Origin of the sequence: Embleya sp. NPDC020886 (assembly GCF_044333915.1) — a bacterium.
Lineage (GTDB): Bacteria > Actinomycetota > Actinomycetes > Streptomycetales > Streptomycetaceae > Embleya.
In genome coordinates, this window is record NZ_JBIRRX010000018.1 from 114234 (window position 1) to 170105 (window position 55872).

Annotated in this window: 60 protein-coding genes and 1 tRNA gene (2 of these 61 running past the window's edge); 41 read left to right on the plus strand and 20 right to left on the minus strand. The window is 70.3% G+C overall.

Going from position 1 to position 55872, the window contains the following annotated elements; translation table 11 throughout:
- A protein-coding gene (locus ACH4U8_RS39570) for a dolichyl-phosphate-mannose--protein mannosyltransferase (protein WP_395782952.1) crosses the window boundary here: on the minus strand, positions 1–165 show its 5' portion. 1560 nt of this gene lie to the left of the window's left edge; 165 of the gene's 1725 nt are visible here — the first part of the coding sequence; it begins with the start codon at positions 163–165; the stop codon falls past the left edge of the window.
- A 58-nt stretch (positions 166–223) separates the two neighbouring features.
- Between ACH4U8_RS39570 and rsmI the strand changes: the two genes are divergently transcribed.
- The 12 genes from rsmI (at position 224) to ACH4U8_RS39630 (ending at position 14477) form a co-directional block, all read left to right on the plus strand.
- Positions 224–1090 carry a 16S rRNA (cytidine(1402)-2'-O)-methyltransferase gene (gene rsmI / locus ACH4U8_RS39575; RefSeq protein ID WP_360308389.1) on the plus strand — a complete coding sequence of 289 codons (867 nt, stop codon included), beginning with the start codon at positions 224–226 and terminating at the stop codon, positions 1088–1090.
- A gap of 299 nt (positions 1091–1389) precedes the next feature.
- Positions 1390–1764, plus strand: a complete 375-nt coding sequence (locus tag ACH4U8_RS39580; RefSeq protein ID WP_360308392.1) for a hypothetical protein — start codon at positions 1390–1392, stop codon at positions 1762–1764.
- A gap of 87 nt (positions 1765–1851) precedes the next feature.
- Complete coding sequence (gene metG, locus ACH4U8_RS39585) at positions 1852–3468, plus strand: methionine--tRNA ligase (RefSeq protein WP_395782954.1); 1617 nt, start codon at positions 1852–1854, stop codon at positions 3466–3468.
- A gap of 3 nt (positions 3469–3471) precedes the next feature.
- Positions 3472–4368 carry a TatD family hydrolase gene (locus ACH4U8_RS39590; protein WP_395782956.1) on the plus strand — a complete coding sequence of 299 codons (897 nt, stop codon included), beginning with the start codon at positions 3472–3474 and terminating at the stop codon, positions 4366–4368.
- A 155-nt stretch (positions 4369–4523) separates the two neighbouring features.
- Positions 4524–5684 carry a ubiquitin-like domain-containing protein gene (locus ACH4U8_RS39595; protein WP_360308401.1) on the plus strand — a complete coding sequence of 387 codons (1161 nt, stop codon included), beginning with the start codon at positions 4524–4526 and terminating at the stop codon, positions 5682–5684.
- Positions 5681–6625, plus strand: coding sequence for a 16S rRNA (adenine(1518)-N(6)/adenine(1519)-N(6))-dimethyltransferase RsmA (rsmA, locus tag ACH4U8_RS39600; protein WP_360308404.1), 945 nt, complete (start codon positions 5681–5683; stop codon positions 6623–6625). The genes ACH4U8_RS39595 and rsmA overlap by 4 nt, the downstream gene beginning before the upstream one ends.
- Positions 6626–6738: 113 nt before the next feature.
- Positions 6739–7680 (plus strand): 4-(cytidine 5'-diphospho)-2-C-methyl-D-erythritol kinase, encoded by a 942-nt coding sequence (locus ACH4U8_RS39605; RefSeq protein ID WP_360308407.1) that lies wholly within the window; start codon positions 6739–6741, stop codon positions 7678–7680.
- 52 nt (positions 7681–7732) lie between these two features.
- Positions 7733–9514 carry an ABC-F family ATP-binding cassette domain-containing protein gene (locus ACH4U8_RS39610; RefSeq protein ID WP_360308875.1) on the plus strand — a complete coding sequence of 594 codons (1782 nt, stop codon included), beginning with the start codon at positions 7733–7735 and terminating at the stop codon, positions 9512–9514.
- 278 nt (positions 9515–9792) lie between these two features.
- Positions 9793–10215, plus strand: coding sequence for a hypothetical protein (locus ACH4U8_RS39615; RefSeq protein WP_360308410.1), 423 nt, complete (start codon positions 9793–9795; stop codon positions 10213–10215).
- A gap of 48 nt (positions 10216–10263) precedes the next feature.
- On the plus strand, positions 10264–11736 hold the full coding sequence (locus ACH4U8_RS39620) for a WXG100 family type VII secretion target (RefSeq protein WP_395782958.1): 1473 nt from the start codon (positions 10264–10266) through the stop codon (positions 11734–11736).
- 638 nt (positions 11737–12374) lie between these two features.
- The gene (locus tag ACH4U8_RS39625) at positions 12375–13877 is read left to right on the plus strand and encodes a polysaccharide biosynthesis protein (protein WP_395782960.1); all 1503 of its coding nucleotides are present in this window, start codon (positions 12375–12377) and stop codon (positions 13875–13877) included.
- Between the two features lie 165 nt (positions 13878–14042).
- On the plus strand, positions 14043–14477 hold the full coding sequence (locus ACH4U8_RS39630; protein ID WP_360308419.1) for a pyridoxamine 5'-phosphate oxidase family protein: 435 nt from the start codon (positions 14043–14045) through the stop codon (positions 14475–14477).
- Between the two features lie 22 nt (positions 14478–14499).
- On the opposite strand, the gene ACH4U8_RS39635 is transcribed toward ACH4U8_RS39630, so the two are convergent.
- From ACH4U8_RS39635 to ACH4U8_RS39660, 6 genes are all read right to left on the minus strand, one after another.
- Positions 14500–14691: a hypothetical protein gene (locus tag ACH4U8_RS39635; RefSeq protein ID WP_395782962.1), complete on the minus strand. Its 192-nt coding sequence runs from the start codon at positions 14689–14691 to the stop codon at positions 14500–14502.
- Positions 14692–14869: 178 nt separating this feature from the next.
- Positions 14870–15721, minus strand: coding sequence for a helix-turn-helix domain-containing protein (locus ACH4U8_RS39640; RefSeq protein WP_395782964.1), 852 nt, complete (start codon positions 15719–15721; stop codon positions 14870–14872).
- Between the two features lie 149 nt (positions 15722–15870).
- Entirely contained in the window at positions 15871–16635 is a 765-nt protein-coding gene (locus ACH4U8_RS39645) for a DUF4232 domain-containing protein (protein ID WP_395782966.1), read from the minus strand.
- Positions 16636–17125: 490 nt separating this feature from the next.
- Positions 17126–17569: a GNAT family N-acetyltransferase gene (locus ACH4U8_RS39650; protein ID WP_395782968.1), complete on the minus strand. Its 444-nt coding sequence runs from the start codon at positions 17567–17569 to the stop codon at positions 17126–17128.
- A 167-nt stretch (positions 17570–17736) separates the two neighbouring features.
- Positions 17737–18606 (minus strand): hypothetical protein, encoded by an 870-nt coding sequence (locus ACH4U8_RS39655; protein WP_395782970.1) that lies wholly within the window; start codon positions 18604–18606, stop codon positions 17737–17739.
- 271 nt (positions 18607–18877) lie between these two features.
- Positions 18878–19300 carry a hypothetical protein gene (locus ACH4U8_RS39660; RefSeq protein WP_395782972.1) on the minus strand — a complete coding sequence of 141 codons (423 nt, stop codon included), beginning with the start codon at positions 19298–19300 and terminating at the stop codon, positions 18878–18880.
- 120 nt (positions 19301–19420) lie between these two features.
- On the opposite strand from ACH4U8_RS39660, the gene ACH4U8_RS39665 reads away from it, so the two are divergent.
- Entirely contained in the window at positions 19421–19582 is a 162-nt protein-coding gene (locus ACH4U8_RS39665) for a hypothetical protein (RefSeq protein ID WP_395782974.1), read from the plus strand.
- Positions 19582–19710 (plus strand): hypothetical protein, encoded by a 129-nt coding sequence (locus tag ACH4U8_RS39670; RefSeq protein ID WP_395782976.1) that lies wholly within the window; start codon positions 19582–19584, stop codon positions 19708–19710. Before ACH4U8_RS39665 ends, ACH4U8_RS39670 begins: the two co-directional genes overlap by 1 nt.
- A 63-nt stretch (positions 19711–19773) precedes the next feature.
- Here the strand turns inward: ACH4U8_RS39670 and ACH4U8_RS39675 are convergent, their stop codons facing one another.
- Positions 19774–22044, minus strand: a complete 2271-nt coding sequence (locus tag ACH4U8_RS39675) for an MMPL family transporter (RefSeq protein WP_395782978.1) — start codon at positions 22042–22044, stop codon at positions 19774–19776.
- A 175-nt stretch (positions 22045–22219) separates the two neighbouring features.
- Here ACH4U8_RS39675 and ACH4U8_RS39680 point away from each other — a divergent pair, with 175 nt between their 5' ends.
- Positions 22220–23392, plus strand: coding sequence for a sensor histidine kinase (locus ACH4U8_RS39680; protein ID WP_395782980.1), 1173 nt, complete (start codon positions 22220–22222; stop codon positions 23390–23392).
- On the plus strand, positions 23367–24029 hold the full coding sequence (locus tag ACH4U8_RS39685; RefSeq protein WP_395782982.1) for a response regulator: 663 nt from the start codon (positions 23367–23369) through the stop codon (positions 24027–24029). Before ACH4U8_RS39680 ends, ACH4U8_RS39685 begins: the two co-directional genes overlap by 26 nt.
- A gap of 208 nt (positions 24030–24237) precedes the next feature.
- Here the strand turns inward: ACH4U8_RS39685 and ACH4U8_RS39690 are convergent, their stop codons facing one another.
- Complete coding sequence (locus tag ACH4U8_RS39690; protein ID WP_395782984.1) at positions 24238–24420, minus strand: hypothetical protein; 183 nt, start codon at positions 24418–24420, stop codon at positions 24238–24240.
- 287 nt (positions 24421–24707) lie between these two features.
- On the opposite strand from ACH4U8_RS39690, the gene eno reads away from it, so the two are divergent.
- From eno to ACH4U8_RS39715, 5 genes are all read left to right on the plus strand, one after another.
- Positions 24708–25988 (plus strand): phosphopyruvate hydratase, encoded by a 1281-nt coding sequence (gene eno, locus ACH4U8_RS39695; protein ID WP_360308451.1) that lies wholly within the window; start codon positions 24708–24710, stop codon positions 25986–25988.
- Between the two features lie 56 nt (positions 25989–26044).
- Complete coding sequence (locus ACH4U8_RS39700; RefSeq protein ID WP_395782986.1) at positions 26045–26662, plus strand: septum formation initiator family protein; 618 nt, start codon at positions 26045–26047, stop codon at positions 26660–26662.
- A gap of 93 nt (positions 26663–26755) precedes the next feature.
- The gene (locus ACH4U8_RS39705; protein WP_395782988.1) at positions 26756–27325 is read left to right on the plus strand and encodes a DUF501 domain-containing protein; all 570 of its coding nucleotides are present in this window, start codon (positions 26756–26758) and stop codon (positions 27323–27325) included.
- Positions 27322–28257 (plus strand): Ppx/GppA phosphatase family protein, encoded by a 936-nt coding sequence (locus tag ACH4U8_RS39710; RefSeq protein WP_360308460.1) that lies wholly within the window; start codon positions 27322–27324, stop codon positions 28255–28257. Before ACH4U8_RS39705 ends, ACH4U8_RS39710 begins: the two co-directional genes overlap by 4 nt.
- Before the next feature lie 410 nt (positions 28258–28667).
- Positions 28668–30017 carry an NAD(P)/FAD-dependent oxidoreductase gene (locus ACH4U8_RS39715; RefSeq protein ID WP_360308463.1) on the plus strand — a complete coding sequence of 450 codons (1350 nt, stop codon included), beginning with the start codon at positions 28668–28670 and terminating at the stop codon, positions 30015–30017.
- Between the two features lie 127 nt (positions 30018–30144).
- Here the strand turns inward: ACH4U8_RS39715 and ACH4U8_RS39720 are convergent, their stop codons facing one another.
- Positions 30145–30921: an ABC transporter ATP-binding protein gene (locus ACH4U8_RS39720; protein ID WP_360308466.1), complete on the minus strand. Its 777-nt coding sequence runs from the start codon at positions 30919–30921 to the stop codon at positions 30145–30147.
- A 308-nt stretch (positions 30922–31229) separates the two neighbouring features.
- Here ACH4U8_RS39720 and ACH4U8_RS39725 point away from each other — a divergent pair.
- Positions 31230–31314: transfer RNA gene (locus tag ACH4U8_RS39725), tRNA-Leu, on the plus strand.
- 180 nt (positions 31315–31494) lie between these two features.
- Here the strand turns inward: ACH4U8_RS39725 and cyaB are convergent.
- Together cyaB and ACH4U8_RS39735 are read right to left on the minus strand one after the other, a co-directional pair.
- Positions 31495–32070, minus strand: coding sequence for a class IV adenylate cyclase (gene cyaB, locus ACH4U8_RS39730; protein WP_395782990.1), 576 nt, complete (start codon positions 32068–32070; stop codon positions 31495–31497).
- Positions 32071–32084: 14 nt separating this feature from the next.
- A complete protein-coding gene (locus ACH4U8_RS39735; protein WP_395782992.1) occupies positions 32085–32930 on the minus strand; it encodes a helix-turn-helix domain-containing protein in 846 nt (281 codons plus the stop codon).
- A 277-nt stretch (positions 32931–33207) separates the two neighbouring features.
- Between ACH4U8_RS39735 and ACH4U8_RS39740 the strand changes: the two genes are divergently transcribed.
- The 3 genes from ACH4U8_RS39740 to ACH4U8_RS39750 all read left to right on the plus strand — a co-directional run bounded on the left by ACH4U8_RS39740 (position 33208) and on the right by ACH4U8_RS39750 (position 34842).
- On the plus strand, positions 33208–33768 hold the full coding sequence (locus ACH4U8_RS39740) for a hypothetical protein (RefSeq protein ID WP_395782994.1): 561 nt from the start codon (positions 33208–33210) through the stop codon (positions 33766–33768).
- A 16-nt stretch (positions 33769–33784) separates the two neighbouring features.
- On the plus strand, positions 33785–34165 hold the full coding sequence (locus ACH4U8_RS39745; protein ID WP_395782996.1) for a hypothetical protein: 381 nt from the start codon (positions 33785–33787) through the stop codon (positions 34163–34165).
- A gap of 62 nt (positions 34166–34227) precedes the next feature.
- Positions 34228–34842 carry a ricin-type beta-trefoil lectin domain protein gene (locus ACH4U8_RS39750; protein ID WP_395782998.1) on the plus strand — a complete coding sequence of 205 codons (615 nt, stop codon included), beginning with the start codon at positions 34228–34230 and terminating at the stop codon, positions 34840–34842.
- A gap of 65 nt (positions 34843–34907) precedes the next feature.
- Here ACH4U8_RS39750 and ACH4U8_RS39755 read toward each other — a convergent pair whose 3' ends face one another.
- Together ACH4U8_RS39755 and ACH4U8_RS39760 are read right to left on the minus strand one after the other, a co-directional pair.
- Positions 34908–35126, minus strand: a complete 219-nt coding sequence (locus tag ACH4U8_RS39755) for a hypothetical protein (RefSeq protein ID WP_395783000.1) — start codon at positions 35124–35126, stop codon at positions 34908–34910.
- Positions 35127–35155: 29 nt separating this feature from the next.
- The gene (locus ACH4U8_RS39760) at positions 35156–35410 is read right to left on the minus strand and encodes a hypothetical protein (RefSeq protein ID WP_395783026.1); all 255 of its coding nucleotides are present in this window, start codon (positions 35408–35410) and stop codon (positions 35156–35158) included.
- A 601-nt stretch (positions 35411–36011) separates the two neighbouring features.
- On the opposite strand from ACH4U8_RS39760, the gene ACH4U8_RS39765 reads away from it, so the two are divergent.
- The gene (locus ACH4U8_RS39765; RefSeq protein WP_360308469.1) at positions 36012–36866 is read left to right on the plus strand and encodes a Bax inhibitor-1/YccA family protein; all 855 of its coding nucleotides are present in this window, start codon (positions 36012–36014) and stop codon (positions 36864–36866) included.
- Between the two features lie 198 nt (positions 36867–37064).
- Here ACH4U8_RS39765 and ACH4U8_RS39770 read toward each other — a convergent pair whose 3' ends face one another.
- The gene (locus tag ACH4U8_RS39770) at positions 37065–37298 is read right to left on the minus strand and encodes a DUF4287 domain-containing protein (protein WP_161360502.1); all 234 of its coding nucleotides are present in this window, start codon (positions 37296–37298) and stop codon (positions 37065–37067) included.
- Between the two features lie 169 nt (positions 37299–37467).
- Between ACH4U8_RS39770 and ACH4U8_RS39775 the strand changes: the two genes are divergently transcribed.
- Positions 37468–37839, plus strand: coding sequence for a hypothetical protein (locus ACH4U8_RS39775; protein WP_360308473.1), 372 nt, complete (start codon positions 37468–37470; stop codon positions 37837–37839).
- Between the two features lie 53 nt (positions 37840–37892).
- On the opposite strand, the gene ACH4U8_RS39780 is transcribed toward ACH4U8_RS39775, so the two are convergent.
- From ACH4U8_RS39780 to ACH4U8_RS39790, 3 genes are all read right to left on the minus strand, one after another.
- Positions 37893–38480, minus strand: coding sequence for a hypothetical protein (locus ACH4U8_RS39780; RefSeq protein ID WP_395783002.1), 588 nt, complete (start codon positions 38478–38480; stop codon positions 37893–37895).
- A gap of 220 nt (positions 38481–38700) precedes the next feature.
- Positions 38701–39921 carry an acetyl-CoA C-acetyltransferase gene (locus tag ACH4U8_RS39785; protein WP_360308479.1) on the minus strand — a complete coding sequence of 407 codons (1221 nt, stop codon included), beginning with the start codon at positions 39919–39921 and terminating at the stop codon, positions 38701–38703.
- A gap of 156 nt (positions 39922–40077) precedes the next feature.
- A complete protein-coding gene (locus ACH4U8_RS39790) occupies positions 40078–41169 on the minus strand; it encodes an SGNH/GDSL hydrolase family protein (RefSeq protein WP_379989246.1) in 1092 nt (363 codons plus the stop codon).
- A 250-nt stretch (positions 41170–41419) separates the two neighbouring features.
- Between ACH4U8_RS39790 and ACH4U8_RS39795 the strand changes: the two genes are divergently transcribed.
- From ACH4U8_RS39795 to ACH4U8_RS39820, 6 genes are all read left to right on the plus strand, one after another.
- Positions 41420–42796 (plus strand): cystathionine beta-synthase, encoded by a 1377-nt coding sequence (locus ACH4U8_RS39795; RefSeq protein WP_360308485.1) that lies wholly within the window; start codon positions 41420–41422, stop codon positions 42794–42796.
- A 156-nt stretch (positions 42797–42952) separates the two neighbouring features.
- Complete coding sequence (locus ACH4U8_RS39800) at positions 42953–43516, plus strand: GNAT family N-acetyltransferase (RefSeq protein WP_360308488.1); 564 nt, start codon at positions 42953–42955, stop codon at positions 43514–43516.
- A gap of 88 nt (positions 43517–43604) precedes the next feature.
- A complete protein-coding gene (locus tag ACH4U8_RS39805) occupies positions 43605–44234 on the plus strand; it encodes an XRE family transcriptional regulator (protein WP_360308491.1) in 630 nt (209 codons plus the stop codon).
- 12 nt (positions 44235–44246) lie between these two features.
- On the plus strand, positions 44247–44369 hold the full coding sequence (locus ACH4U8_RS39810) for a hypothetical protein (protein ID WP_268812492.1): 123 nt from the start codon (positions 44247–44249) through the stop codon (positions 44367–44369).
- Between the two features lie 55 nt (positions 44370–44424).
- Positions 44425–44745 (plus strand): hypothetical protein, encoded by a 321-nt coding sequence (locus ACH4U8_RS39815; RefSeq protein WP_360308494.1) that lies wholly within the window; start codon positions 44425–44427, stop codon positions 44743–44745.
- A 296-nt stretch (positions 44746–45041) separates the two neighbouring features.
- A complete protein-coding gene (locus ACH4U8_RS39820) occupies positions 45042–45284 on the plus strand; it encodes a chaplin (protein WP_360308497.1) in 243 nt (80 codons plus the stop codon).
- Positions 45285–45758: 474 nt separating this feature from the next.
- Here the strand turns inward: ACH4U8_RS39820 and ACH4U8_RS39825 are convergent, their stop codons facing one another.
- A complete protein-coding gene (locus ACH4U8_RS39825) occupies positions 45759–46529 on the minus strand; it encodes an SDR family oxidoreductase (RefSeq protein ID WP_360308500.1) in 771 nt (256 codons plus the stop codon).
- 234 nt (positions 46530–46763) lie between these two features.
- Here ACH4U8_RS39825 and ACH4U8_RS39830 point away from each other — a divergent pair, with 234 nt between their 5' ends.
- Positions 46764–47258 carry an Asp23/Gls24 family envelope stress response protein gene (locus ACH4U8_RS39830; RefSeq protein ID WP_360308503.1) on the plus strand — a complete coding sequence of 165 codons (495 nt, stop codon included), beginning with the start codon at positions 46764–46766 and terminating at the stop codon, positions 47256–47258.
- A gap of 102 nt (positions 47259–47360) precedes the next feature.
- On the opposite strand, the gene ACH4U8_RS39835 is transcribed toward ACH4U8_RS39830, so the two are convergent.
- Entirely contained in the window at positions 47361–48419 is a 1059-nt protein-coding gene (locus tag ACH4U8_RS39835; RefSeq protein WP_395783004.1) for a hypothetical protein, read from the minus strand.
- Positions 48420–48581: 162 nt separating this feature from the next.
- Here ACH4U8_RS39835 and ACH4U8_RS39840 point away from each other — a divergent pair, with 162 nt between their 5' ends.
- The 7 genes from ACH4U8_RS39840 to add all read left to right on the plus strand — a co-directional run.
- Complete coding sequence (locus tag ACH4U8_RS39840; protein WP_360308509.1) at positions 48582–49466, plus strand: menaquinone biosynthesis protein; 885 nt, start codon at positions 48582–48584, stop codon at positions 49464–49466.
- A gap of 127 nt (positions 49467–49593) precedes the next feature.
- A complete protein-coding gene (gene mqnC / locus ACH4U8_RS39845; RefSeq protein ID WP_360308512.1) occupies positions 49594–50784 on the plus strand; it encodes a cyclic dehypoxanthinyl futalosine synthase in 1191 nt (396 codons plus the stop codon).
- Between the two features lie 129 nt (positions 50785–50913).
- Complete coding sequence (locus ACH4U8_RS39850) at positions 50914–51915, plus strand: LPXTG cell wall anchor domain-containing protein (protein ID WP_395783006.1); 1002 nt, start codon at positions 50914–50916, stop codon at positions 51913–51915.
- Between the two features lie 87 nt (positions 51916–52002).
- Complete coding sequence (locus ACH4U8_RS39855; RefSeq protein WP_395783008.1) at positions 52003–53247, plus strand: amidohydrolase family protein; 1245 nt, start codon at positions 52003–52005, stop codon at positions 53245–53247.
- A gap of 217 nt (positions 53248–53464) precedes the next feature.
- Positions 53465–54163, plus strand: a complete 699-nt coding sequence (locus tag ACH4U8_RS39860) for a demethylmenaquinone methyltransferase (RefSeq protein ID WP_360308521.1) — start codon at positions 53465–53467, stop codon at positions 54161–54163.
- A 125-nt stretch (positions 54164–54288) separates the two neighbouring features.
- Positions 54289–55599, plus strand: a complete 1311-nt coding sequence (locus tag ACH4U8_RS39865) for a geranylgeranyl reductase family protein (RefSeq protein ID WP_360308524.1) — start codon at positions 54289–54291, stop codon at positions 55597–55599.
- Between the two features lie 71 nt (positions 55600–55670).
- Positions 55671–55872, plus strand: partial view of an adenosine deaminase gene (gene add / locus ACH4U8_RS39870; protein WP_360308527.1) — the beginning only. The gene runs 827 nt beyond the window's last position; the window shows 202 of its 1029 coding nt (coding positions 1–202); the start codon lies at positions 55671–55673; the stop codon falls past the right edge of the window.

Sequence of the window (55872 nt, forward strand, 5' to 3'; positions counted from 1 at the left end):
CTCGCGCAACGACGTCGGCGGCCGATCCCGATAGCCGAATCGAGCCAGCGACCAGGCCCACCCGCGCGGCTCCGGACGTGCGGGCCCGGAGCTGCCGGGGGACTCCGCTGCCCCCTCCGGGGGGTGCTTTCGGGTCGGCTGATCGGTCGCCACGTCACTCGTCACCCGTGCATCGTATTGACGCGCGGACCGACCGGGGCGCGGCAAAGGGGAGGATGGCGCAGTGGAACACGAAGAGCAGAGCACTCAGGGCGGCGTACTCGTACTGGCCGGCACCCCCATCGGTGACGTGAACGACGCGCCCGCGCGGCTCGCCGTCGAACTCGGCACGGCCCAGGTGGTGGCCGCCGAGGACACCCGCAGGCTGCGCAGACTGGCCGGCGCGCTCGGTGTGGAGGTGCCCGGGCGCGTCGTGTCGTACTTCGAGGGCAACGAGGCGGCACGCACGCCGGAACTGGTCCAGGCGCTGCGCGAGGGCAAGCGGGTGTTGCTGGTCACCGACGCCGGCATGCCGTCGGTGTCCGACCCGGGCTATCGGCTGGTGGAGGCGGCGGTGGCCGAGGACATCCGGGTGACCGCCGTACCCGGACCCTCCGCGGTGCTGACCGCGCTCGCGTTGTCCGGTCTGCCGGTGGACCGGTTCTGCTTCGAGGGGTTCCTGCCGCGCAAGGCGGGCGAGCGCGGGCGGCGGCTGGCCGAGCTGGCCGCCGAGCCGCGCACGATGGTCTTCTTCGAGGCACCGCACCGGCTCGCCGAGTCGCTCGCCGCGATGGCCGAGGCGTTGGGCGCCGACCGCCGCGGCGCGGTGTGTCGCGAGCTCACCAAGACCTACGAGGAGGTCCGCCGGGACACCCTGGCCGAGCTCGCCGAGTGGGCGAAGCCGGGGGTGCGGGGCGAGATCACCGTCGTGGTCGCCGGCGCGCCGCCCGCCGACCCCTCGAAGATCGGCCCGGCCGAGCTGGTCGAGCGGGTGGCCGGGCGCGAGGCCGCCGGCCAACCGCGCAAGGAGGCCATCGCGGCGGTGGCCGCGGAGGTCGGCGTGCCCAAGCGGGTGGTGTTCGACGCGGTGGTCGCGGCCAAGAAGGGCTGACCCGCGACGCGTGCAGACGGCTTCGGAACGCTGCGTGCGAGGGCTGCGACGCAGCGTGTTCGCGTCGATTCGGGCCCGCGCGGATCGAGGTGGACGGACGGTCAAGCGCACGCAACGGGCAGGTACGGCACTGCACTCGATTGGGTGATGAGTCTTTCCGGTTATCCATATTCCGTGTTGGCGCCCGTCAAGGAACCGTATGTGCCGATACGGAAGGCCCCGTTCGGGCATTCCATGGATACCGGTCACGGGAAGCCCCCTGAACCAGTCGGTGGGCGCGCCCGTGTGAGGAGGTCGTCATGGAGAACCCGACGGTGGTGCACGAGTCCTACGCCTTCGTTTGTTTGTCGTGTGGTCGAGGGTGGGAGCGCGACTACGAGATTCACCACGCGACCGATCTGCACGGTTCGCGACTTTGCCGCTACTACTCGGAGGGGGCGTTGGTCCCGTCCCCGTTCACCAAGCCCGCCTGCGAGCACTGCGAGGGCACCCGCCTGCGCATACTCCCGGCCGGCCGGGTCACCTCGGTGACCCGCGGCTCCGGGGTCGGGCCCACCAAGGCGGTCAAGCCGGTCAAGCCGGTCAAGGTCGCGAAGGCCGACAAGGCGGCCGAGGTGCCCGCCCCGCGCGGGGCCTCGCGGTGGCACCTGCCGTCGCTGCACCGCTCCGCCTGAGCCCGCTTCGGGCCGCACGCCCGTCGTCGCCCGCCCCCGCCGATACTCGGGGGCGGGCGCCGTCACGCCGGCCGTAGGATTCCGGGTATGGCGGCCACTGGAACCACTGACATCACTGCGGGCGAGCGCGAGAAGGCGTTCTATGTCACAACGCCCATTTACTACGTAAATGACGCCCCGCACCTGGGCCACGCCTATACGACCGTCGCAGGCGACGTGCTCACCCGCTGGCACCGCCAGCGCGGCGAGAAGGTGTGGTTCCTCACCGGCACGGACGAGCACGGTCAGAAGATCATGCGCACGGCCGAGGCGAACGGCGTCACTCCGCAGGAGTGGTGCGACAAGCTGGTCACGGAGGCGTGGAAGCCCCTCTGGGAGCACTTGGAGATCGCCAACGACGACTTCATCCGCACCACCGAGAAGCGGCACACCGACCGGGTCCAGGAGTTCGTCCAGGACCTGTTCGACAAGGACGAGATCTACAAGGGCGGCTACGAGGGCCCGTACTGCGTGGCGTGCGAGGAGTACAAGGCGCCGGGCGACCTGCTCGACGGCGAGGACGGGCAGAAGTTGTGCCCGATCCACAAGCGCCCGGTGGAGATGCTCAAGGAGGAGAACTACTTCTTCAAGCTCTCCGAGTACGGCCCCCGCCTGCTGGAGTTCTACGAGGCCAACCCGGACTTCATCCAGCCGGCCTCGGCCCGCAACGAGGTGCTCCAGTTCGTCCGGCAGGGCCTGCAGGACCTGTCCATCTCGCGGTCCACGTTCGACTGGGGCATCCCGGTTCCGTGGGACCCCAAGCACGTCATCTACGTGTGGATCGACGCGCTCCTCAACTACGCCACCGCGGTCGGCTACGGCGCGGACGAGGCGAAGTTCGAGGGCACCTTCCCGGCGGACGTTCACCTGGTCGGCAAGGACATCCTGCGCTTCCACGCGGTGATCTGGCCCGCGATGCTGATGGCCAACAGCCTGCCGGTGCCCGGCCGGGTGTTCGCGAACGGCTGGCTGATGGTCGGCGGCGAGAAGATGAGCAAGTCGAACCTGACCGGCATCTCGCCGCAGCAACTCACCGACCACTTCGGGGTGGACGCCTACCGCTACTACTTCCTGCGGGCGATCCAGTTCGGCCAGGACGGGTCCTTCTCGTGGGAGGACTTCTCCGCGCGCTACACCTCGGAGCTGGCCAACGACTTCGGCAACCTCGCCTCGCGCGTGGCGGCCATGGTCGGCAAGTACTTCGACGGCACGCTGCCCGCCTCCACCGCTGACGGGGACGCCGAGGGCGCCCTGCACAGCGCGCTGATCGAGACCGTGTCGCTCGCCGACGACCGGGTCCGGGCGCTGGACTTCCAGGCCGGTCTGGACGCGGTGTTCGGCTACGTGAAGCTGGTCAACGGCTACATCACCGAGCAGGAGCCGTGGAAGGTGGCCAAGGACGACAGCCCCGAGGGGCGGGCGCGGCTGGCCACGATCCTGTACACCTCGGCCGAGTCGCTGCGCGCGCTCGCCGTGTTGCTCAACCCGGTGATGCCGGCGACCGCGCAGAAGTTGTGGGACTCGCTCGGCGCCGAGCCGGAGCTGGGCCCGCTGGCCGCGCAGCACGTGCAGGACGCGGGCCGCTGGGGGCAGTTGCCGGCCGGGGCGACGGTCACCAAGGGCGCGATCCTGTTCCCGCGCCTCGAAGAGAAGAAGGACGCCTGACCCTTGAGCAAGCGCAAGCGCCGGGACGGCGGAGCCCGCGACACCAGTGCGCCGCCCGCGCCCGAGCCACTGCGGGTGCCGGTGTGGGATGCCCACACGCACCTGGACCTGCAGGAGACGACGCCGGCCGAGGCATTGTCGGCCGCCGCCGCGGTCGGCGTCGAGACGCTGGTCCAGGTGGGCATCGACGTGCCGTCCTCGGTGTGGGCGGCCGAGACCGCCGCCGCCCACGAGCGGGTGCACGCGACGGTGGCACTGCATCCGAACGAGGCGCCGCGGATCGTGCTCGGCGACCCGGACGGCTGGTCCGGGCAGCGTCGGGCGCCCGGGGGCGCCGAGGCCCTGGACGCGGCGATCGCCGAGATCGACCGGCTGGCCGCGTTGCCGCACGTGCGCGGGGTCGGCGAGACCGGGTTGGACTACTTCCGCACCGGCGACGAGGGCGTGGCCACGCAGCAGGAGTCCTTCCGCAGGCACATCGAGATCGCCAAGCGGCACCGCAAGCCGCTGGTGATCCACGACCGCGAGGCGCACGCGGACGTGTTGCGGATCCTGGCCGAGGAGGGCGCACCGGAACGGGTGGTCTTCCACTGCTTCTCGGGTGACGCGGAGATGGCGAAGACCTGCGCCGAACTCGGCTACGTGATGTCCTTCGCGGGCAACGTGACCTACCCGAGCGCGCAACCACTGCGGGACGCGCTCGTGGTCGCGCCGATCGACCTGCTCCTGGTCGAGACCGACGCGCCGTTCCTGACCCCCGTGCCCTTCCGCGGTCGGCCGAACGCGCCCTACCTGGTGCCGATCACCGTGCGCGCGATGGCCGAGGTCAAGGGCCTGACCGAGGACGAATTGGCCGCCGCGCTCGCGGCCAACGCCGAACGTACCTTCGCCCCCGCGTAGTTGCTCGCCGCGACCGCCCGTCACCCGGACGACCGGGGGACGGGCGGCGCCCGGTCCGCGCCCGTGTACAGTCCGATGCTCGTCGGGTGGAACAGCGGCCCGGCCTCCGGAGAACACCCCCGGACCAGCCCCCTCGGAATCCCCCAGGAGCACCGTTGAGTCGTTCCGCCGGCTCCGCCCGCAGGCGCAACACCGCCCGGGCGGGTCGGGGCGGCAGTCGCCCCGGACCCTCGCTGCGCACCCTTGTTCCCCAGGCCCTCGTGGTCGCCGTCCTGGTCGGCGGCACCACGGCCTTCGTCGCCTACGACAAGACGGTGACGCTCGTCGTGGACGGCGAGGAGCGCACCGTGCACACCTTCGCCTCGGACGTCTCCGGGCTGCTCGGCCGCCAGGAGATCAAGGTCGGCGAGCACGACATCGTCGCGCCCGGGCGCAAGGCGAGCCTGGAGGACGGCGACCGGGTCGCGGTGCGCTACGGCCGACTGCTGACGATGACCGTCGACGGCCGACCCCAGCAGGTCTGGGTGACCGCGAAGTCGGTGGCCGAGGCGCTGGAGCAGGTCGGCGTGCGGGCGGACGGCGCGTACCTGTCGGTCTCCCGGGATCTGCCGATCGGTCGGCAGGGCCTCAACCTGGACGTGCGCACCGAGCGGGCGATCACCTTCCTGGTGGACGGCAAGACGATCCCGCTGCGGACCAACGCGCAGACCGTGCAGGCCGCGCTGGAGCAGGCCGGGATCTCGATAGGGCCGCAGGACCGGGTGGACACGCCGACCGACTCCTACCCCCAGCAGGGGCAGACCGTCTCGATCCTGCGGGTCACCGGCAGCACGGTGACCAAGGACGAGAAGATCCCGTTCAAGACCACGAAGCAGGACGACCCGACCCAGTACAAGGGGACCGACACGGTCGTCACCAAGGGTGAGACCGGCCTGCGTCAGATCACCTACTCGTACGAGACGATCAACGGGGTCCGGCAGGAGCCGCGCAAGGTCTCCGAGAAGGTGGTCAAGGAGCCGGTCAACCAGCTCATCAAGATCGGTACCAAGGAGATGCCCAACTCGGTGGCCGGGGCGGACCAGCTCAACTGGGGCGCGCTCGCGCAGTGCGAGTCGGGCGGCCGGGCCAACGTGGTGGACGCCTCGGGGACCTATCACGGGCTCTACCAGTTCGACGCGCAGACCTGGCAGTCGATGGGCGGTACCGGGGTGGCGAGTCAGGCACCGGCATCGGAACAGACATATCGGGCAAAGCTCATGTTCGTCCAGCGCGGGTCGAGTCCGTGGCCGCTGTGCGGCAGTAGGCTCTACTCGTGAGTGATCTTCCCGCGGGACCGGGACTGCTCGGTGCCGCGGACATCCGTGCGCTCGCCGAGGCCCTGGGTGTACGCCCGACCAAGCAGCTCGGCCAGAACTTCGTGATCGACGCCAACACGGTGCGGCGCATCGTGCGCACCGCCGGTGTGCGGCCCGAGGACGTCGTCGTCGAGATCGGCCCCGGACTCGGTTCGTTGACCCTGGCCCTCCTGGAGAGCGCCGCCCGCGTGGTCGCGATCGAGATCGACCCGGTGCTCGCCCGGCACCTGCCGACCACCATCGCGGCCCGGATGCCCGAACGGGCGGCCGACTTCGCCCTCGTGCACGCGGACGCGATGACGGTGACCGAGTTGCCCGGCCCGGCGCCCACCGCGCTGGTGGCGAACCTGCCGTACAACGTGTCCGTGCCGGTACTGCTGCACATGTTGCAGACCTTCCCGTCGTTGGACCGGCTCCTGGTGATGGTGCAGTCCGAGGTGGCCGACCGGCTCGCCGCGACGCCCGGTGGCAAGGTCTACGGCGTGCCGTCGGTCAAGGCCGCGTGGTACGCCGACGTCAAGCGCGCGGGTGCGATCGGGCGCAATGTGTTCTGGCCGGCGCCCAACGTCGACTCGGGCCTGGTTTCGTTCGTGCGCCGCGAGCCGCCGAAGACCACGGCGACCCGCCAGGAGGTGTTCGCCGTCGTGGACGCCGCGTTCGCCCAGCGCCGCAAGACGCTGCGGGCGGCCCTGGCGGGGTGGGCCGGCTCCCCCGCGGGTGCCGAGCAGGCGCTGCGCGCGGCCGGGATCGATCCGCGCACGCGCGGCGAGGCACTGGGTGTCGAGGCGTTCGCCAGGATCGCCGAGCACCGCCCCGACCCGACCGGTCGCACCTCGCCGGGCGAAGCCGCCGAGGCCGCGCCGAACGAGCCCGGCGATCGCCCGAACGAGCCCCGCGACTGACCCGCGACGGAGGGGACGCTGCCGCCGTCGATACCATCGGCGACGGTGCCGGGGAGTTCGCACGGCACCCGTCCGAAGAGGCCTGGCAGGGCCACGAAGGAGTTCCACGCGCCGTGTCTTCCGTCACCGTCAGTGTTCCCGCGAAGGTCAATCTGCAGCTCGCGGTCGGTGGGGTGCGGCCGGACGGCTTCCACGAGCTGGTCAGCGTCTTCCACGCCGTGTCCCTGTACGACGAGGTCACCGTCACGCCCGCGGATCGGCTGAGCCTGACCTGCGAGGGCGAGGACATCGACGAGGTCCCGCTGGACCACGGCAACCTGGCCGCGCGCGCGGCGATCCTGCTGGCCGACCGGCTCGGCCGTGAGCCGAACGTGCGGATCCACATTCGCAAGGGCATTCCGGTCGCGGGCGGGATGGCGGGCGGCAGTGCGGACGCGGCGGCGACGCTGCTCGCGTGCGACACGTTGTGGCGCGGCGACACGCCTCGGGAGATGTTGCGCCGGCTGGGCGCGGAGTTGGGCAGCGATGTGCCGTTCTCCGACCTGGGCGGTACCGCGATCGGCACCGGGCGCGGCGAGCGGCTGGCCTCGGTGCCGACCACGGCGCGGTTCCACTGGGTGTTCGCGCTGGCCGACGGTGGGCTCTCCACGCCGGCCGTGTACGGCGAGTGCGACCGGTTGCGCGAGGTGGCGGGCGTGCGGGTCGAGCGGCCCGCGCCGCGTGAGGAGCTGATCGCCGCACTGCGCGCCGGCGACGCGTACGCGCTGGGCGCCGGCCTGGTCAACGACCTGCAACCGGCGGCCCTGTCGCTGCGGCCCGCACTGGCCGCGACGCTGGCCGCGGGGATGGCCGCGGGGGCGGTCGGCTCGTTGGTGTCCGGGTCCGGGCCCACGTGCGCGTTCCTGGCGCCGGACCGCGATACCGCGCAGGTGGTGGCCGAGCGGCTGATCGAATCGGGCACCTGCCGGGCCGCGCGGGTGGCGTTCGGCGCGGTGCCCGGGGCCCGGGTGTTGCCGCGTCGGGTCGTTCCGGTGGAGCGCGAGAACACGGTGTAGCGCGGACCGTTAGAGTTGGTCGAATGCGAGCGTTGCGGTATGGCGGTTCGGTCTGATGGCGAACCTGGTCAATCTTGAGTCAGTCGGCAAGGCGTATGTCATGCGCACCCTGCTCGACGAGGTGTCCCTCGGCGTCGCCGAAGGCGACCGGATCGGGGTCGTGGGCCGCAACGGGGACGGCAAGACCACGCTGATCCGGGTGATGGCCCAGCGCGAGCCGGTCGATTCCGGCCGGGTCACCCACGTGGGTGGGCTCAGCCTGGGCATCCTGAGCCAGCAGGACGACCTCGATCCGGCGGCGACCGTGCGCCAGGAGATCGTCGGGGACCGTCCGGAGCACGAGTGGGCGGGCGACGCGCGCATCCGCGACGTGCTGACCGGGCTGTTCGGCGGGCTGGCCATGCCGGGCTTCGAGAGCGGCATCGACTCGGTGATCGGCCCCTTGTCCGGCGGTGAGCGACGCCGGATCGCGCTGGCGAAGCTGCTGATCGAAGAGCACGACCTGATCATCCTGGACGAGCCGACCAACCACCTCGACGTCGAGGGCATCGCGTGGCTGGCCGGCCATCTCAAGACCCGGCGTTCCGCGCTGGTCGTGGTCACCCACGACCGCTGGTTCCTGGACGAGGTCTGCACCCGCACGTGGGACGTGCAGGGCGGCAGGGTGCACGACTACGAGGGCGGCTACTCGGCGTACGTGCTGGCCCGGGCCGAGCGCGAGCGGATCGCGAGCACCGAGGAGACCAAGCGGCAGAACCTGGTCCGCAAGGAGCTGGCCTGGTTGCGGCGCGGCGCGCCCGCACGTACCTCCAAGCCCAAGTTCCGGATCGAGGCGGCGAACGAGCTGATCGCGGACGAGCCGCCGCCGCGCGACACCCAGGCGCTGCGCGGCTTCGCCAACGCGCGGCTGGGCAAGACCGTCTTCGAACTGCTCGACGTGCGGATCGAGGCGGGCCCCAAGACGCTGCTGGAGCACCTGACCTGGAACCTGGGCCCGGGCGACCGGATCGGCCTGGTCGGGGTCAACGGCGCGGGCAAGACCTCGCTGCTGCGCGCGCTCAAGGACGCGGCGTACGAGGAGAAGCAGCCGGCCGCCGGCAAGGTCGTGGTCGGTCGTACGGTCAAGCTCGCCTACCTCTCCCAGGAGGTCGCCGAACTCCCGGCCACGCTGCGGGTCCTGGAGGCGGTGTCGCAGATCCGCGAGCGGGTCGAGATCGGCAAGGGCAAGGAGATGACGGCCGGTCAACTGTGCGAGCAGTTCGGCTTCACCGGCGAGAAGCAGTGGACGCCGGTCTCCGACCTGTCGGGTGGCGAGCGGCGCCGGCTCCAGTTGTTGCGGTTGTTGATGGACGAGCCGAACGTGCTGTTCATGGACGAACCGACCAACGACCTGGACATCGAGACGCTGACCCAGCTCGAGGACCTGCTGGACGGTTGGCCCGGTTCGCTGGTGATCGTCAGCCACGACCGGTACTTCATCGAGCGCACCACGGACACCGTGCTCGCGCTGCTGGGCGACCGCACGTTGCGGATGTTGCCGGGCGGCATCGAGGAATACCTCAAGCGTCGCCGGGACGCGGTCGAGGCGGGGGCAACCGCCGCGCCGACCCGGCGCGGTGGCGGCGACACCCGGGCGGCGAAGAAGGAACTCCAGCGGGTGGAGCGGCAGTTGTCCAAGCTGGCGGATCGGGAGAAGAAGGTGCACGACGGCCTGGCCGAGCACGCCACCGACTTCGACAAGGTCTCCACGCTGGACGCCGAACTGCGCGCGATCCGGGACGAGCGGGACGAGTTGGAGATGCGCTGGCTCGAACTCGCGGAGGAGACCGAGTAGCGCGGGCCGCGGCCTTGGCGGCGGCCGGAGGCGGCTTCAACGAGCCGATGTTTCGGGTGATGCGGGCCGCGATGGTTCATCCGATCGATACCCGGAGCAGGGCCGATCCGAGGGTTACCCCGTACCCATCGGTCACATCGGCTATGTAGTCTGGGGACACTGATACGGGTGTGCCGCGATGCGCCGCCTCGGCAAACGGGGCAACGTGCGGCGCGTTGGTAACTAGCTGCGTGGTGACGGGGTGAGGTATCGGCTCCACGCACGGGGGAGTGTGGCAGATGCTCATAGCGGATATCGGGGACGGCGGACCCACGGGGGTCTCCGCGTCGGACATGCAGGCGATGTCCGCCGGGCTGGAATCGATGCGGCAGTTCCAGAAGGACGTCCAGCGTGCTCTGGACGACCTCGACGCGTCCACGGCGGCACCGCACAAGCTGGTCGACAACCGCGTCGAACTCGACGCCTCGGGCAACTTCGGGGAAGCGATCAGGCTGTGGTCGGCGTACGTCGACGTGCGTTCGGAGCTGATCGACCTGTCGACCCAGCTCAAGCGCCAGATCGAGGCGATGCAGATGACCATCCAGTACGTGCAGGGCACGTACGAGGGCAACGAGGCGGAGTTCACCGCCAAGTACAAGTCACTGCAAGAGGACTACGCGAACAACGTGCCGGCTCCCGCACCGCCGGCGAAGAAGCCCTGAGCGGCTCGAGATTCGACGTGACGGGAACTACGGGGACGGGGTGACGACATGCTGGATGGCGGTGGCGGTGGCGGCGGGTGGGGAAGCGGACCCACCAACTTCGAGGACTTTTCGCACGAAGCGCTGAAGGGCATGATCGACGGCGCACGACCTGCCGAACTGACGGCATCGGGTAAGGCGTTGCTCGACGCCAAGGAGACGCTGGAGACGCTGACGACGGCGCTGGAGACGCGGATCAGTCGTCTCGAGTGGACCGGCAAGTCGGCGGAGAGCTTTCGCGAGTGGACCGGCAAGGTCATGGTCGCGACCCGTAAGTTCGCCCAGCACTCGGGCGCGGTCGGCACCGCGATGGACCACGCGGGCAGCGAGCTGAGCTTCGCGCTGCTGACCATGCCGGAGGTGCCGGCGAACGCCAAGATGATCGTGGACAGCAACGGCGACAAGCGGCTGGTCTGCCAGCCGGGGGACACCCCGGACAAGAAGGCGATGGTGGCCTCCGCCAAGACCGAGCTGGAGAAGGCGCGTCAGGAAGCCATCCGCCGGATGGAAAGCCTGAGCAGCACCTACACGGTGACCACCGAGACGTTGGCCAAGGCGCCGGCGGTCGACTTCCCGCCGCTGCCCGCGCTGCCGACCGTGTCGCACGGCGGTGGCGGCGGGACGACCAACGGCGGTCGTCGGACCTCGAATTACTCGACGGTCAAGACCGGGGTGGGCAAGGACGGCGGCACGCTGATCCCCGGCCACGGTCCCTCGGGCGACGGCGGCACGAACCAGGTCGACGGCTCGGTCGGTCCGGGCGGCGTCGGTTCGGTCGCCGGTGCCGCCGGCGGCGGCGGGTATGTGCCGCCGAAGGACACCGGATTGCTCGGCACGGGCCCGTTCCAGAACGGCCCGGCGACGTTGCCCGATCCCGGTCCGATCGCTCCGGGGCAGGGTCCTGTCGGCACGCCCCCCGGTGGCCAGCAGGGGCTGCCCAACGGCCTGCCGATGTTCCCCGGTGGCAAGACCAACGCATTCCCGCCCAGCGGCAAGACGGGTGGCTTCCCGCCCGGCAAGTCCGGTGGTTCGAAGGCGCAGTTGACCTCGAATCCGCTGAACAACGGGCGCGGTCCCAACATGACCTCGAACACCGAGGGTCTCACCGGAGGCAAGCCGACCGGGCGCGGCCCGACCGGCGGCGGCACCGGCCAGAACAACCCCCCCGGCACCGGCCCGCGTGGCGGCGCCGGCGGTCGGCGGTTCACCGGGCAGAGCGGTGGCGTGGTCGGCGGCACCCCGCGTACCGCGGGCGCCTCGGGCCAGTTCTCCTCCGGCGGCAGCGGCCTGGCCGGTCGGCCCGGAGCGGGCGCGGGCAGCCAGGTCGGCGGTGCGCGCGGCGCGGGCATGCGCGGCGGCGGTGGGATGGGCGCGGGCGGCGGTCGCGACGAGCGCAACCGGCGGCAGCGCGCGGACTACCTGCACGAGGAGGAGGAGACGTGGACGGGCAACCGGACGTCGGCTCCGCCGGTGGTGGACTGACGGGTGACCGCGTGACCGCAATCGGGCGGGGCGGCGACTGCTCCGGGTGAGCGCGGTCGGACACCGTTGATCCGGCAGGGATTCGGAATCGGCTCCATTCGCGATCTTCGCGAGTGGGGCCGATTCGTCGTATCGCGGTGATGATCCTTGGTGCCGCGTGGTGTTGCCGCGGCGATACTCGTGGTGTTGCCCTGCTCCGGCCGGGCGTTCGAGGTTGCTCGGGGGAGTCGACACGTGCCCACCTCGGGGTGTGTGGTGGGCGGGCATGGCGGGATGACGGCCGGGAAACGGGCCGGGAAAGCCTCGACGATTACCCGGTGATCCTTTGTGGACACGGAAAAGGCGAAGTTGCGGGTGTTTGGGCAAAACCGCGACGGGGGCCGAAGGTGGGCCTTACGCTGAATCCCGAGTGCCGGTGGTTGCCTGCGCGGCTGTTGGTCCGAGCGATACGCCTGGGCCGCAAGTGACGGGGCGACTGTGGGACCACCGGGGTCGTGGGGGTAATTGGGGCAGTCGCGTACGACCGCCGGGGTGGGCGTGGTGCGATGGGGGCGCTCACCCGTATCGGTGTGTCGGTGCCGCGTGTGGTCGGTGCACGATCCTTGCCGATCACGCTGCACCTGACCAAGGGGGGCTTGATGGGTCGGAGTTCAGCAGCGACGGAGAGTTCGGGAGCGGGTCTGCGGACCCTGGTCGTGGGGGCCGGGTCGGCGGGCAGCGCGTTGGCGCGAGATCTGTTGCGGACACCCGATTTCGGGTTGTGCCCGATCGGATTTCTCGACGACGACCCCGACAAGGACGGGATCCGGGTCGCCGACGCGGACAACCCACAACATCTGCTTCCGGTCCTGGGCGGTCTTGCCGCCCTGACCGATGTGGCACTGGAGCATGGCATCGAGGTGGTCGTGCTGGCCATCCCGGGGCTGCCGCACGAGGAGTTTCGCAAAGTGGCCGCCGGCGCCGCCGCGATCGGCGCCGCCGTACGGTATCTGCCGTCCTTCCTGGTCGCGTTGCGGCGCGACGTGGTCGGCAGCGACATGCGCATGCTCGACGTCAACCGACTGATCGGGCGGCAGGAACTGCACGTGGTCTCGGCGTCGGTGCGCGAGGTGATCGCGGGCCGCCGGGTGCTGATCACCGGCGCGGGCGGGTCGATCGGCAGTGAGTTGTGCCGGCAGGTCTACGGCTTCGGGCCGAGCCGGATGTACATGCTCGACCATGACGAATCCAACCTGCATCGTCTCCAACTCGACGTGTGGGGCGAGGCGTTGCTCGACGACGAGACGCTGGTCATCGCGGACATCCGGGATCGGCCGCGGATCGAACAGCTCTTCCACGACCTCAAGCCTGAGGTGGTCTTCCACGCTGCCGCGCACAAACACCTGCCGTTGCTCGAACGGCATCCGTGCGAGGCGGTCAAGTCCAACGTGCTGGGCACGGAGAACCTGGTTCGGGCCGCGCTCGACGTGGGGGTCGAGCGTTTCGTGCTGATCTCCACGGACAAGGCGGCCGACCCGGTCTCGGTGCTCGGCGCGACCAAGCGGCTGGCCGAGTTGATCGTGCAGGCGAACACGCAGGCGCCGGGGGTGTTCGCCGGTGTCCGGTTCGGCAACGTGCTGGGCAGCCGCGGCTCGCTGCTGTCCGTACTGGCCGAACAGCTGCGCGCGGGCGGCCCGGTCACCGTCACCCACCCGGACGTCACCCGGTTCTTCATGACCATCGAGGAGGCCGTGGGGCTGGTCCTGGAGGCAGGGAGGATGGCCCAGGGCGGCGAGATCTTCGTGCTCGACATGGGCGAGCCGGTGCGGATCGTGGACTTGGTGCACAAGTTCGCCGAACAGGTGAACCTGCCGAACGTGCCGATCCGCTTCACCGGCCTGCGGCCGGGCGAGAAGCTCAACGAGGCACTGTTCTCGTCCACCGAGGAACGCCTGCCCACCGAACATCGGCGGATCCAGGCGACCGTGCCGCCAGGGCAGGCGTTGGACGCGGTGGTGCGGCTGCCGGAGCTGTACGACGCGGCGGCGGTGAACGACACGAACGCGGTGCGGGCGCTTTTGTCCGAGCTGCTGCCGGGCTACACCACGCCGGAGCCGGCCGGGGCCGAGGTGTTGTCGGCGCCGTATCCGGACGACTTCTAGGCATATTCGAACGACTTCCGGACGTACTCGAACGACTTCCGGATGTATTCGTACAACCGCCGGATCGTTTCCTGCCATCCGGTGGGCGGTAATCGCGTGACCGGTGGGGCGACGGGCGCAGTACGGTGGCCATGAGGCCCCTGTGCTGCGAAAGGCGGATCCTCCATGATCGACCCCGAACTGAGGACGGCTCTGGACGCGATGCTCGGCGATCCGGAGCACTGGGTGCACGTGGGCACGGTGACCCCGACGGGGGAGCCGCACGTGACACCCGTGATGCTCGCGTACGACGACGAGTACCTCTACCTCAGCCTCACCGGCCGCACCAAGAAGGCGAACCTGGAGCACGACCCGCGCGTGTGCCTGTCGATGGCGCGGGACGGCGACATCGCGCACGTCATCGTGTGGGGCGAGGTGACCATGCGCGAGGACGAGTGGGCGCAGGAGCGCTGGGAATTCGCGATGCGACACATCCTGGGCGAGGCGGGCCTGGCGCAACAGCGCCGCCCGCTGTCGCGGGAGGGCACCAGCCTGGGCGTGGTCACGCCGAAGCGATGGCGGGTCTTCGGTCTCGGATTGGGCCCGGGGCCCGGTTCGTGACGGGCCGGCCTCGGCCGGGGGATCAGCCGCGCAGGGCCTCGTCGTCCTCGCGGTGGATCTCCGCCTGCGCGAACAACACCGAGGCCACGTAGCAGGGCAACGCGATCAACGCGGCGACGAGCACGACGTCCTCCGCCCTCAGCAGGCTCGTGGCCACTCCGAGCAGTGCGAGGACCAGTGGCAACAGCCTTCGCCAGATCACCAGTTCATGCATTCGAGCGACCCGCCCGGCCTGCACGAGCACGCCACCACCAACCACGGCCACAAACCCGATCGCGAGCAACTCCACAGCAGTACAACGGCCTTCCGCCAACCACGCCGACAGGGAAGCCTCCAGCAAACCAGAACTCCCATGCGTGTGCCCGCCGATCCCGATCAAGGGCTGTCCGCAATCACTCGGCCACTCGGGTTCGTGCGCACAACTCCCGTACCGCCGCCGCCGAGGCGGAGCCGGGCTCGGCGGCGTAGACGACGAGCAGCTTCTCCGGCGTGTCGAACGGTTGCAGCGTCTCGTAGTTCAGCATCAGCGGTCCCGCCGTGGGGTGCAGGATGCAACAGGAGCCGTGCGCGCGTTCGAGAACGTCCTGTGCCGACCAGAGTCGGCGGAAGTCCGCACTGATCGAGAGCAGTTCCCGAATGTGCGCGGCGAGCGCCGGATCGTGCGGGCGATTGCCGACCTGGGTGCGCAGAAATCCCACCACCTCCCGGGCCTTGGCCTCCCAGTCCGCGTACAACAACCGCGAGCGTGGGTCGCCGAAGACCAGCCGGCCGATCAGGCGACGAGGAGCGGGGATCTCGGCGAAATCGAGGAACACCTCGACCGCCGGACGATTCCAGGCCAGCAACAGGCCGTTGCGACCGACCAGGTAGGCGGGCGTGTCGGCGAGGGAGTCCAGGATCGACTGCACGCTCGGCCGTACTCCGGTGCCCGCGTCCGCATCGACCTTCGCATCCGCACCGCGTGCGGCGCCGGACCGGGCGAGGGCGAGCAGATAGCGGCGCTCGCCCGACGTCAACCGCAGCGCGCTCGCGACCGCCTGCAGGACGGTGTCCGACACCCGCGAAGCCTGGCCGCGTTCCAGCCGGATGTAGTGGTCGAGGCTGACGGCCGCGAGCGCGGCCACCTCCTCGCGTCGCAGGCCCGCCACCCGGCGAGGGCCCTGCTCGGCCAGTCCCACATCCTCGGGACGCAGGCGGGCCCGACGGGACACGAGGAAGTCGCGTAACGCGGCGCTGGGATCCACGCCGTCAGTATTCACACTGGGCGAACACCCGGTAAGAGAGCGAAAGTTGTCCCGCTCATTCACTTTCGGAGGGTCCGTTCCCGCCGCGCCGGGCGCGGGCGAGGAACGACCGTCCTCGCCTGTACCGGTGCGCGGGAGGGTGAGCCGGGTCAGCCGCCCTGGCCGGCGCTGCCCATGGGGCCGACGGTGACGGGGGAGCCGGAACCGTCGGTGACGGGGAGGGTGGCGGCGCCGGGCCAGGGGATGTCGGCGGCCTTGGTCTCGCCGGGCGGGGTGACGAGCAGGCCGGTGATGCGGACGCCGGAGCCGCCGGAGTCGTTGTCGGGGTAGTGGATGCCGAACGAGATCGACGTACTGCGCTTGAGGACGATCGGGAAGACCGGCTCATTGGTGCGCTTGGCCGACAGCGGGCCCTGGCTGGTCTTGAGGTCGATACCGGCGAATCCGAGCATCGAGCAGTCGCCGGCGAGGTTGTTGAGGGTGACCACGACGGTGCGGTCGCCGTCGCCGTCGATGGTGGCGTCGTCCGCGAGGAAGCTCAGGTCGTCGGTACGGCACTTGGCGGGACCGCCGCTGTTGCCGGAACCGGAACCGGAACCGGAACCGGAACCGGAACCCGACCCCGACCCGGAACCGGTCCTGGTGGACTTGTTCGGTGTGACGGAGGTGGTGCTCCCGGCGGAGTCCTTGGTGGAGGTCGTGCTCCCGGTGGAGCCGCCCCCGCCGGCCTGGCCGCCGGTGGTGGCCGCGGCGGGCGGGGCCACGGGGTTTCCGGCGGCGGGTGCGCCCTGTGCGGCGGGTGTGTTGCCCTGTGCGGCGTTGCCCGAGTCGGTGCCCTGGCATGCCGTCATCATCATCGCGCCGCCGACGACGGCGGCGGAGAGGAGGAAGGCCCTGCTGCGGTTCCCGAACATGAACGACCCCTTGGTATGTGGTGATTGAAGCCCGGAGCCGGTTGGGCTCCGCGGTGCTTGCTCGATCACTATGGCGAGGTCGCGGACCGGGAAGATATGGGAGTCGTCGTACCACGACGGCGCTGTCACAGGCCGGTGACATGGTCACCAAAGGGAACGACGAAGGCCGGCGCGCCCCCGTTCCACGCTGCGGCAACAGCACGTTTGCCCTGGTGACACCCCTCGCGGCCGTGGCCGGCGGACGGTGTTACAACAGTCCCTCGTGCGGATTCGGCCATGTCGGGGGACATACATGGCGAACTCGGGTCTCCACGGGAGGGGTTGCATCGGGTCGAGGCCGGGTTCCCGGTGGTGTGCCGGGGAACCACCCGACCGAGAGTGGTGGTTCGAGGGCCGCCCGGCCCACGCCGGTGACCCACGACCACGCGTAACAGCGCGGCCGGGTCGACATCCGACACGAAGATGACCGTCCCTTCGTTCCCACCTGGCGTCAGGACGGGCGCGCGAGGTACGCCGTCTTGGAGTCGGGCGAGAAGCCGCACGCTCGGTAGAACGCGTGAGTGGCGGGCTCGCGCGAACCCGTCAGCAACATCGCCTTGTAGCAGCCCGCGTCCCATGCGGCTCGGAGCGTGCCGGCCATGACCTGCCTGCCCAGACCCGAGCCCCGCAGGGTCTCTTCGACGACGACGTTCTCGACGACCGCGTACGGCGACGCGGATCGGGTGAGGTTCGGGATCACGTTCAGGTACGTCGTGGCGACGACGAGCCCATCGGCTTCGAGTACGTGGAGGTGCAGGCCGGGCGAGTCCAGAATCTGCGCGAAGGCCGCCGCGTCGGACCCGTCCCGCAGAACCGGGTCCTCCGGGTGCAGTTGCCGGTAGAGACGCAGGACGGCTTCGAAGTCCCCGGACACGGCCTCGCGGAAGAGAATCATGGCCGCACGCTACGCGGCGACCGCCCGGCGGGAGACGATCAAGGACCCACCGGGCGCCTCACCGGACCCGGGCGGTGTTCGTGCTCGTGGTCGACGAGACCGGTGACGCGGAACGGTTGTACAAGCTTCGTGGGTGGCATCTCGGCTCCCGGGGCGCGGAGAGGGGATCAAAAGTGTGGGGTCGGTGCGCCATAGCGTGGTTTGCAGGTGGTGCACGGGATGGGGCGGCCCTCCCGATCCTCGCCGCGCCAGCCGTGTTTGCAGCCGCAGGCGGGGGACGGGGGCTCGGGCTGCGGGTCGCCGCTCACGGATCGGCGGAACGTCTCGCGCATCACGGTGTGTATTTCGATCGCCTCGTCGAGGCGGTAGAGGAGCACGGCCAACGGTGAGCGGATTCCGGGGCCGGTGAGGGGTCCTCGGGTGCGGATGGTGTCGGCGAGGTCGTGGATCAGGATGTCTCGGTTGGTGCGTCGGGCGAGTTTGAGGGCGACGCGGTGCAGGCCGGGCATCAGGAATTCGTGCGACTCGGGCGGGAGTTGTTCGACCAGGACCTTCGCCGCTCGAAACGACGCGTTGTCCGGCGGGCTCGCGCGGGAGGGAGTGGGGGGAGACCCCGTTCCTTCCCTGATAGAGGTAACCACAGGGAGCGGCTCATCCGGATGAACCGTTGAGGCGCTGTGGTGAGCGGTCGAGCGCCTGCGGGTCGTGTTCGGCGAAGGGCTCAACGGCTCATCCCGGTGAGCGGTTGAGTCGACGCTCAACGGTTCATCCGGATGAGCCGTCGAGGGCAGCAGCAGGGCGTACTCGCTGAACGACGAGCTGCCGTCCCCGAGTCGATGGCCGCGGTGGACCTGGAGCAGGAGCCCACGCTGCCGCAACGTGTCGAGTGCGCGACGAACGGTGGAGGGGTGGAAGCCACCGTCGGCGGCGAGTATGGCGTGCGTGACGCGGATACCGGTGCCGTCGGACTTCGCGTGGGATGCGAGCAACAGTGCGAACAGCAGCAGCGTTCGCTCGATCCCCGGATCACCCCGCACGACCTCCTGCCACCTGGCGCGACGCGCATATGGGGGAATCGTGGCGGGATCGGTGGTCGGGGAAGAGAAGTTCAGGCATGCTTGGGCTTGAGGATGCGCCGGTACCACGGCGTTGCCTTTCTGTCGGTTCGCTGCCTTACAGCGAGTTGACCGGCGGCGATCACCTTCTGAGGGGTGATCGCCGCTTTCCGTAGTCGAACCGTAACGGCCGTTTAATCGCCGATGCCCAACTTTCACCCGATCGAGCGACCAACCGTTTTTTGACGCCCCGTCACCGGTATCCCGGCGGATACGTCCCCGAGCGGACGCTCTTCGACGAATCACCCTGGCAGCGCGCGGAGTTCGAGCCTCGACCCATCGCAAGGTCAGCGGGGCCGGGCGAGTCGAACGCCGCAGGCGCCCCGAAGGCGATCCGATCCGGAGCCTCGGCCACCGACACCCAGGCCCGGTACAACAGCGCGACCCGAGGCGGCACTTCGCGGATGTCGTGCATCGCGCCGAGTGCGATGGCCGAGGCGGCGGCACCACTCGTGAGCGCACCGACGTCCCGGGTTCGCACACAAGTGCTGCGGGCCGTCGTGCCGCCGGGGGCGAAGAACCGGGCCGCGGCGCCCCGTTCCGCCGTCTTGTACTGCCGGGCCGCCATCTCCGGCGTGATCGCGATGTTCTCGCCGAGGTTGACCGGGGCGGCCATCGCCCGACCGGACTTCGGCACGATCGCGCCGGCCCGCTACGGCGAGGATTGGGGCGCGTATCGAGTCGTGATCGATGTGCGGAATGTGCCTTCGTGGCACGGTCCGATCGACGGTCTTACGTGACGCGAGTGCAACCGACCGATCCGGATCGGGAGTTCATCGAGTCGTACCTGGCGATCGGCGATTACGGCCCGTATCCCGAGCGACTGCGGCGGCAGTTCGAGGGCGTGATCCGGCGGTCCGAGACGGACGGGCGGCGGCGGGAGATGTCGAACGCCTGATGGACAGGCTCAAGGCGTGGCGAGGCATCGCCACCCGATACGACAGGACTCCCGACGGCCACCTCGCCGGTCTCCACCTGCGCGCCTCGATGATCCGGGTCAAAGACCTCGTCAGGACCACCCGATGATCACGACTCGATATGCCCCCCGGGCGCCGAGGTGCCGGACGCCAAGGGTGGGCAGGAGTCGAGTCAACGGTCGACCAGCCGTGGCCGCAGGGCCGCACCCGTGGATTCCGCGGCGGTGTCGTCGGTGCCGACCGGGCCGCGCGGAAGCATCCGGTCCAGCCACCTCGGCAGCCACCAGTTGGCCCGGCCGAGGAGCGTCATGGTCGCCGGTACCAGCACCATGCGTACGACCGTGGCGTCGATGAAGATCGCGGTGGCCAGGCCGAGTCCGAACATTTTGATGGAGGGATCATCGGCGACGGCGAAGGACAGGAAGACCGCCACCATGATGAGGGCGGCCGAGGTGATGATCCGGGCGGTGCCCGCGACGCCCTCGACGATCGCCGTGCCGTTGTCGCCGGTGCGCAGGTACTCCTCGCGTACGCGGGAGAGGAGGAACACCTCGTAGTCCATCGACAGGCCGAACAGGATGGCGAAGAGGAACATCGGGATGAACGACACGATCGGAACCGTCGCTTCCAGCCCGATCAGTGCGCCTCCCCAGCCCCACTGGAAGACCGCGACCATGATGCCGTAGGCCGCGCCGATGCTCAGCAGGTTCAGCAGTACCGCCTTGAGCGGTACGAGTACCGAGCGGAAGACCAGCATCAGCAGCAGGAACGACATCGCCAGCACGGCGGCGACGAGCACCGGCAGGCGTTGGCTGGTGCGTTGGCCCACATCGGACAGGCTCGCGGCGGCGCCGCCGACGTGGGCCCTGGCCGGGCCGTGCCCGATCGCCGCGGGCAGCACGTCGGTGCGCAGCCGGGCGATGGTGTCGGTCGTGGCCTTGTCCTGGGGGCTGGTGGTCGGGAACACCACGAGGGTCGCGATGCCGGTGGCCCGATCGACATGCGTCGGCGCGACGTATGCGATGCCCGGATCCGCCGCGACCGTTGCGACGAGTCGGTCCAGCACTCCCGGATCACCGGCGGGGTCCGCGGCGATGACGAGGGGACCGTTGGTGCCCGGGCCGAACCCTTCGGCGACGAGGTCGTACGCGCGGCGCTCGGTACGGCTGTCGGGCAGTGAGCCGTCGTCGGGCAGGCCGACGCGCAGGCCGAGCACGGGCAGCGTCGCGGTCAGCAGCAGCCCCGCCGCGCCGACCGCGTACGGCACCGGGTGCCGGCTGACGTGCCCGATCCAGCGCCGCCACCCGGCGGCGGGGGCGGCGCCCGCCGCCGGGTCCCGCCGCCGTGCGAGTCGGCCCGGCTTCCTGGTCTGCAGAGCCCGGCTGATCCGGCCGGCCCGGGCCAGGCGTGGGCCGGCGGCGCCGAGGAAGGCCGGCAGCAGCGTCACCGACGCGACCACCATGATCAGAACGACGATCGAGACGGCGAACCCGCCGACCGTCATGAACGGCACGTTCGCGACCGCCAGGCCGAGGATCGATACGACGACGGTGCCGCCGGCGAAGACCACGGGCCTCCCCGCCGTGGCCACCGCTCGCCCCGCCGCCTCGCGGGGATCGAGCCCACGCGCAAGGTATTCCCGGTGCCTGGCGAGCACGAACAGCGCGTAGTCGATGCCCACTCCGAGCCCGACCATGCTGCCCAGGACAGGGGCGAAGGTCGGGACGTCCGTCACCCCCGCCAGTAGCGTCATCGTGGCAACCCCGACGGTCAGCCCGAAGACCGCCATGCCGATCGGCAGCGCGGCGGCAATGAGCGAACCGAACGCCAGGAACAGGATCGCGGCCGCGGCGAGGATGCCGATCAACTCGCTTGCGCCGCCGTCGGGGTCGGAGAAGGCGTAGAAGAGGTTCCCGCCCATCTCGATGCGCAGGGGCAACTCGGCGCGCAGCCGGTCGCCGAGACCGACGAGGGCGTCGAGGTCCTCGGCCGACAGCCGGCTCTGGTCGGGGTACTGCACCCGGACGACCGCGATCCGCCCGTCGGCCGAGACAGGCCCGCCGTGCACGGCGGCGTCCCCGCCCGCGTCGAGCGCCCCCACCGGGTCGCTCGTGCCGAGCACGTGCGGCAGCCGCTCCACCTCGGTCTGCAGCCGCGTGAGAGCGGTGCGCGCGCTGCCGTGGTCGAAGAACGTCGCACCGCTGTCGAGCGGGGTGACGACCACCTGGGCGGTCATCCCCTCCTGACCGGTGCCGGCCCGCTCGATCAGTTCCGCGGCCCGTTGGGAGTCCAGTCCCGGAGCGGTCATCGAGTCCGCGGTCCGCCCGCCGAAAGCGATCGCGGCGAGTACGGCAAGCGTGGCGGCGATCAGCCATGCCGCGATCACCCGCCAGGGATGGCGGGCGGCGCTTGCGCCCACGAACAAGAGGGCTTTCGAGAGCATCGGGTCCTCCAACCACCTCGCCGGCCGTCCTTGTACGGCCGCCGATGACGAGGCTCGTTGCCACGGCGCTCCGCGGCATCGGCCGGCGGGCCGCGGGTCCCTCGGCCCCAGGGCGGGGTGACGTCCCGTCCTTTCGGCCGATGCGCGGCACGGCGCGATCCCTAGGCTGAGAATCGTGCTGCGAGACGACGTGAGAACCCTGTGGACCGAACCCCGGCCGCCCGACGCGCCCGCCCGGGTCTGGCGGGACTGGGCACTGCTCGCCGCGGGCCTGGGCGGTGTGATGCTGGAGGCCACGCTGCGCGAGAACGTCGTGTGGCGGCCGGCGGCAGTGGTGCCGGCCGTCTGGCTGTGCGTGCTGCTCCTGTGGCGCCGGACCCGCCCGCTGACGACGGTCGTGCTCGCGTTCGGCTCGACGATCCTGCTCCAGGTGGCCTCGCTGGTCGCCGCACTCCACGAGCTCGTCGGCCTGAACACCGGCGTGATCGTGCTCGTGCTGGTGTATGCGCTGCCCCGGTGGGGATCGGGACGGGAGATCGTGCTGGGCGGCGCGGTGATCCTCGCGACCTTCGCGACGTGTGCCGTCACGGACGAAACGCCGGCCGCCGAACAGATCGTGGGCTTCGTCTTCCTGTTCCTGCCCGGCTTGGCCGGGGCCGCCGTGCGGTTCCGGGCCACCGCTCGCGGGCGGCAGCTCGAGCAAGTACGTTCCCGCGAGCGCGAGCAGCTCGCCCGGGAACTCCACGACACGGTGGCGCACCACGTTTCGGCCATCGTGATCCGCGCCCAGGCGGGCCGGGTGCTCGCGGGTACCGACCCGTCCGCCGCCGTCGAGGCGCTGGAGGGGATCGAGGAGGAAGGGGCGCGAACCCTGGAGGAAATGCGCGCCATGGTCACCGCGCTGCGCGACCGGGGAGCGGGCGCAGAGTTGGCGCCGCCTGCCGGCGTCGCGGATCTGGAGCGCCTGCTGCGTACCCCGGGTGGTCATCTCAGGGTCGACTTGGGGCTCGACGGCGAGATGGACTCACTGCCCCCGGCCGTGGGCGCGGCCGTCTACCGCATCGTGCAGGAGTCGGTGACCAACGCCAGGCGCCATGCGGTCAACGCGACCGAGGTCGTCGTCCGGGTCACCGCGGAGCGCCACCAGGTACGCGTGAACGTGCGCGACAATGGCCAACGCACCGGCCGTGGCCACGACGGATTCGGCCTTGCCGGGCTGCGCGAGCGCGCGGCCCTGCTGGGCGGCCGGCTGCAAGCCGGCCCAGGCGCCGACGAGGGCTGGCATGTCGAAGCCGAGCTGCCACGAGGGAGGACCGAGAGCGGTGGCCATCCGCGTTCTCGTCGCTGACGACCAGGCGATCATCCGCACCGGGCTGCGGATCATGCTCAACGCGCAGCCCGGAATCGAGGCGGTCGGCGAGGCCGCCGACGGACGGCAAGCGGTAAGTCTGGCCCGCGAACTGCGCCCCGACGTCTGTCTGTTCGATATCCGCATGCCCGTGCTCGACGGGCTCCAGGCCACCCGGCTGATCGCCGGCCCGGGCGTCGCCGACCCGCTGGCCGTGGTCGTCATCACCACGTTCGACCTCGACGAATACGTCTACGGCGCGCTGCGCGCCGGCGCCCGCGGGTTCCTCCTCAAGGACACGGGACCGGAGCTTCTCACGCAGGCTGTTCGGTCGGCGTCCGATGGTGAGGCGCTCATCGCGCCGAGCGTCACCGTCCGTCTGCTCCAGACTTTCGCGGACTTCCCCGCCGGCCGGCCCGCGGCCCAGCCCGTCTCTCCCGTCACCGCCCGCGAGGAGCAGGTGCTCCTCGCCGTCGCTCGCGGGCTCACCAACACCGAGATCGCCGATGCCCTGCACATCAGCCTCAGCACGGTGAAAACGCACCTGGCCAGCCTGATGGCCAAGCTCGGCGCCCGCAACCGGGTCGAGATCGCGATGTGGGCCTACGAAACGCGCCGCATCGTCCCCGGAACCTGAGCCGGGTGCCGGGTCGTCTCCCATGAGTCCCCGCCCGGACATCAGTGCACCGGTCGGCTCGGGTCGCCACCACGTGCCTCACCCGCCCCAGAGCGTGACGTACCGGGAGGCCGGAACCGGGACGGTGGGACACCCGATACGACAAGACTCCGGACGGCTACCTCGCCGGTCTCCACGCTGCGCGCCTCGATGATCCGGATCGAAGACCTCACCAGGACCACCCGATGATCACGACTCGATACGCGCCCTGGTACCTCTGCGGCGCCGCCGGTTGTTCCTGCAACGGCTGCTGCTTCCGGGCGATTTCGCGCGCCACCGGCAGTGCGTCGATCGACTCGGTGCTCGCGCCGCGCGCCGGCGCGCTGTCGACCTTGAATCCGTCGTCACCCACCCGGGGTCTCCGTCGTCTCCGGCTCGCCGTTCCACGGACTCGCCCGCAACCGCACCGGAGATCTCCCGCGCCGGCGGCAAGGCATCCCGTGCGGCTCCCGCGCCTTCGCGCTCCGGCTCGGTCATGTGTGCGCCCCCGCCCCTCGACCGAGCGTCACCCGGCGCCCGTGTTCGCCCGCGCGTCACCGATCGGTTGCCCACAGCTACCCGTTCCCGGGCGAACCGCACCGCAGGCTGCTACTAGGCTGGCCGAGCAGACCAGCGTGCCCCTTGATCAAGGAGAAACTCGTGCCGTCCATCGACGTCATCCACGCCCGGGAGATCCTGGACTCCCGAGGGAACCCCACGGTGGAGGTCGAGGTCGTCCTCGACGACGGCAGCTCGGGCCGTGCCGCCGTGCCGTCCGGCGCTTCCACCGGCGCCTTCGAGGCCGTCGAGCTGCGGGACGGCGACCCGGCCCGCTACGGCGGCAAGGGTGTGCAGAAGGCCGTGGACGCGGTCAACGAGCGCATCTACGAGGAGATCGCCGGCACCGAGGCGGACGACCAGCGGCTGATCGACCAGGCGATGATCGACCTGGACGGCACCGAGAACAAGGCCGAACTCGGCGCCAACGCGATCCTGGGCGTCTCGCTCGCCGTCGCGCACGCCGCCGCCGAATCGGTGAACCTGCCGCTGTTCCGCTACGTCGGCGGTCCGAACGCGCACGTGCTCCCGGTGCCGATGATGAACATCCTCAACGGTGGTGCGCACGCCGACACCAACGTCGACGTCCAGGAGTTCATGATCGCGCCGATCGGCGCGGAGACCTTCGCCGAGGCGGTGCGCTGGGGCACCGAGGTCTACCACTGCCTCAAGTCGGTACTCAAGGCCCGCGGCCTGGCCACCAGCATCGGCGACGAGGGCGGCTTCGCGCCGAACCTGGAGAACAACCGCGCCGCGCTGGACCTGATCGTCGAGGCGATCGAGATGGCCGGCTACACCCCGGGCAGCGACATCGCGCTCGCGATGGACGTGGCCGCGAGCGAGTTCTACACCGACGGCGCGTACGTGTTCGAGGGCGGCAAGAAGACCTCGGCCGAGATGTCGGCCTACTACGCCGAGTTGGTCGCGGCGTACCCGCTCGTGTCGATCGAGGACCCGCTGGACGAGAGCGACTGGGAGGGCTGGGTCGCGCTGACCGCGCAGCTCGGCGACAAGATCCAGCTCGTCGGCGACGACCTCTTCGTCACCAACCCGGAGCGGCTGGCGCGCGGCATCGAGGAGAAGGCGGGCAACGCCCTTCTGGTGAAGGTCAACCAGATCGGCACGCTGACCGAGACCCTGGACGCCGTGTCGCTCGCCCACCGCAACGGCTACCGGTGCATGATGAGTCACCGGTCCGGCGAGACCGAGGACACCACGATCGCGGACCTCGCGGTGGCCACGGACTGCGGCCAGATCAAGACGGGCGCCCCGGCGCGCTCGGACCGGGTGGCGAAGTACAACCAGCTGCTGCGCATCGAGGAGATCCTCGACGACGCGGCGGAGTACGCCGGCCGCGGCGCGTTCCCGCGCTTCGACGGCTGACACCGGGTCGAGCGGGACACCGCCGACGCCGCATCGAGTGAACGGCGGGAGGACGCGTGAGCGAGCAGCGCGAGGACGGCCGCAGGACGACCGCTCCGACCAGGGCCGCGCGCGCGTCCCGAGCCGTCGCACCGCCGCGTCAGGCACGCGGTGACCGTCCGGCGGCACCGGCCACACCGAGGGTCGTCGCCGCGGTCGGGTCCCTCAAGGACTCGGCCGCGGCGGCGAGCCTGGGTCGGCTGCGCCGGCGCGGCGGCGGCAAGTGGATCGTGCTCACCCTGGTGGTGCTGAGCCTGGCCGTCGCGCTGGTGTACCCGCTGCGGCAATACCTGGACCAGCGCGCCGAGGTGCACGACCTGCGCGAGAGCACCCGCAAGCAGCAGGCCGAGACCGAACGCATGCGGTCCGACCTGGAGCGCTGGAACGACCCGGCGTTCGTGCGCCAACAGGCGCGTGAGCGGCTGCACTACGTCTACCCGGGCGATACCGCCTACCTGGTGGTGCCGCAGCCGGGCGAGCCGGGCAACCCGGCGCCGCCCACGCCCGCCCGGGCCGGTTCGCCGCCCTGGTACCGGGGCCTGTGGGACTCCACCCGCGACGCGGACCGGGCCGGTATGCCGACCGCGAGCGCGGCGCCCTCGCCCACGCCGACGCCCGCCGCCTCGATCGGATAGCGGACTCGTCCACCACGTCCGGGCGGGACCGGGACGGCACCCGGATCGAACGTCGGTCCGAATCACTCAGCGAAACAGGAAATACTCGCCTTCATGGATCAGCACGACATCGACGCCGTCAAGGCGCAGCTCGGCCGTACCCCGCGTGGTCTGCGCGGCGTCGCACACCGGTGCCCGTGCGGGTTGCCCGACGTCGTGGAGACCGCTCCGCGCCTGGAGGACGGCTCGCCCTTCCCGACGCTGTACTACCTGACCTGCCCGCGCGCGGCCTCCGCGATCGGCACCCTGGAGGCCAACAACGTCATGCGCGAGATGAGCGCGCGCCTGGCCGAGGACGAGGACCTCGCGGCCCGCTACGCCGCCGCGCACGAGGACTACCTGGCCCGACGGGACGCGATCGAGGTACTGGAGGGCTTCCCGTCGGCCGGCGGCATGCCGGATCGGGTCAAGTGCCTGCACGTGCTGGCCGGCCACGCGCTGGCCGCCGGGCGGGGCGTCAACCCGCTCGGCGACGAGACGTTGGACGCGTTGCCCGACTGGTGGGCCAAGGGCCCGTGCGTGTGCGTGGACCAGCCGGACCAGCCGGACCAGCCGGACCAGCCGGACCAGCCGGACCAGGCCGCCGAGGCCGACGACGCAGCCCCGAAGGACGAGACCCGATGACCCGACGCGTCGCCGCGATCGACTGCGGCACCAACTCCATCCGCCTGCTCGTCGCCGACCTGGACCCGGCCGCCGGGACATTGGTCGACCTGGACCGCCGGATGCGGATCGTCCGACTCGGCCAGGGCGTCGACAAGACCGGCCGACTGGCCCCCGAGGCGCTGGAGCGCACCTTCGCCGCGTGCCGCGAGTACGCCAAGGTGATCGGCGAACTGGGCGCCGAGCGGCTGCGTTTCGTGGCCACCAGCGCCAGCCGTGACGCGGAGAACCGGGAGGTGTTCCGATCCGGGGTGCGCGAGATCCTGGGCGTCGAGCCCGAGGTGATCTCCGGCGACGAGGAGGCCGCACTGTCCTTCGCCGGAGCCACCCGGGAACTCGCCGGGTCCGACTCCGTCGAGAAGCCGTACCTGGTGGTCGACCTCGGCGGCGGGTCCACCGAGTTCGTACTGGGCGACGATCGGCCCGAGGCGGCCCGATCGGTGGACATCGGCTGCGTCCGGATGACCGAGCGGCACCTGCGCTCGGACCCGCCGACGCCGGAGCAGATCGCCGCCGCGATCGCCGACATCGAGGCCGCGATCGCCCGGGCCGCGGAGGTGGTCCCGATGGATCGTGCCCGCACCCTGGTCGGCCTGGCGGGCTCGGTGACCACGGTCGCCGGCATGGCGCTGGAATTGCCCGAATACGACTCGACCGCCATCCACCACGCGCGGCCGACCCTCGATCAGGTCCGCGAAGTGACCGCCCGCCTGCTGGCGAGCACGCACGCCGAACGCACGAACATCCCGGTGCTGCACCCGGGGCGGGTGGACGTGATCGGCGCGGGTGCGCTGGTGTTGCGCACGATCATGGAACGCACCGGCCTGACCGAGGTCGTGGTCAGCGAGCACGACATTCTGGACGGCATCGCCTGGGGCCTGGCCGAGGGCTGATCGGGCCGACGGAGGCCGGCCGGACGACCGGGAACCATGTCCAACGTTCGGACACCCGGAAAAGTTTGTGAATCCCTTCACATGGCCGCGGAGGCAAAACTTGGCCATGTGAGCCGCTTTTCCTCCCGATGGGCCGGTCGTTCGGCGCCGGCGCCTTCGAACGTGGTGGTCGCCCCCGGTTCGAGGTGGAGATCACATTGCGCCGTCCCCGGGGTCCTCGGGCAGGATCGACGCAGGTCATCGGGACCGGGTCGGTGGACAAGCCGGCCGAATAGGGTCGAGTGAATCCCCCTCGACGGCACACCGTGCACAAATGCACAAGCAAAAGGACGAAGGGTACCAGACGGCCCCTTCGGTACTTCGCGCGGCCTCGAAGCACCGGCGAGTTCGATCGGTGGATACTTCCAAACATGAGCAACACGGATCGCCCTCGCATCCTTATCGTCGGCGGCGGCTACGTTGGTCTGTACGCCGCGCAGCGCATTCTCAAGAAGATGCGCTACGGCGAAGCGACCGTCACGGTCGTCGACCCGCGGTCGTACATGACCTACCAGCCCTTCCTCCCGGAAGCGGCCGCCGGCAGCATCTCACCGCGCCATGTCGTGGTGCCGCTGCGCCGTGTCCTGCCCAAGGCCGAGATCGTCAACGGCCGGGTCACCTCCGTCGACCACGACCGCAAGGTGGCGCTCGTCGAGCCGCTCGCGGGCGATTCCTACGAGCTCGGCTTCGACTACATCGTCATCGCGCTCGGCTCGATATCGCGGACCTTCCCGATTCCCGGCCTGGCCGAGAACGGCATCGGTCTCAAGACCATCGAAGAAGCCATCGCACTGCGCAACCACGTGCTCGGGCAGCTCGACCTGGCCGACTCCACCACCGACGAGGAGATCCGCCGCAAGGCGCTGACCTTCTGCTTCGTCGGCGGCGGCTTCGCGGGTATCGAGGCGCTGGCCGAGGTCGAGGACATGGCGCGCGACGCGGTGCGCTACTACAAGAACCTCAAGCGCGAGGACATGCGCTTCGTGATGGTGGAGGCGGCCAACCGCATCCTCCCCGAGGTCGGTCCGGAACTCGGCGCCTGGACGCTGGAGCGCCTCAAGGCCCGGGACATCGAGTTCCACCTGGAGACGTCGCTCAAGTCCTGCGTCGACAAGCACTGCGTGCTCTCGAACGACGTCGAGTTCGACGCCTCCACGATCCTGTGGACGGCGGGCGTCAAGCCGAACCCGGTGTTGTCGGAGTACGGTCTGCCGCTCGGCCCGCGTGGGCACGTCGACACGCGCACCACCCTTCAGGTGGTCGGCATGGACAACGTGTTCGCCGCCGGCGACAACGCGCAGGTGCCGGACCTCGCCGCGGGCGAGGGTGCCTGGTGCCCGCCGAACGCGCAGCACGCGGTGCGGCAGGCGCGGGTCCTGGGCGACAACGTCGTCTCGGTGATGCGTGGGTTCCCGCCGAGCGACTACAAGCACAAGAACCTCGGTGCGGTTGCCGGTCTGGGCCTGCACAAGGGTGTCGCGGTGATGTTCGGCAAGTTCAAGCTCAAGGGGCTGCCGGCCTGGTTGTTCCACCGCACGTACCACGGGGCGATGGTGCCCACCTTCAACCGGAAGACCCGGGTGTTCGCCGACTGGACGTTGTCGGCGTTCTTCCGGCGGGAGATCGTCTCGCTCGGGGCGATGGAGCACCCGCGGGACGAGTTCGCCGAGGCGGCGCTGCCGGCGCCTCGGGCGGCGGTCGAGCCCGCGGCCAAGGCGTAGTTCGCGCTCGGGCCCGGTACGCACTTGCGCGTTCGCGCACAGGTGCGTGCCGGGCCCTTTGCGTTCGTCCCGCGGACGGGGCGTCGGCCCGGGGCGGTCGTCGTCGAACGCCGAACGGCCCTCGGGGTCAGGCGATTCGGGCGGCTTCGAAGCGTTTCATGCGTTCGAGGACGAGGTCCGACGTGGGGGCGAGCATTTCGTCGACGATTCGGCCGTCGGCGAGGAAGAGCACTCGGTCCGCGTAGGACGCCGCGTTGGGGTCGTGCGTGACCATGACGATCGTCTGGCCGCTGTCGCGCACCGAGGCGCGCAGGAAGCCGAGCACCTCGGCGCCCGAGCGCGAGTCCAGGTTGCCGGTCGGTTCGTCGGCGAAGATGATCTCCGGCTTGCTTGCCAACGCCCGGGCACACGCCACGCGTTGTTGCTGACCACCGGACAACTCGCTGGGACGATGCTTGAGCCGATCCCGTAGGCCGACCGTGTCGATCACGTTGTCCAGCCACGCCGGATCCGGCCGCACGCCCGCGATGTCCATCGGCAGCGTGATGTTCTCCAGCGCGGTCAGCGTCGGCAGCAGGTTGAACGACTGGAAGACGAAGCCGACCTTCTCTCTGCGCAGCAGCGTCAACTGCTTGTCGCTCAGCGAGGACAACTCCGCGTCCCCCAACCGGACCGAGCCCGCCGAGATCGAGTCCAGGCCGGCCATGCAGTGCATCAACGTGGACTTGCCGGACCCGGAGGGGCCCATGATCGCGGTGTACTCGGCCCGCCGGAAGCCGACCGAGACGCCGTCGAGCGCGATCACCTGCGTCTCACCCGTGCCGTAGACCTTGGTCAGGTCGGTGGCGACGGCGACGAGCGCGCCGTTCGTCCCGACGCCCGCGTTGGGTTCGGTGGCGGTCAAGGGGGCCTCTTTCGTCGCGATCGGATTCGATGCGGCGAGGATCCGGACCCGGGCGACCACGATCACCGGGGGACGATCGGCCCGAGCGGACTCTCGACCCGGTGGTCCTACCCGGGGTTCGCCGGACGAATGCGGGATTTCCCCTGCTCAGCCGCCCCAAAACACTCATTCGGCACCATCCGCACTGCATGCGGACAGGTCGCCTCCGGTCGCTCTCCGCAATCGAACAGGCCGGCGGAAGAGCTCTCGGAGGCCCGGAAAACTCGGGGGTCAACTCGGTGCGCCGGTGCCGCTACGCTCAGCATCGCCCCCGGATGGTGGAACGCAGACACGAGGAGCTTAAACCTCCTTGGCCGCAAGGTCGTGCGGGTTCGAGTCCCGCTCCGGGGACCAAATGATCATGGCTCTGACCTGCGTCGGAGCCACTTTCAAGATCGCTGCCGTTGACAAGAGTGCGGGCTTGTCAACGGCCGGCCGATTCAAGATCATTCCCAGTCACCCCCTGTGCATCATTCGGAACAGCGTTCCGAAGGAGCGCAGAGCTGGCCCTCACGATAGAAATTTCGATCGCACCTATCGGTCACCCGATTGCGCAGCCGACCGCCGCGCCGCTACGGCGTCCGTATACAGCTCGGTGGTGTACGCATCGTCACCGATGCCGAGGGTCCCGAGCACCTCTCGCACGACATCGAGGGCGTCGGCCACGTCTTCGCTGCCTTTGACCAAGGTCTCGATTTCGATGAACGTCTCGTCCAACTCGGGCACCCGGACGAGAGTGGCGAGCACCTGGCGCCCGCCACGTTCGAGGTCGTAGTTGCGACAACGCTTCTCGAACTCGATCGTCGGCGTGTACCCAAGGCCCCGGAGCAACGCATGGGCGGCGGCCACGTCTTCGACGCACGTCTCGTGTTCTGGCTTCGACCCGGATGCCTCATCCACCCGCGCACCCTTGTAGGTCATCAACGAGACGGTCTCCGCTCCATGCACGGTCCTGATGCGCAACTCTTGATCGGTGGCCGTGAGCGTGCGCTCGGCGTCGTCGTAGTAGGTGTCCTGGTAGACCTCGGCACGCCCGGACGCGAGCTTCTCCAGCCCGTCCAACACTGATTCGGGGTCAAGAACACGAGCCTTCAATTCCGCCTCGATCATTGATGTCCTCCCGGTCAGGCGAGCGAATGTGCGCCGTCAGCAATGAGCCCGTCGAACATACGGCGAAACCCCTTGTACAGAGGGCCGTATGGAGTCTCCATGACCTTGTAAAGCGCGGATTCGTGACCCTCCCAGCCCGCGTCGAAGCCAGACAGGTAGAGCACCTTCCCAACGCGGATCAAGCGCCACGTTGGCAACGATCGGTACCAGTGGACCTGGACGTCACACACGTCGGCCAGATCTCGCACACGGGCCGCTGTCAGACGTACGCCGTTCGCCATGCTCTCTGCGGATTCGCCAATCTCCGCTGCTCGATCGGCCAGCGCCGAGCAGTCCGGATCGAGGAGGAGCACACGCAATCGCAGCCGTGTGCCGTCGAAGCGAGTCAGTGAACTTCGGAGCAAGGAGTCGTTCAGGCCGATCAGGCCCAGTCCACGCACGGCGAGCACATCCAGCTCATCGACGGTGCGGGCTGCGCGTTGGATCTCGTCCGCTGCGGCGGCCTGCGCATTGAAGACGCGCACTACCTCGGGAAAGGCGGCCAAGTCGAACGCGCGCCCACCACTGCGGGGTTCCCGTCGCGCGGCCAAGCCGAGTAGATGCCGCGCATCGTCCGGCATGCTGAGGCCGTCGGCGATTCGCTCGAACACGTCGAGCTCGCGGACCGTTCGGCGGCCGTTGATGAGCTCGTTGACGCGGCCCTGCGTCATGTCGACGGCCGTTGCGATACGTGCCTGACTGGCGCCGCTGAACTGCTGTGTGTACCTGAAGAGTTGGCCGATTGCCCGCGCCCGGAGAGCTTCACGGACGTCGGCTTTCTGCCATGCCCAATCGGGCAGTGAGATTGGCGCGAGACTCACGTCGTATCCCTGCTAGGCGGCTATATCACCGTGAGATTACCGACTGGGTATCGCGCATGTACTGCGAGTTACATGATCCTTTGGGTGAGTTCGCCTCAGCGAGCTCACCCGACCCCGTCCCGGCGGCGACCACTGCCCGTGAGGAGCCGCCGGGGCGGGCCGCCCGCGAGGCGGGGCCGGCAGGGGTCCGAGGAGGTCGCCCCCGCGCCGTCCCGACGGCGGCACCAGTCCCGCCCCGCACCCAACACCCGCACCGATAACCCCCGTTGGAGTCCTTGTGACCGACGCCGAGGCGGGCACCGCGATGGTGCTGCCCGCTTGGACCATCCACCTGTCGCCCGTCGAGCAACCCCGGCCGTGGCGCCTGGGCGTGACCTCGGCCGGGCTGCACGCCCCGGCCGTGCAGCTCGAACGAGCCGCCGTTCACCTCACGGGCGCGGAGGTGGTCTCGCTCGCCGAGACGCTGTTGTGTCCTCGGCGTTCGGAGGAGCCGCCGTCGGGCCGGGCGCGGCTGGTGCGCGACGGGTTCGGCCTGCTCCTGCGCGTCCTCGTCGACCCGATCGACGACGAGCCGGGCCTGGTCGCACACGTCGAGGAACACCACCGCGCGGGCCTGCTCGACGACATCGCCCGGCATCGCCCCGACCTGCTCCCGACCACCGCGCCGCCCGAGCCGAAGCTGTGCCTCGACCCGACGCCGGTGACCGGGCTGACCATCGACCAGGTTGCCGAGCTGCACACCCGCCTCGGGTTGTGGCTGGGGAGCGAGGGCATCCGCGCGGCCATCGCCGACCGCGCCGTTCGCCGGCACATCACCGCTCCGGGGGTCGGCCGGTGACCGGACCGACGGGCACATGAGCGGCCAGGACGACGTCGGCCTTCGCCTCGACCTCGCCCGCGGCACCCTGGCGACGGAAGTACGGCTGCGCGGGTCGGCGCGTGCTGTACGGGACGCGTTCCCGATCGGGTCGGAGGAACGGAAGCTTGCGCAAGGGCTGCTGCGCGTCGCGAACCGGAAGGTCCTCGCCGCCGTCCGCGCGGCGCACACCGCCGGCGTGGCGCCGGCCGAGCTGGCGGCGACGGTCGGGGTCACAGTGCAGCGGATCAGCCAGATCATCCGCAGCGCCCGTATCCGACCCGGACACGACGAAGTCGGCCCGCCCCCACGATGGGAGGCGGGCCGTTGTCGTTCAACCGGTTGGGGCGTTGCCTGTCCGGTTTTCGCCTTTCCTTGACCAACGCAAACGTTGAAGGATCAAGAGCGCCCACCCCGGGGGCGCTCGACCCGAAGGCATCCATGACTTTCACGCGTTCGCGCCCCTACGCAACCCTCGTCATGCTGCTCGCGCTTACCGCCGCGTTCCTCACCGGTACGACCGGCAGCGCCTCAGCCGAACCGACCAGGTCTGTCCCGGTCGCCGCTCCTCCCGAGGACCAGCCCAGGCTGCTCCGGGAAATGCTGGCCAAACAGCAAAGCGCGAAATCCCGAACCCAAGATCAACGGGTGCTCACCGTTAACCAGCTTTTGAACTGGAACAGCGGCAAATGTATGGTTGCGCTCCCATCGGGGGAGCTGTGGGGCGTCATGCAGTACCGGTGCAACACGGCGTGGGCGGACCAACAGTGGAGCGCGTACGTCCTCAACGGCTATGTCAGAGTCCCCATAGATTACTTTCAGCGCTGCCTGGAGTCCCAGCAGGCGACTGTCACGACCCACCAATGCGGTGACTATATCAGCGCACAAATGTTCGAGTTCCTCACGGATACGACCGGCGAGTGGTTCATGATCCGAAACCGGGAAGGCAAGTGCCTTTACGCCAACGGCACAGCGGACAACGGGGCTGTGAGCGCCTATACGTGCAACAACACCTATGCAGATCAGTGGTGGAAATGGACCTGGCAAACCAACTGATCTGCGCATGAATGTGGTGCCCCCGCTGTCGCCCATCAGGGCCGTCAGCGGGGGCGTTGTCGCCGTCAGTGGCCGGATGCCTGCCACGCGGCCACCGCCAGGGCGGCGACGCCGGTCACCGCGGCCAGGCTAGGCAGCGGCCACCGGCCCCGCTCCAGCACCCGGATCCGCGCTTCGTGATCGAGCAGCTCGTTCGGGATGTTGTCGAGTTTCGTGGTGAGCTCCCGGACCGCGTCACCGGTCGCCCGCACCTCGGCGTACACCTCGGTCGGCGTGATGATCACGGACCCGTCCGGGATCGGCGTCGTCGGCGTCACTCGCGACCACCGCCCGCTGCGCTCTGCCGACCAGCCTCCCGGGCCTGCGCGCGCAGCCACCGCGGCAGCCGCTCTTCGACGACCGGCAGCGCCATGACCTTGACCATGCCGCCCGCCACGGCCAGGACGACGCCTACGCCGGCGGTGGTCTCCGGGATGCCGGAGGCGGCGATGATCAGCGGCAGGCCCGCCGCCAGACCGAGCACGGTCTGCACGACGGTGCGGGTCGTGCGCCTGGCCGCGTCGGTCATCACGAGCGGTCCCCGCGCAGCGCGGCGACTTCGGCCGTGAGGCCACGCACCCCGGACACGATCTCGCCGAGCAGGTCGTACACCTGCGGGCTGCGGTAACCCTGCAACCGGGCGAGCTTGTCGTCTATCAGGTATTAATGCTGCGGTAGGGCGATTTCGGCCAAGCGCGGTCGAGGGTGTGGCCGTCGGCGGTGACGAGGCGGAACGGGTGGGCGAATGTGGGTGTCGGGCCTCGACCGTGACCGGATCCCGGGGTCGATCGACACGATGACCATGGCGCCGCGGGCGGCCCTGGCACGTGGCTCGCTGGTGAGGTCGTCGTGTCTCGGGGCGGTGGGGCCCGGTGGTCCGGGGCGCGGGCCGGATGACCTTGCGGGCTCGCCCGCAAGCCCTCGCTCGCGCGGGTAGCGGGGGACCGTCGGGCGGACGGCGGTCGGCCTCTCGATGGATTCCAGCCGACTTTTCATGACCGGACAGTGACCACGGGCACAAAACGCGTGTCCGGACACGTTGTACGGGAAGTATGGAAGCCCCAAGCGCTTTACTTGGGGATTACTCTCTTAAGCCAGGACCCCCACCCCGGGGGCATGGAGGAGATGACATGAGGAGCAGCAACCCGGTGCTCACGCGGCGGGGGGCGTTCGAGACCGGCCGGCAGGAGCAGGCCGGTTACGGAGCGCCGCAGCCCGGGCCGCAGGGCGCCCCGTACGGCGGGCCGCAGCAGCCGCCGATGCAGCCGATGACCCCCGAGCAGCTTCAGGAGATGTACCGGGCGCAGTCCGCCGGTCCGCTCCAGACCGGCCGGATGACGATCGACGACGTGGTCGCGCGTACCGCGATGACGCTGTTGACGGTCGTCGTCACCGGCGCACTGTCGTGGGCCTTCCTGCCGTTCGAGAACTTCGGTTGGGCGGTCGGTGCCGCGCTCGCGGCATTCGTCGTCGCGATGATCGTGACCTTCAAGCGTGAGGTCAGCCCCGCCCTGGTGCTGACCTATGCCGCGCTCGAAGGTGTGTTCCTCGGCGCGATCAGCCACGCGTTCGAGCAGCAGTACAGCGGCATCGTGGTGCAGGCGGTGCTCGGTACGGCTGCCGTCTTCGTCGGCGTACTGGTGGCGTACAAGTCCGGCTGGATCAAGGTGACGAACCGCTACGCGCGGATCGGCATGGCGATCGCGATCGGCTTCGTGCTCCTCACCTTCGTCAACCTGCTCGCGATCCTGATCGCCGGTGGCGACGGTCTCGGCTTGCGCAGCGGGCCGCTCGGCATCGTGATGGGCATCCTCGGCATCCTCATCGGCGCCTTCTTCCTCTCGCTCGACTTCAACGAGATCGAGCAACTGGCCGCCCAGGGTGTGCCGCAGCAGGAGTCGTGGCGGGCCGCGTTCGGTCTGACCGTGACCCTGGTGTGGATCTACATGGAGGTCCTGCGCCTGCTGTCGATCCTGCGGGACTGACACAGCGCCGCATGACGGCCTGAAACGCGAAGTGGCGGTGCCCCGGCGAAGGGGCACCGCCACTTTTGTGTGCGCGAAGCCGCGCGGAGATGCGTGGAGATGCACGAAGATCTGCGGAGATCGGCGGAGTCGGGTGCGGTCAGCGTGGCAGGGGTCTTCGGTGGTGGATCGGTGGCGCGGCGGCCTCGGGGCGGGGGATCAGCTCACTCCACCCGGCGCGTGCCGGCGGCGGTCGTGCTCGCGGACGATGGCGAGGGCGTGCCCGTGTCCGAGGTTGTGCTCGCCCTGGAGCCAGGAGACCCGGTCCTCGAACCGGGAGAAGGCCGGACCGGCCTCGATTTCCTTGAACCAGTCGGGGAGTTCGCGGCCGGTGCAGGCGGGCACCCGGGCCACGAGGTTCCGGTGGGTCTCTTCGGAGAAGTGCAAGGACATAAGCGCCTCCGGTGAGCGTTCCGTTACCCGAGCGTGCATGACGGGCGAACGGTTGGCAAGCGGTCGAAGCCGACCCGCACGCGGTGTGCGCAATGGGTACGCTCCGGTTATGTCGTCCCGCATCCCCATCCCCCCGGTCGGGAAACCGTCCGCTTCCCTCACGGTTGACGTGGGCCCCTTCGTGAAGGAGTCCGGCGCGGTCGCCGATCGGCTTCGGCACCTGTCCGAGGCCCGGTTGAAGGCGCCGCTGACGGCTCGTCAGGAGACGGCGCCGAGCCGGGCCGGTGCGGCCCTCGCGTTGGCCCAGTGTCTGGCCGACCTGGCGGCCGCGGTCGAGGGCGAGCCGCTGCGCGAGGTACCGGACCTGGGCGTGTTCGTGGTGGGCGATCAGGTCGCGGTGACCTCCGGCGATCTCGCGTCGGCGCTGGCGCCGTTGGTCGAGGAACACGCGCTGATCCTGCAGGACGGCGAGCCGACGACGGCCGGTGACGTGGTGCGTCGGGCGCGGGAGATGGTGCGCGAGTTGTCGTCGGCGATCTGAGCGACACGCGGTGCCGGGAGTCGTGCCGCTCGGCGGGGGATTGCCGACCCGCCCTATGCCGGCGGGCGCACGTACAGGCGATCGGCCAGCGCGTACGTGGTGTCCTCGTCCAGGCCGAAGGTCAGTGTCCAGCCGCCGCCGACCTCGGAGGTGCCGAGCAGGCGCACCGGCCGGCCCAGGGACAACGCGACGTCGATCAGCGACGCGGCCTCCGGGTCGCCCGGCATCACCACCAGCGAGCTGCCGTCGGCGAAGTCGAGCACGTCCAGCCCGCCGCCGCCGGGTGAGCCGGTGCGCACACGCGTGATCGGGGTGCCGCCCGCGACCAGGCCGGTCAGGTAGCCGCCGGTGAGGTGGGTGGGCAGCAGCGGGGTCAGGTTCTCCGACGGGTGTGGACGTCGGCCGCCGTCGTGGTCGCCCGAGTCGCCCGGGTCCGGCAAGTCGTTGCGTCCGAGCCCGGGAACGGTCAGCGGTGGTCGTTCGGCGTCTCGGCTGCGGAAGAGATGATCGACGAACGCCTGGTCCCAGATCTCCGCGGTCGCACCGGCACGGCGTCGCCGGGACAGTCGGCGCACGACGGTGGTCACCGCGACGGCGCACGCGGCGGTGAGCAGGACGGGGACGATGTAAGCGTTCGGCATGACGTGATCCGCAACCCTTGGCCAACCCGAGGAACAGCTTCCTCCATCCAGGGTCGCGCCGTCGGCGGCCGGCCGCCAGAGCGTGACGTCCCGACCGGGCGGGACCTTGGGCCGACCCGTTCGAGTGAAGTGCGGCGAAGCCCGCCCGGGGATGTCCGGACGGGCTTCGCGTGGCTTGTCTCGTCTTGCCGGTGGTACCGGCGGTGCCGCCGGACAGGGCCTAGCTGAGGCGTTCGAGCACCATGGCCATGCCCATGCCGCCGCCGACGCACATGGTCTCCAGGCCCCACTGCTTGTCGTGCCACTGCAGCGAGTTGATCAGGGTGCTGGTGATCCGCGCGCCGGTCATGCCGAACGGGTGGCCGATCGCGATCGCGCCGCCGTTGACGTTGACCTTGTCCAGGTCGAAGCCCAGGTCGCGGTAGGAGGGGATGACCTGTGCCGCGAACGCCTCGTTGATCTCGACCAGGTCGATGTCGGCCGAGGTCAGGCCGGCTCGGGCCATCGCGATCCGGGACGCCTCGACCGGGCCGTAGCCCATGATCTCCGGCGACAGGCCGGACACGGCGGTGGAGACGATCCGGGCGAGCGGGGTCAGGCCCAGTTCGCGCGCCTTGGTGTCGGACATCACGATCACCGCGGCGGCGCCGTCGTTGAGCGGGCAGGCGTTGCCCGCGGTGACCGTGCCGTCCGGGCGGAAGACCGGCTTGAGGCCGGAGATGCCCTCCAGCGTGGTGCCCGCGCGCGGGCCGTCGTCCTTGCTCACCACGGTGCCGTCGGGGAGCGTGACCGGGGTGATGTCCTTCGCCCAGAAGCCGTCCGCGATCGCCTGCTCGGTGCGGTTCTGCGAGCGGACCGCGAACTCGTCCTGCTCGGTCCGGGAGATGCCCTTGTGCTGGGCCAGGTTCTCGGCGGTGAAGCCCATCCCGATGTAGACGTCCGGGAGCACGCCCTGCTCGCGCGGGTCGGACCAGGTCGAACCCTTCTCGACGGTCTCGACGGTGCGGGCCGCGGCGTCGGCGAAGAGCGGGTTCTTGGTGTCCGGGAGCGAGTCGCTGCTGCCCTTGCCCCGGGTGCTGGTGACCATTTCGACGCCGGCCGAGATGTAGGCGTCGCCCTCGCCCGCGCGGATCGCGTGCATCGCCATGCGGGTGGTCTGCAGCGACGACGAACAGTAGCGGGTGATGGTGGTTCCGGGCAGGTGGTCGTAGCCGAGCATGACCGCGACGTTGCGGCCCATGTTGAAGCCCTGCTCACCACCGGGCAGGCCGCAGCCCAGCATCAGGTCGTCGATGTCCTTGGGGTCCAGCGCCGGGACCTTGTCCAGGGCGGCGCGGACCATGAGCGCGGTCAGGTCGTCCGACCGCAGGTCCTTCAGGGAACCCTTGAAGGCGCGACCGATCGGGGAGCGGGCGGTGGCGACGATGACTGCTTCGGGCATCGGGACTCCTTGTTGGTCTTTGCGGCCGTCGGTACGAGGACCCCGCAGGGACTCTCGTCGGTGCGGAAGCGCAACTGACGCTGAAGTTACTGCCTGGTAGTCGAAAGTGGGAGGGGTTGATCATGCGACCTGCCCCACGCCGTAACTGACGCCCAGTCAGATTTCTTCGGCCACATTACCCCGGGTGCCCTCGACCGGGGTTGGCGCAGTCCGCTCGATCTTCGAATCACCCTCGTCGGCGGCATCCGGGTCGGCGTCCGGATCCACCGTCGCGGGGGTGGGGATCTGCTGCCGGCGGCGGTGGCGCAGCAGTGCCCACCGCCCGCGCGGGCCGCGCTCGCGGCCGCCGACGTCGGTGCCGGTCACCTCGGTGCCGCCCTCGGCCGCGGCCTCGATCGCGGCCTGGGCGATCGGCAGCACGCCCTCGCCGCGGAAGCTGTCCGGGCTCACCTCGTCCAGCGGCCACAGGTCCAACGCGGCGCACACGGACGGCAACGAGGCCATCGCGGCGGTCGCGTATCCCTCGATCGAGGGATGGAAACGATCCGGGCCGAACATCGCCTTGGGCCGGGCCAGGAACTCGGGCCCCAGCAACGAGCCGAGCGAGACGGTACGACCGCCCGCCTCGACCACGGCGATGGTCTGAGCGGCGGCCAGGTTGCGGCTCCACTGCCGGGCCAGGTAGCGCAGCGGTTGGGCGATCGGCTCGATCGTGCCCAGGTCGGGGCACGTGGCCACGACCACCTCGACGCCGGAGGCGATCAGCCGGCGGGTGGCCTGTTCGAGGTGGCGCACCGACTCGGCCGGGCGCATCCGGTGGGTGACGTCGTTCGCGCCGATCATGATCATGACCACGTCGAGTTCGTGCCGCAGCGCGAGGGTGACCTGACGTTCCAGGTCCGAGGACTGGGCGCCGGAGAGCGCGACGTTGACCAGTCGTACCGGCACCTCGGCGACGGCGGCCAGGCCGGAGGCGAGCAACGCGCCGGGGGTCTGCATCGGGTCCTCGACACCGAGGCCGGCGGCGGTGGAGTCGCCGATCACCGCGAACGTGATCGGCTCGCCCGGCAGGTCGCCGTACATGCCGTCGGCGGTCGGCGGTTCGCCGTCGGGCTCGCCCACCGTGCGGCGGGCCATCCTCGCCTCGGTGTACAACACCGCGAACATCGCCCCGGTCAGCACTCCCACGCCACCGCCACCGAAGGCCGCGGCGGCCGCCACCCGACGGGCCATCCGAGTGCGCATCATCGCCGGGTACCGCGGCCGGCCGTCGTGTACAAGACCTCGGGCTCCTCCCCGTCGCGAACTCCACGCCGACCCTAACCGACCGTCAGGTTCGTCGGCGGCCGGCGAGGCGCGGTGCGGCGTGCGGCGAGGGTGCGGCTCCCGGCCGTGATGCCCGGTCCGGCGCGAAAGCGCCGACTAGGCTGGGACAAGCGCAATGTGAGGATTTTGGGCCATCCGGCCCCGGCTGATGCGCACTCATGGCGGAGGTTCCGTGCGGTACCACGAATCCATGCTCGACCTGATCGGGGACACCCCCCTCGTCAAGCTCAACTCCGTCACCTCGGGGTTGTCGGCGACGGTGCTGGCGAAGGTCGAGTACTTCAACCCGGGCGGCTCGGTCAAGGACCGGATCGCCGTGCGGATGATCGACGCGGCGGAACAGTCGGGCGCGTTGCGTCCGGGCGGCACGATCGTCGAGCCCACCTCCGGCAACACCGGAGTCGGGCTGGCGATGGTGGCGCAGCGTCGCGGCTACAAGTGTGTGTTCGTCTGCCCGGACAAGGTCAGCATGGACAAGATCAACGTCATGCGGGCCTACGGCGCCGAGGTGGTGGTCTGCCCGACCGCGGTGGACCCCGAGCACCCCGACTCCTACTACAACGTCTCGGACCGACTGGTGCGCGAGACGCCCGGCGCGTGGAAGCCCGACCAGTACTCCAACCCGGAGAACCCGCAGTCGCACTACCTCTCCACGGGGCCCGAGTTGTGGGAGCAGACCGACGGTCGGATCACCTGCTTCGTGGCCGGCGTCGGCACCGGCGGCACCATCTCCGGGACCGGGCGTTTCCTCAAGGAGGTCTCGAACGGCGGCGTGCGCGTGGTCGGCGCCGACCCGGAGGGCTCGGTGTACTCCGGCGGCAGCGGCCGGCCGTACCTGGTCGAGGGGGTCGGCGAGGACTTCTGGCCGACCGCGTACGACAGCGCCGTGCCGGACGAGATCATCGCGGTGTCCGACCGCGACTCGTTCCTGATGACGCGCCGACTCGCCCGCGAGGAGGGCCTGTTGGTCGGCGGCTCGTGCGGGATGGCGGTGGTCGCGGCGCTGCGTGCGGCCGAGCGGCTCGGGCCGGACGACGTGGTCGTGGTGCTGCTGCCGGACTCCGGCCGGGGCTACCTCAGCAAGATCTTCAACGACGAGTGGATGGCCGACTACGGCTTCCTGGACGCGGACCCGAACGTGGCCACCGTGGCCGACATCCTGGCCCGCAAGCAGGGCGACCTGCCCGCGCTGGTGCACGTGCACCCGGAGGAGAGCGTCGGCGACTCGATCGCGATCCTGCGCGAGTTCGGGGTCAGCCAGATGCCGGTGGTCAAGCCCGGCGCGGGGCACCCGGACGTGATGGCCGCCGAGGTGGTCGGCTCGATCGCCGAGCGCGACCTGCTGGACGCGCTGGTGTCCGGCCAGGCGTCGGCGGGCGACCCGTTGGAGAAGTTCATGTCCGCGCCGCTGCCGGTGGTCGGCTCGGGCGAGCCGATCGCCCGGCTCGCGCGGGTGCTGGAGCAGGCCGACGCGGCGTTGGTCCTGGTGCACGGCAAGCCGCAGGGTGTGGTCACCCGGCAGGACCTGCTGGGTCACCTGGCGGGCTGAGTCGGGCGTGTTTCGCCACCGGGGCGGCGACGTCACCGGATCGGTTCGTTCCGGACACGCCCACGTAGTCGATGCGTAACACCGCCTCGACACCGTGGGGGTTCGGCGGGGACGGACCGCGAGGGGACCGCTCCGGTGGCGAGAGGCGGTAGGGACATGACGGCGATTGCGATGCGGGGCCGGGCCCGGCTCACCGTGGTGAACGCGACCGGCGCGGGCGAGTGGCCGTCGCACGTACGGGTACGGGTCGCCCGCGCCCAAGACGCCGCGCGGGTGCGCGCGATGCACGAGCGGTGCTCGCCGGAGACCCGCCGATTGCGCTACTTCACCTCGGCGCCGCGGCTGCCGGAAAGCGCGCTGAACCGGTTGCTGGTGCCCGAACACGGGGTGAGCCTGGTGGCGGTCGCGCCCGACGGCGCGATCGGGGCGCTGGCCACCCTCTTCCACCCGGCGGCCGAGCCGGTCGCCGAGGTGGCGCTGTTGGTCGAGGACGGATGGCAGCGGCACGGGCTCGGGACCACGCTGCTGCGCTCGCTGGTCGAGCACGCGGCCGTGCGCGGGGTGAGCGACCTGCGGGCGCACGTGTTGCCGTGGAACCGGCGGATGCTCGCCCTGTTCGACCGGGCCGGGCTGGTCAGTCGGCGCGGGTACGAGGACGGCGTGGTGCTGGTGCGGGCCGAGGTGCCGGCGGGGGTGCTCACGCCGGGGCGCTGCGCCTGATCTGCGGGTGGGCGCGGCTACAAGGGTGGAGTTTGCCTCAGAGGCAAGTTAATTGCCTCTCTGGTCAACGCCTGCCTAACCTCGAAGCATGGTCGCTTCACCAAGCTACGACACCGACGAGCCGGAATCGACATCCGCCGAGACGGTACCGACCGGACTCGGCGATCGATTGCGCGCGGCTCGTCGAGCCAACGGGTTCAAGCTCGACGAGGCCGCGCGACTGACCAAGCTCTCCGTCGCCTATCTCTCCCGGCTCGAACACGAGCGCCGGCAGCCGTCGTTGCCCGCGCTGTTGACCCTGGCCCGGGCCTACAACACCACCGTCTCCGAACTGCTCGGCGAGGACAGTGCCTCGGCCGAGCCGGTGGTCCGGGCGCGTGCTGCCGAGCCGGTCGAGGCGCACGGCTGGACCTACTGGCGCGTGGGCAGTCCGCGCCGCGGCATGCAGGCGCTGCGGGTGCGGGTGCCGGCGGGCCGGGCGGACGGGCCGGGGCGGGTGCATCCGGGCGAGGAATGGCTGTACGTGCTGACCGGTCAGCTCCGGTTGACCCTGGACGGGGCCACGCATCTGCTCGCGCCCGGCGACGTGGCGCACTTCGACTCGGGCCTGGCGCATCGGATGGAATCCGCCGACGCGTACCTGCCGGTCGAGTTTCTGATGGTGCACGCGGCGCCCGCGTTGGTCGCGTTCTCGCCGTGCCTCCCTACGCATGTCTGAAGAGGAGTCGTCGTGATGGAGAGCGAGAAGAGCCGGGCGACCGGGATGTGGATCCGGATCGCGATCTACATCCTCGGATTCTCGGTCGTGTTCGGGGCGCTGATGTTCACTGCGGTGACCTACGGCCACCGCTGAGCGCGCGGCGCGTCAGCGCGCCGGCGGCCGGGCGCGGGCCCGTAGGCTCGCGCTCATGGAAAACGCGACTTCCACCGACTCCACGACCCGCTACATCCGGCTCAACCTCGAAATCGTGCTGGAGGTCACCGACGCCGACGCGCTGCGGGCCGCTGCGCTGGACAGCGTCAAGGCGGACGAGGAGCTGTCACCGGGCGACCGGGCCGACGCGACCGCCGCGATCGAGAGCGACCTGGCCGAGTCGGTCTCGTACCTGATCGACCCGTTCAGCCTCGTCGAGGACATCGCCGGCACCGAGCTGAGCGAGGCCGGCTGGCAGTCCGAGGGGGCCGAGTACCTGCCCGAGGACGACGACGAGGACGCCGAGGACGCCTGACGTCCCGACGGTTCGTGTCCGGGGTGAGGACCGGGCGCGGCCCCGACCTGTGCAGACCCGTACGCATTTTCGTTCCGCACGCCCCGCGAAGCCTCGGCTTTGCGGGGCGTCGATCGTTGGCGGTGGGGGTGCGCTCGGGGAGTGCGCGGGCGCCCGGCGCCGGCGTACGGCGCAGGCGCCTGTCCCCGCAGGGGTGAACCATGGGCCAACCGGGCGGTCGGGCGTTGCTCGGTGGCGGGGGCTTCGTTGTCCCACGTGCCGCATCCGTTCGTGCGGCACTGTGACATGGAGGAAGAATGAACACGGTCAAGAAGGCGGCCTTCATCACCGCCGCAGCCGGTGGCATCCTCGCCGCGGGCATGGGTGCTGCCAACGCGAGCTCCGACGCGGACGGTGCGGCCGTCGGGTCGCCGGGTGTCGTCTCCGGGAACAACATCCAGGTGCCGGTGCACGTCCCGCTGAACCTGTGTGGCAACAGCGTCAACATCGTTGGCCTGGTGAACCCGGCGTTCGGGAACGTTTGCCTCAACCAAGGCTGAGGTTGCACGTGTGGGGCGCTGTGCCGGGTGGCCGGTGCGGCGCCCTTTGGCGTTCTCGGGTTGTGTATTCGGGCCTCATGCGCCGGCCGGGCTGGGTTCGCCTCAAACGCCGGCGGGGCTGAGTGGCCTCAAGCGCCGGCCGGGCTGTTTCGCCTCAAACGCCGGCGGGGCTGGGTGGCCTCATGCGCCGGCCGGGCTGGGTTCGCCTCAAGCGCCGGCGAGGCTGATTCGCCTCAAACGCTGGCGAGGCTGATTCGCCTCAAGCGCCGGCGGGGCTGGGTGGCCTCAAGCGCCGGCCGGGCTGAAGGGGCTGGGTGGCCTCATGTGTCGGGCGGGCCGGGGTTCGCCTCAAACGCCGGCGGGGCTGGGTGGCCTCATGCGCCGGCCGGGCTGAGGGGGGCCTCGTGTGCCGGGCCGGGTGGGTTCGCCTCGGGCGCCGGCCGGGCCGGGTGGGCCTGGCCGGCGGTGAGGGGGTCAGGCGTGGGTGCCGCCGTCTATGCGGAGGGACGTGCCGGTGACGAACTTGCCGTCGTCGGAGGCCAGGGCGGCGATCATGCCGGCGATGACGTCCGGGTGGGCCATGCCTTCGCCGATGATGGGCATGAGCTTGCCGAAGAGTTCCCAGTCGGCGTCGTCCGGCACCTGGTTGGGGGTGTCGTCGACGATGCCGCTGGAGATGCTGCCGGGGGCGACGTTGACCGCGCGCAGGCCCTGGCGGCTGTACTCCAGGGCGATCGCGTGGGTGAAAGCGTCGATCGCGCCCTTGCTCGCCGCGTAGGCCGCCATGTACGGGTGGGCGAAGCTCGCCGAGGTCGAACTGAAGTTGATGATCACGCCGTTGCCGGTCTCCAGGAGCGGCGGCAACGCGGCGCGGGTCATCAGGAACGTGCCCGTCAGGTTGACGGTGATGATCTGGTTCCACTTCTCCAGCGGGAACGTGTGGGTGTGGCCGGCCCGCAGGATCCCCGCCGCGTTCACCAGCACGTCCAGGCCGCCCAGGCGCTCGACCACCTCGGCCACGCCGGTGCCCACCGCGTCCTCGTTCGAGACGTCCAGCACGCCCGTGCTCAGTCGGGCGTCCACGCCCTTCTCCGCCGCCATCGCGCGGGTCTTCTCCAACCCTTCGGCGTTGACGTCCGCCGCGTGTACCGTGCCCGCCTCGCTCAGCAGCCGCAGCACCGTGGCCTGGCCGATGCCCGAGCCGCCACCGGTGACGATGATGCGCCGATCCTGGAACCGCTCCACAGTGTTTCCTCCTTGAACGGGGTGTACGGGTCCCATCACAAGTGGTTCCGACACGCAGGAGCAAGCCTCCTGAACGGTTGGCCGGGAGTGAAATGAAACATGCTCCAGTGCACTTTCGCGGCCGATCGGATTAATTCGCCCGGATTGCGTGACGAATCGATCGGGAAGGGGTCACACCTCATGTGAAGAGGAGCCCCCACCTCTCACGAAGCGGCGAAAGACGAGGTTCCAGCCATGGCAGACTCACCCGCCCACACGCCCGACAAGAGCACCGTCGCCCACTCGGAACGGACCGAACGATCCACGAGCGGCTCCGGCCATCTCACCGAGGTGGCCGCGCTGGCCACGGACCGAGGGCGGACTTCGATCGCAGACGGGGTGGTGGCCAAGGTCGCCGGGCTGGCGGCGCGCGAGATCCCGGGCGTGTACGCGCTCGGCAGCGGCGTCTCCCGGGCCTTCGCCGCGATGCGCAAGGCGGTGCCGGGCGGGCGTCCGGACGTCGCGCGTGGCGTCGGCGTCGAAGTCGGCGAGAAGCAGTGCGCGGTCGATCTGAGCCTGGTGGTGGAGTACGGCGCGCCGATCGCCGAGGTCGCCGCCGCGGTGCGCGACCACGTGATCGAGTCGATCGAGCGGATGACCGGCCTGGAAGTGGTCGAGGTGGACATCTCCGTGGACGACATCCACATCGAGCAGGATGACGACGACACGTCCTCGCGCAACCTGGCGTGAGTCCGGGCGCGGCGGCTCCGAGCCGAGCCGCGCCGCGTGCACAGGGCGGGACCGGGATCGCCCCGGGCCCGCCCTGTGTGCCGCTCGAACGTCGGTGTTTCGTCAGCGCCGGCGACCACGCAGGCCCAGGCCGACCGCGCCCAGCACGATCGCGACGATCGAGGCCGCCAACACCGACCAGGCCATCGTGGTCAACGAATCGGTGAACACGTCGTAGATCGCCTCGATGCCGGCCCGGTTCAGGGTGTTCCTGGTTTCCAGCTCGTCCGCGATCGGTCCCCTCGCGGCGGAGCTCAGGAGCAGCAACAGGCCGCTGGTGACCAACAGACCGACCCCGGTCATGATCAGCGCGCGGAAGCGGTTCACCGCGACGGCGAGGCCGACCAGCAACAACACCAGGGTCAGGATCGGCAGCCACTTGCCCGCGTCGTCGACGGCCTGGAAGGCGTCCCGGCCCTGCTTGGCCTCGGAGGCGTGCGGCAGTTGGGCCAGGTCGATCGGGATGCTGGTGGGCAGGCTCGCCTTGGACACCGGGATCCCGGCCTTGTTCAGCCGGGGCACCACCGCGTCCAGCGGGCTCTTGAGGTTGACCACCACCTTGTCGCCGTCGGTCGTGACGTTCTTGCTGTCCCGGCCGAGGATGGAGGACATCACCACGTCGTGCGCGGTGGAGATGCCGTCCTTCCAGATCGCCTTGAACGAGGGCTTGCCGATCTCCTCCAGCACCGCGCTCTGCACCACGTCACGCGGCACCTGGCCGCGTACGGTCGGCGGGAGTTGCCGGATCACCTCTTCGGTCATCAGCCGGGCGACCTCGGTGCGGATCGCCGACTCGTCGATCAGCGCGACCGCGTTGTCGGTGAACCCCTGCTCGGAGACCACCTCCCAGCGCAACCACAGCGCGGACAACGCCGGGATGCTCAGCAGCACCGCGAGCACCAGGCTGATCCCGGCGACGGTGCCGCGCAACGCGCCGTACGCGGGTCGCGCGGGCTGCCGCGGCGGCGGACCGTAGGAGCCGGCGCCGCCCGGGCCGCCCGGTTGGTACGGGCCGCCCGGGTCGTACGCGGGCGGTGGCGGGGCGGGCGTGGACGCGTAGGGCGGGGGCGGGGGCGGGTAGCCGCCACCCTGGCCCGGATACGAGCCCGGGGACGAGTGCATCGCGCTTCCTCCGTCGTTGTAGTCGGACCGCCGTGGAATCGGCCCGGCATCCGAGAGTCTCACTCGCACGCCGCTGCCACCGCCGTGCGCGCGGTGTTGTGCCTGTTCGGTGACACCCGGGTCGGTACCGGCGATCCGCGCACCCGGGCATAGCCTGCGGGGATGGACACTGTGGACAACGCGCCGCAAGCCGGCCGCCGGCGACCCCGGGTAGGCCATATCCAGTACCTCAACTGCCTGCCCATCTACTGGGGCCTGGCCCGCACGGGCTCGTTGGTGGATCTGGACCTGACCAAGGACACTCCGGACAACCTCAACGACGCCCTCGTGCGCGGCGACCTCGACATCGCGCCGATCAGCGTGGTCGAGTACCTGCGCCACGCGGACGACCTGGTGGTGCTCCCGGACATCGCGGTGGCCGCCGACGGACCGGTGATGTCGGTGATGTTGGTCAGCCAGGTGCCGATCGACCGGCTCGACGGCGCCCGGGTCGCGCTGGGGTCGCAAAGTCGTACGGGGGTTCGGCTGGCCCGGCTGTTGCTGGAGGAGAAGTACGGGGTGCGGCCCGAGTTCTTCACCTCGGCGCCCGACCTGGGCCTGATGATGCAGGAGGCGGAGGCGGCGGTGGTGATCGGCGACGTCGCACTGCGCGCGACGTTGTACGACGCGCCGCGGCTGGGGCTGCTGGTCTACGACCTCGCGTACGAGTGGAAGCAGTGGACCGGGCTGCCGTTCGTGTTCGCCGTGTGGGCCGCGCGCCGGGACTTCCTGGAGGCGTATCCGGACGAGGTGCACGCGGTGCATCAAGCCTTCCTGGAGTCGCGCGACCTGTGCATGCAGGAGGTGGACAAGGTCTGCGAGCACGTGGCCCGGTGGGAGGCGTTCGACGCGGCCACGCTGGAGCGCTACTACACCGAGGCGCTGGACTACTCGCTCGGGGAGCGACACCTGCGGGGGATGGCCGAGTTCGCCCGGCGGACCGCGCACGACACCGGATACGCGGCCGATGTGCGGGTGCGGCTGCTCGACGCCCCGCAGCTTTCGTGAGCGCGCCGGATAGGCTCGTTCCCGAGCATTCCTGCCGTGCCCACCGGCTCGGCGCTCGTCCGCTCGATGCGCACTCGTCGTACGCGCGATCGTTCCACTCGTATTCGTTCCATGCGGAGGCTTCCCCGTGATCAGCGATCTCCAGCCGGTCCTGGACCGGGCCGCCGGCGGTGGGCGGATCACGCCCGACGAGGCGCTCGCCCTGTACGTGCACGCACCGCTGCACGCGCTCGGCCGGGCCGCCGACGCCGCGCGACGTGCGCGCTACGCGGACACCGTCGACATCGCGACGTACATCATCGAGCGCAACATCAACTACACGAACGTGTGCGTCACCGCGTGCAAGTTCTGTGCGTTCTACGCCCCGCCCAAGAGCGAGAAGGGCTGGGTCCGGGAGATCGACGACATTCTGCGCCGGTGCGCGGAGACGGTCGAACTCGGCGGCACGCAGATCATGTTCCAGGGCGGGCACCACCCCGACTTCGGCGTCGAGTACTACGAGCGCTCGTTCGCCGCGATCAAGGCCGAGTTCCCGCAACTGGTCATCCACTCGCTCGGTGCCTCCGAGGTCGCGCACATGGCCAAGGTCTCCGGGGTGGGGATCGAGGAGGCCATCACCCGGATCCACGCGGCCGGCCTGGACTCGTTCGCGGGCGCCGGCGCGGAGTTGCTCCCGGAGCGCCCGCGCAAGGCGATCGCGCCGCTCAAGGAGTCCGGCGAGCGCTGGCTGGAGATCATGGAGACCGCGCACGGGCTGGGCGTGGAGTCCACCTCGACGATGCTGATGGGCACCGGCGAGACCAACGCCGAGCGCATCGAGCACCTGCGGATGATCCGCGACGTGCAGGACCGCACGGGCGGCTTCCGGGCCTTCATCCCGTACACCTACCAGCCGGAGAACAACCACCTGAAGGGGCAGACGCAGGCCACCCTGCTCGAATACCTGCGCCTGATCGCGGTCGCCCGACTGTTCCTGCACAACGTCGCGCACATCCAGGGCTCGTGGCTGACCACGGGCAAGGAGGCCGGCCAGCTCACCCTGCACTACGGTGCGGACGACCTGGGCTCGGTCATGCTGGAGGAGAACGTGGTCTCCTCGGCCGGTGCCCGGCACCGCTCCAACCGGATGGAGCTGCTGCACCTGATCCGCGCCGCCGGCCGCATCCCGGCCCAGCGCGACACCACCTACAACCACCTGATCGTGCACGACGACCCGGCGAACGACCCGGTCGACGACAAGGTGGTCTCGCACCTCTCCTCGACCGCCCTCGACGGCCCCACCGGCCGCACCGAATTGAAGGTCGTCGACGCCCGCTGACAGGGGGTTGACGGGGCGGTTGGGTCTGTGTAGACCTTCTTCTGCCATTGGACGACCCGCCGGTCCTTCGAATGGGCGGGTTTTCCGTTTTCCGCAGGGGTGGGGAATCACTGCATGTCACGTATCCACGTGAAAAAGGCCGTTGTATTCGGCATTGCCGGCGGCGCCATTCTGGCCGGTTCGGCAGGTCTGACCGGGACGGCCGTCGCGGCGGGCGGAATCTCGATCACGCCGTCCACCGCGACGATCGTGCCGGGCGGCGCGAACGTCAAGCTCACCATCACGGCGACCGAGCCGTTCGATGTCGGGTTCAGCGGAACCGGCCAGGGGTCCTTCGGTTGGACGGTGCCGAGCGACTGCAAATGGGACGACGTCACGCCCTCCCGGCTCACCTGTACTCCGGGTGCCGACGGAAAGGTCGTCTTCCCGGTGGGCACCGAGGACGGGAAAGAAGGCGAAAAGGTAACTTTCTTCGCCAAGGCCGTCAAGGGTGAGGCCAAGGCCACCGCCGAATTGACGTACGGAAAACCGGTCGACGAGGCCGACCTGCACATCGAAAACCCCGCATCGTTCACGTATCTGAACCCGGGTGGCGAACTCGGCAAGGATTTCGCCGTCGAATACTGGGACAAGCACAACAAGAAGGCCGATGCCACGATCACCGTGACCGCGGTCAAGGGATTCAAGTTCGCCGCGGCGCCCGAGGGCTGTCGGCTGGACGCGGCGGGGTTGGTGGTCACCTGCACCAGGACCGGCGTGAAGGGCGGTATGCCGAGCCGGCTGACCGGCTTCGAGGGCAGCATCTCCGGCAACGAGCAGATCCTGGAAAGCCGGATCACCGGCCCGCTGCCGGACAGTGACCCGGCGGACAACGTCGACCGCACGGTGTACTCGAACCGGGTCGACCCGACCGGGCCGAGTACCAAGCCCACCGAGGTGAAGCCGACGGGCACGCCCACCACGGCCGCGCCCGCGGTGAGCAAGCCGACCAAGCGCCCCGAACTGGCCGAGACCGGCGCGGACGACGACAACGACATCACGGTGATCGGCGGGGCCGCCGCCGCGCTCGTGGTGGTCGGTGCCGGTGGCGTGCTCTTCGCCCGCAAGCGCCGCGGGACGCGCCGGGCGTAACCGCGACACGTCGTGACACGAACCGCCGTCGGGCTCCGGCCCGACGGCGGTTCCGTGCGTCGAAGGGGGGCTTGGGATGATGGGTGCATGTCGTCGACCCTGCATGTTGCGCCCGTTGTCCTGTCGATGGTCGGGGCGGAGCCGATTCGTGACGGTGCCGTGCTCGTGGAGGACGGGCGGATCGTCGCGGTGGGTCCGCGAGGGGAGTTGGCGACGGCGGGGGCCCGGGAGCGGGTGTGGCGTGGGGTGTTGACGCCGGGGCTGGTGAACGCGCACGCGCACCTGCAGTACACCGACTTCGGGGATCTGGCGTTGTCCGGGCTGGCCTTTCCGGAGTGGATTCGCGTGTTGACCGCGCGGCGGGCCGAGTTTTCCGAGGTGATGTGGCAGGAGAGCGCGCGGCGCGGGGTGCATCACATGTTGCGGTCCGGGACGACGGCGGCGGCGGATGTGGTCACCGATCCGTGTGTGCTCGTGCCGGTGGGCCGGTCCGGATTGCGGGGGATCAGCTACGTCGAGGTGATCGCGGACGACGCGATGTGGGCGGGCGGGCGGCGCGCGGCGTTCCTGGACACGCTGGACGGGGCGAGCGGTGGGCGCGCGCTGGGCGTGTCGCCGCACACCCCGTTCACGGTCGGCACGGCGGTGTTCGAGGAGTGTGTGGCGATCGCGCGCGAGCGTGGGTTGCGGCTGCACCCGCATCTGGCGGAGACCGCGCACGAGGCCGAGTTCATCCGGCACGGCACCGGCCGGTTCGCCGAGTTGAACCGGGCCATCGGCATGGCCCTGGAGTTGCTCGACGGCGGCAGCGGCGGCGGGCCGGCGGCCTACCTGGCCGGATTCGACGGGCTGGGCCCCGACGTGCACGTCGCGCACGGGGTGCATCTGGCCGCCGAGGATCGTGCGCTGCTGCGCGAGCACGGCACGGCGGTCGCGTTGTGCGTGCGTTCGAACGCGATCCTGGCTGCGGGGGAGCCGCCGGTCGCCGACTACCTCGCCGAGGGCGCGGCGATCGCGCTGGGCACCGATTCGCTGGCCTCCTCGCCGTCCCTCGACCTGTGGGAAGAGGCGGCGGCGGTCCGGGAGTTGGCGATCCGGCAGGGATACCGCAGGGACGATCTGGATCGGCGGCTGGTCGAGGCGGTCACCGTCGGCGGCGCGGCGGCGCTGGGCGGCCTGGACGGCGTGGGCACGCTGCGCCCGGGCGGTTCGGCCGATCTCGCGGTGTTCGACGTGCCGACGGAGGGCGATCCGTACGCGGCGTTGGTCGCACACGGCACGGGGTCGTGCGTGGCCACGGTGCTCGGCGGGCGGCTCGTGCATCGGCGCTGAGGCCGGCGACGGCGAGCGGGCGTGGTGGTCGGCGGTGGTCGCACGATCGTCGCGGCAGGGCGGTGCGGCCGAGGCGGCGTCGGCGGTTCGCGTCGGCCGTCGGCGGCGTCGACGAACGGCACGACGGTTTCGGGCGGGTCGGGTATTCCACCCGACGCGCCCGCCGCGTTGCCCGCCCCGGGCACGCGCGCCCGGCCCGGCGCGAGATGATGGCCGGGTGACCCGAGCCTCCCTGGACAAGCAACCGCGTGAAGTCGCGTCGATGTTCGACGCGGTCGCGGCGCGCTACGACCTGACCAACACCGTGCTCTCCATGGGCCAGGACCGGTCCTGGCGCAAGGCCGTCGCACGCGCCGTGGACGCCCGCCCGGGAGAGCGGGTGCTCGACCTCGCGGCGGGCACCGGCACCTCCTCGTTGCCCTTTCGGGACGCGGGCGCGGACGTGGTGCCGTGCGACTTCTCGGTGGGCATGCTGCGCGAGGGCAAGCGCAAGCACCCAGAGCTGCCGTTCACCGCGGGCGACGCGACCAGGCTGCCGTTCAAGGACGCCACCTTCGACGCGGTGACCATCTCGTTCGGCCTGCGCAACGTCAGCGACACCGAGGGCGCGCTGCGCGAGATGTTGCGGGTGACCCGGCCGGGCGGACGACTGGTGGTCTGCGAGTTCAGCCGGCCCACCTGGCGCCCGTTCGAGACCGTGTACGTGGAGTACCTGATGCGGGCGCTGCCGCCGGTGGCCACCGCGGTCAGCAGCAACCCGGACGCCTACGTCTACCTGGCCGAGTCGATCCGGGCCTGGCCCGACCAGCCCGGTCTGGCGGCGCTGATCGGCAAGGCGGGCTGGGCGCATCCGGCCTGGCGCAACCTCACCGGCGGGGTGGTCGCACTGCACCGGGGCTTCCGACCGTCCGAGTGAGCCCGAGGCCGGCCACGCGTTCGGCGAGTGCCACAGGCCGGCCTCGCGCCCACGCCTCATAGACTTGTCCGGCCAAAACCGTCCCGGTTTCGGCACTGCCGCAGAGACTTCCAGGGGAGTCGTCCGTGACCGACGCAGCGCCCGTCACAACCACCAAGCGCGCCGACTCGACGCATGAGGCCGACGTCATCGTGGTCGGGGCCGGTCCGGCCGGATCGACCACGGCGTATCACCTGGCCAAGTCCGGGGTCAGCGTGATCCTGCTGGAGAAGACCGCGTTCCCCCGGGAGAAGGTCTGCGGCGACGGGCTCACCCCGCGCGCCACCAAGCAGCTGATCGCGATGGGCGTGGACACCTCGGTCGAGGCCGGCTGGTTGCCGAACCGGGGTCTGCGGATCCTCGGCGGCGGCATGCGCCTGGAGCTGGACTGGCCGGACCTGGCCAGCTACCCCGCGCACGGCCTGGTCCGCAAGCGCGCCGACTTCGACGAGATCCTGGCCCGCCAGGCGTCCGCGGCCGGCGCCAAGTTGTACGAGCGGGCCAACGTCACCGGCCCGATCCTGGACGACCGCACCGGCCGCATCGTCGGCGTCAACGTGCGGATGAACGGCTCGAAGGAGGAGACCGTCTTCCGCGCGCCGATCGTGGTCGCCGCCGACGGCAACTCGACCCGGCTCTCCCTCGCGATGGGACTGCACCGCCGCGAGGACCGCCCGATGGGCGTCGCGGTGCGCACCTACTTCAAGTCCCCGCGCAGCGACGACGACTACCTGGAGTCGTGGCTGGAGCTGTGGGACCGCCGGGACGGCCAGGAGAAGCTGCTGCCCGGCTACGGGTGGGTGTTCGGCATGGGCGACGGCACCTCGAACGTGGGTCTGGGGTTGCTGAACACCTCGTCCGCGTTCAAGGACATCGACTACCGCGACCTGCTCAAGGGCTGGGTCTCGGGCATGCCCGAGGAGTGGGGCTACACCGACGAGAACCAGGAGGGCCCGATCCGGGGCGCCGCGCTCCCGATGGGCTTCAACCGCCAACCGCACTACACCAAGGGCCTGTTGCTGGTCGGTGACGCGGGCGGGATGGTCAACCCGTTCAACGGCGAGGGCATCGCCTACGCGATGGAGTCCGGTGAGATCGCCGCCCAGGTGATCACCCAGGCGGTGGCCCGGCTCACCCCCGAGGGCCGGGAGCGGGCGCTGTACGACTACCCGCGCATCCTCAAGCAGACCTACGGCGGCTACTACACGCTGGGTCGGATGTTCGTGAAGCTGATCGGCGACCCGCGGGTGATGAACTTCGCCACCAAGCACGGCCTGCCGCACCCGATGTTGATGAAGTTCGTGCTCAAGATGCTGGCCAACCTGACCGACCCGCGCGGCGGCGACGCGATGGACCGGATCATCAACGGCATGGTGCGGATCGCCCCGGCCGCGTGATGCGCGCGTAGTGGTGGTGGTGTGCTTGGCTCGGCGGCGCACCACCACTACGACCCCAAAGGACTGCTCCCATGCAAGACGCCCGTGAGATGCGCGACTTCATCGCCGGACTGCCCAAGTGCGAGCTGCACCTGCACATCGAGGGCACGCTGGAGCCCGAGCTGAAGTTCGCGCTGGCCGAGCGCAACGGGATCGAGCTGCCGTACTCCTCGGTCGAGGAGATGCGGGCCTCGTATCGGTTCGACAGCCTCGCCTCGTTCCTGACCGTCTACT

Bases quoted from the DNA above. Each gene is read 5' to 3' on its own strand.
- ACH4U8_RS39580 (WP_360308392.1), top strand. From the start codon at position 1,390: ATGGAGAACCCGACGGTGGTGCACGAGTCCTACGCCTTCGTTTGTTTG.
- metG (WP_395782954.1), top strand. From the start codon at position 1,852: ATGGCGGCCACTGGAACCACTGACATCACTGCGGGCGAGCGCGAGAAG.
- ACH4U8_RS39615 (WP_360308410.1), top strand. From the start codon at position 9,793: ATGCTCATAGCGGATATCGGGGACGGCGGACCCACGGGGGTCTCCGCG.
- ACH4U8_RS39620 (WP_395782958.1), top strand. From the start codon at position 10,264: ATGCTGGATGGCGGTGGCGGTGGCGGCGGGTGGGGAAGCGGACCCACC.
- ACH4U8_RS39625 (WP_395782960.1), top strand. From the start codon at position 12,375: ATGGGTCGGAGTTCAGCAGCGACGGAGAGTTCGGGAGCGGGTCTGCGG.
- ACH4U8_RS39630 (WP_360308419.1), top strand. From the start codon at position 14,043: ATGATCGACCCCGAACTGAGGACGGCTCTGGACGCGATGCTCGGCGAT.
- ACH4U8_RS39635 (WP_395782962.1), bottom strand. From the start codon at position 14,691: ATGCATGAACTGGTGATCTGGCGAAGGCTGTTGCCACTGGTCCTCGCA.
- ACH4U8_RS39645 (WP_395782966.1), bottom strand. From the start codon at position 16,635: ATGTTCGGGAACCGCAGCAGGGCCTTCCTCCTCTCCGCCGCCGTCGTC.
- ACH4U8_RS39650 (WP_395782968.1), bottom strand. From the start codon at position 17,569: ATGATTCTCTTCCGCGAGGCCGTGTCCGGGGACTTCGAAGCCGTCCTG.
- ACH4U8_RS39660 (WP_395782972.1), bottom strand. From the start codon at position 19,300: ATGGCCGCCCCGGTCAACCTCGGCGAGAACATCGCGATCACGCCGGAG.
- ACH4U8_RS39670 (WP_395782976.1), top strand. From the start codon at position 19,582: ATGGACAGGCTCAAGGCGTGGCGAGGCATCGCCACCCGATACGACAGG.
- ACH4U8_RS39675 (WP_395782978.1), bottom strand. From the start codon at position 22,044: ATGCTCTCGAAAGCCCTCTTGTTCGTGGGCGCAAGCGCCGCCCGCCAT.
- ACH4U8_RS39705 (WP_395782988.1), top strand. From the start codon at position 26,756: ATGGATCAGCACGACATCGACGCCGTCAAGGCGCAGCTCGGCCGTACC.
- ACH4U8_RS39710 (WP_360308460.1), top strand. From the start codon at position 27,322: ATGACCCGACGCGTCGCCGCGATCGACTGCGGCACCAACTCCATCCGC.
- ACH4U8_RS39715 (WP_360308463.1), top strand. From the start codon at position 28,668: ATGAGCAACACGGATCGCCCTCGCATCCTTATCGTCGGCGGCGGCTAC.
- cyaB (WP_395782990.1), bottom strand. From the start codon at position 32,070: ATGATCGAGGCGGAATTGAAGGCTCGTGTTCTTGACCCCGAATCAGTG.
- ACH4U8_RS39745 (WP_395782996.1), top strand. From the start codon at position 33,785: ATGAGCGGCCAGGACGACGTCGGCCTTCGCCTCGACCTCGCCCGCGGC.
- ACH4U8_RS39750 (WP_395782998.1), top strand. From the start codon at position 34,228: ATGACTTTCACGCGTTCGCGCCCCTACGCAACCCTCGTCATGCTGCTC.
- ACH4U8_RS39760 (WP_395783026.1), bottom strand. From the start codon at position 35,410: ATGACCGACGCGGCCAGGCGCACGACCCGCACCGTCGTGCAGACCGTG.
- ACH4U8_RS39765 (WP_360308469.1), top strand. From the start codon at position 36,012: ATGAGGAGCAGCAACCCGGTGCTCACGCGGCGGGGGGCGTTCGAGACC.
- ACH4U8_RS39770 (WP_161360502.1), bottom strand. From the start codon at position 37,298: ATGTCCTTGCACTTCTCCGAAGAGACCCACCGGAACCTCGTGGCCCGG.
- ACH4U8_RS39780 (WP_395783002.1), bottom strand. From the start codon at position 38,480: ATGCCGAACGCTTACATCGTCCCCGTCCTGCTCACCGCCGCGTGCGCC.
- ACH4U8_RS39785 (WP_360308479.1), bottom strand. From the start codon at position 39,921: ATGCCCGAAGCAGTCATCGTCGCCACCGCCCGCTCCCCGATCGGTCGC.
- ACH4U8_RS39790 (WP_379989246.1), bottom strand. From the start codon at position 41,169: ATGATGCGCACTCGGATGGCCCGTCGGGTGGCGGCCGCCGCGGCCTTC.
- ACH4U8_RS39800 (WP_360308488.1), top strand. From the start codon at position 42,953: ATGACGGCGATTGCGATGCGGGGCCGGGCCCGGCTCACCGTGGTGAAC.
- ACH4U8_RS39805 (WP_360308491.1), top strand. From the start codon at position 43,605: ATGGTCGCTTCACCAAGCTACGACACCGACGAGCCGGAATCGACATCC.
- ACH4U8_RS39815 (WP_360308494.1), top strand. From the start codon at position 44,425: ATGGAAAACGCGACTTCCACCGACTCCACGACCCGCTACATCCGGCTC.
- ACH4U8_RS39820 (WP_360308497.1), top strand. From the start codon at position 45,042: ATGAACACGGTCAAGAAGGCGGCCTTCATCACCGCCGCAGCCGGTGGC.
- ACH4U8_RS39830 (WP_360308503.1), top strand. From the start codon at position 46,764: ATGGCAGACTCACCCGCCCACACGCCCGACAAGAGCACCGTCGCCCAC.
- ACH4U8_RS39835 (WP_395783004.1), bottom strand. From the start codon at position 48,419: ATGCACTCGTCCCCGGGCTCGTATCCGGGCCAGGGTGGCGGCTACCCG.
- ACH4U8_RS39840 (WP_360308509.1), top strand. From the start codon at position 48,582: ATGGACACTGTGGACAACGCGCCGCAAGCCGGCCGCCGGCGACCCCGG.
- ACH4U8_RS39855 (WP_395783008.1), top strand. From the start codon at position 52,003: ATGTCGTCGACCCTGCATGTTGCGCCCGTTGTCCTGTCGATGGTCGGG.